This window comes from Streptomyces sp. SS8, from assembly GCF_054072955.1.
Map to the genome: position 1 here is coordinate 1 of NZ_JBSVCZ010000003.1, position 53,069 is coordinate 53,069.

Here is a 53,069-nt window from a genome sequence, read left to right on the forward strand (position 1 = left end):
GGGGGGCCCCCCGGCGGGGGGGGGGGGCCCCCCCCGGGGGGGGGGGCCCGGGGGGGGGGGGGGCGGGGGGGGGCGGGCCCGGGGGGGGGGGGGGGGGGGGCCGCCGCCCCCGGGGGGGGGGGGGGCCCCCCCGCCCGCTGCGTCAGGAGAGGGAGGAGATGGTCTCGCGGACCTTGGTGATGATCTCGTCGGGGATCGGGGCGTAGCCGGCGTCGGCCAGCGCGCTCTGGCCGTCCTCGCTGGCCGCGTAGGTCAGGAAGGACTTGGTCAGGTCCAGGGACTGCTTGTCGTTGCCCTTGTCGCAGACGATCTCGTAGGTCACCAGGACGATCGGGTAGGCGCCCTCGGCCTTGGTGGCGTAGTCCAGCTCCATGGCCAGGTCGCTGCCCTCGCCGACGACCTTGCCGGCGGCGATGGCCGCGGAGGCGTTGTCGACGGTGGCCTCGACGGGCTCGGCGGCGCCGGTGTCCAGCTTCACGGTCGGGATGTTGTTGCCGTCGGCGTAGGACAGCTCGAAGTAGCCGATCGCGCCGTCGTTGTTCTTGACGTTGGTGGCCACACCGGAGGAGCCGTCGGCCGACTGGCCGCCCTTGCCGGCCCAGGCCTTGGCGGGCTCGTACTTCCAGGCGTCGGGCGCGGCGGCGTGCAGGTACTCGGTGAAGTTGTCGGTGGTGCCGGACTCGTCGGAGCGGTGGAAGGCCTGGATCTTGGTGGACGGCAGCTTGGCGTCCGGGTTCAGCTTCTTGATCGCCTCGTCGTCCCACTGGGTGATCTTCGAGTCGAAGATCTTGGCGATGGTCTCGGCGTCCAGGACCAGGTCGTCCACGCCGGCCAGGTTGTAGCCGACGGCCACCGGGCCGCCGACCATCGGCAGGTTGATGCCCTGGCCGCCCTCGCAGACCTTCTTGGACTGCTCGACCTCCTCCTCCTTCAGGGCCGAGTCGGAGCCGGCGAAGCCGGTCTTGCCCTGGAGGAACTCCTGGATGCCCGCGCCGGAGCCGGTGGGCTTGTAGTTGACCGCGGAGCCCTCACAGGCCGCCTGGTAGTTCTTGACCCAGATGTCCATCGCGTTCTTCTGGGCGCTGGAGCCGGACGCGAGGAGGTTGCCCTCGCCGTCGCACTTGATGTTGCTGGCGGCCTTGGTGCCGCCGGCCTCGTTGCCGCCCCCGGTGTTGTCGTCCGAGCCGCAGGCGCTCAGGACCAGTGCGCTGGAAACCACGGCGGCGCCGACGGCGAGCGTGCGGAGCCGGTTGGTGGGCTGAAGCTTCACTTCGTTCAGTTCCTTCCTGGGGCCCGCCGGTGGGGACGGCAAGCGGTGAGGTGTGTCCGGGTCTCGTGTTCAGCATGTGGGGCGGTCCGCGTCCGCCGGCGACCGGGCGCGCTCCCCATGAGGCCGAAATTAGGCAGGACAGGTGAAGCGCCCGACGGCCGAGAGTGAACGAGAGGTGAACCTCGGCGGACGGTGCAGTTGACGCGGCCGCCGGCGCGCCGTGGGTGGGACGGGGCCGTGCCCTCTGTTGCGGGAGCGGCCGACGTGGCACCATCCCCGGCTGTGACTCGTTACGCACGGGTAGGGACCGTGTGACGTGCGTGGACGCGCGGAAGGGAGAAGCGTGGAGCGGCAGGGGGGCGGCGCCGGTACGGCACGCCGTGGAAGGCCGTCGGCGGGCGCGGTGTCCGCGGGGGCGGTCGTCTGCGCACTGGTGTGCGCGCAGTTCGCGCTGCTGGTGGCACCGGCGGGAGCGGCCCGCGCGGAACCGGGCGGGCCGGGCGCGAAGGGGAAGGGCGGCGTCCAGACCTCGCCCGCGGCCCCCGGGCCCGGGAGCACGGGGGAGCCGGGGAAGGCCGAGGAGCCGGCGAAGGCGGAGGAGCCCGGGGCGGGAGGGCCGGGCGAGGCCGCCGACGAGGGCTCCACCGCGCGTCTGGAGAAACTCCGCAAGAAGATCGAGAAGCTCCACGACGGCGTGGAATCGGCCACCGAGGAGTACAACGCGGCCGATGAGCGGGCCGCGGAGCAGCGGCGCGAGATCGTACGGCTGGCCCGGGCGATCGTGCGGACCCGGGGGCAGCTGGCCGATCTGAGGGACAGGGCCGGGGCGATGGCCCGGGCGCAGTACCGCGGTGGCGGTCTGCCGCCCTCCGCGCGGCTGGTCCTCGGCGACGACCCGGAGGACTTCCTGCGCGACCTCGGCCTGCTCCACAAGGGCGACCAGGGCGCCAAGGGGCTGATCGCGAAGCTGCGGACGGCCAACGAGGACCTCGGCGAGTACGCGGACGAGGCCACCGGCCGGTGGGCGAAGCTGGAGGCGGACCGCAGGCGCAAGGCCCGGGCCAAGAAGGACATCGAGACCGAGCTGGCGAAGGCCGAGAAGCTGGAGTCGCGGCTGGAGGCCGACGAGCTGGAGCGGCTGCGGGAGCTGGAGGACGAGGCGGCCTGGGCCCGGCAGGCGCGCTGGCTGGAGTCCGGCGTGCTGGAGGAGATCGGCCGGCGGGCGTCGGCGCGCGGCAGGAAGGCCGTCGGGTACGCCATGGCCCAGATCGGCAAGGACTACGAGTGGGGCGCCGAGGGCCCGGGCACCTTCGACTGCTCGGGGCTGACACTGCGTGCCTGGGAGGCCGCGGGGCTGCGGATCCCCCGTACCTCGCAGGAGCAGTGGAGGCAGCTGCCGAGGGTGGAGATCACCGACATGCGTCCGGGCGACCTGATCGTCTACAAGAGTGACGCCAGCCATGTCGGCATGTACGTCGGCGACGGGGTGATGGTCCACGCGCCGCGGACCGGCCGGCAGATCACCACCGCGGGCGCGGGGTCGCTGCCGATCCTCGGGGTGGTGCGGCCCGACGCGTAGACTGCCTCGGCTGGTCACCCGTCGGCCGTTTGGCATATGCCACAAGGCATTCCGTGCAGGGCCCCGGGCCGCTAAGGTCGCCCGGGGCGTCTCCACCCTGACGCCTGTGTGCCCTCGGGGGGAGGGAAGAGGAATTCTGGCATGCCCGTATCGATGGGCGACGAGGTGATGACCGTGGCGCTGCCGCGGCAGTCCACCGGCCCGAAGGCCGGTACTCCCGGGTCCTCCGGGTTCCCCGGCGGGCTGACCCTGCTCGTCGTCGAGGACGACCCGGCGGGCTCCCTTGCCATCCCCGAGCTCCTCGACGCCTCCGGGGGCCGGGTGAGGGTCCGTACCGCCCGCAACCTCACCGAGGCCGAGCGGCTGCTCACCGACGACGTCCACTGCATCCTGCTCGACCTGGCGCTGTCCGACGGCACCGCCGGGGGCGTCCAGGAGGAGAGCGGGGACGAGCTGGACATACTGCGCCGGGTGCTGCGGATGGCCCCCCGGCACGCGGTACTGGCGCTCACCGCCGAGGACGACGCCGAGCGCGCGGCCGAGGCCGTACGCGTCGGGGCGCAGGACTTCCTCTTCCGCGACGAGCTGGACGGCCGGGTGCTGAGCCGGGCCGTCCGCTACGCGGTCGAGCGCAAGCGGGCGGACCTGGCCCAGCGTCAGCTCACCGAGTCACGGCTGCGGGCCCAGGAGAACGCCCGGCTGGAGCGCGGGCTGCTGCCGACCCCGCTGCTGGGCGGCTCCGAGCTGCGGTTCGCCGCCCGCTACCGGCCCGGGCGCTCCCGGGCGCTGCTCGGCGGCGACTTCTACGACACCGTGCGCACCGCGGACGGGACCGTCCACGCCATGATCGGCGATGTGTGCGGGCACGGCCCGGACGAGGCGGCGCTGGGGGTGGAGCTGCGGATCGCCTGGCGTGCGCTGACCTTCGCCGGGCTCTGCGGCGACCAGCTCCTGAGCACGCTCCAGCGGGTGCTGGAGCACGAACGCTCCAGCGACGAGATCTTCGCCACGCTGTGCACCGTCGACATCGCGCCGGACGGCCGGCGGGCCGGCCTCTGCCTGGCCGGGCACCCCGCGCCGCTGGTGGCCGGCGGCGGGCGCGGGCCGCGGCTGCTGCCGCACCACCAGGAGGGCGGCGGCCCGGCGCTGGGCGTCCTGCCCAACGCCCGCTGGCCCCGCACCCAGGTGGAGCTGGGCGGCTCGTGGAGCCTGATGATGTACACCGACGGACTGATCGAGGGCCGGGTCGGCCAGGGCGAGCAGCGCCTGGGCCAGGAGGGCATGCTCGGGATCGTCGGCAACCGGATGGCCGCGGGGCTGCGCGGCGAGGAACTGCTGGACGCCGTACTGGCCGAGGTGCGCGAGCTCAACGGCGACGAGCTGACGGACGACGTGGCGGTGATGCTGCTCGACCGGGGCTGACCCGGACGAGCGGCGGCCGGGCCGTGCGGCCCGGCCCTGCCGGAGCCCCGGATCCGCCCGGCGGCTCAGCGGCCGCCGTTGTACGGGCCGTAGGGGCCGTCGCTGCTGCTGCCGCGGCGGAAGCCGCCCCGGCCGCCCCTGCCGCCCCCGCCGACCTGGATGAGCGCGGGCCGCACGTCGACCATGTAGACGATGTTGGCGATCAGTCCGGCGATGGTCAGGAAGAGCATCCCGAGGAAGAGGTTCACGGCCACCGTGATCCCCAGGATGATCAGCCAGAAGCCCTTGGTCTTCTTGTCCGCGGCGCGGTAGGCGTCCTCACGGCGCAGCACGGCGTCCACGAAGCAGAAGATGCTGAAGATGAGCAGGCCCAGGAACACCCAGGACATCAGCCCGTAGAAACCGTCCAACAGCACGCTGGCCACCATCCTGTCCATGAGCCGGTCGTCGGCCCTCCACGCTACCGGCCCGGGGACCGGACACGAAGTGCGTGCCCGGTCCCGGCGGCGTTCACTCCTGCTTGTCCGTGGGCAGCTTGTCCGACGGTGAGGAGGACCGCTTCGCCGCGGTCTTCCTGGCGGCGCTCTTCTTCGCGACCGTCTTGGGGGTCTCCCCGGCGGCGGCCTTCCTCGCGGCACCGGTCCGGGAGGCCGTCTTCCTCGACGCCGCCGTCTTCGAGGCCGTGGTCCTCGTGGCGGACGCCCTGCCGGGGGTGGCCCGGCGGGTGTCGCCCATCTTGGGGCGCGGCTTCTCCTCCTTGCCGCCCGCCTCGACGGTCACGGCCTCGCCGACCTTGCGCGCGCCCTTCACCGGGAGCCCGCGGCCGACACCGGCGCCGTTCTTCTCACCGCCGTTCCTCTCGCCGCGCCACGTACCCACCGCGCCGCGGCCGCGCCCGGCCAGCTCGCCGTATCCCTCGCGGGCCTTGACGGCGTACTCGGCGGCGAGCCCGACGCCCTGGAGCGCCAGGTGCTGGGCCTGCTCGCGCAGTTTCTTCAGATCGGTGTCGAGACCGGTCAGCGCGGTGGTCAGCCGCGACTGGGTCTGCTTGGCCTGCTGGGCCAGGCGCTCCTGTACGGCCTTGGGGTCGGCGGCCTTGTCCTTGACCGCGGCCAGGCGCTCGGGCGCCGTCTCGCGGATCTTGTCGATCACGCCCGCCGCGAAGTACAGCGGGGTGGGGTCGGTCAGTGCCTTGCGGAGGTCCGCGGTCTTGTCGGCGGCCTCGCCGGCGGTCTTCTCGGGCATGAGGGTCCCTCCTGGGTTACGGGATCTTGGGCTTCGCGCCGGCGGAGGGGACGTCCTCGGCCTCCGGGCCGGAGGCGTCCTCGGTGAGTCCGTCCTCGGTGTGTCCGTTCTCCTTGCGGAACGATCCGTAGATCTGGAGCAGTACCTGCTTCTGCTGCTCGCTGATCGAGGTGTCGGCCAGGATCGCGCTGCGCACCTCCAGTCCCGCCTGCTCCTTCTCGTCGAGGATCCCGGCGCGGACGTAGAGGGTCTCGGCGGAGATCCGCAGTGCTCTGGCGAGCTGCTGGAGGATCTCGGCGCTGGGCTTGCGCAGTCCCCGTTCGATCTGGCTGAGGTACGGATTCGACACCCCTGCGGCATCCGCGAGCTGCCGCAGGGACAGCTGCGCGCTGCGCCGCTGCTCCCGCAGGAACTCGCCGAGATTGCCGACATGCAGTGAAGCCATGCCTCCACAGTGCCTCTCTCCGCTAACTTTTGCAAGCAAGTGCTTGCAGGAGTGTCACCCGCGTGTCCCGGCCCTGCTCCGTGTCCGGCGGAAACGCCGGGGGGGCGGGGAGGACACCGCAGGTGTCCTCCCCGCCCCCCGAAAGGCGCCTCGGCCCGTCTCAGCCCTCGGTGTCGTGCCGGGGCGCGGCCGCGCCCGCGTACGGCTGGTCCCCGGCGCGGTGCCGGCCGCCCGCGCCCCCGGGCACGGCGGCGGCCGCCGCCGCGCGGGCCGCCGCCTCGCGCCGGTTCTTGGTGATGTGCTCGGCCACGGCGAACCCCGCGACCACGACGAAGCCCAGCGCCGCGAAGCCGATCGCCGCGCCGAGCTGGTCGTCGGGGGCGAGGAGGGCCCGGTCCTCGTCCTGCCAGGGCCACAGCGCCCGCAGGCAGCCCGCCACCACACCGGTGAGAACCACCAGGGTGATGCGCTGCCGGTTCTCCAGCAGCCACTGCATCAGCTTGACGAAGGAGGCCAGGCCCAGGAGGGCGCCGAGCGCGAACAGGCCCAGGTAGCCGAAGTCCCGCTCGTTGACGGCGGAGAGGGTGCGCTCGTACAGCCCGAAGGTCAGCAGCAGGAACGAGCCGGACAGGCCGGGCAGCACCAGGGCGGAGACCGCGATCGCCGCCGCGGCCACGATGACCAGCGGGGTGGCCTCCACCTCGCCGGGCGGCAGGCTGACGATCACGAAGGCGGCCGCCGCGCTCACCAGGGCCACGACGGCCTCGCCCGGCCGCCAGGAGGAGGAGGCGCCGTTGGGCAGCGGCGCCCGCGAGGCGAGGGAGAAGGGCACCCACAGCGAGGCCAGCACCAGTCCGAAGAACAGGGCCCGGCTGTGCACCGGCTGCTCCTCGACCCAGCCCTCGACCAGCCCGGCCATCAGCACCAGCGCGGCGAACATGCCGATCATCAGCGGGACGATGACGCGCCACTGGACCTGGCGGACCTCGTGGAGGGCCCGGGTCAGCCCCCGCCCCCGGGGGAGGTCGGCCAGCGCCAGCCGGACGCCGGTGACCAGGCGGCTCGCCGAGCCGATGGCCGTGTCGTACACGCCGACCACCAGGGCCACGGTGCCGCCGCTGACGCCCGGGACGGTCTCCGCGGTGCCGATCAGGGCGCCGCGCACCAGGTTGAGGCCGTGTGCCGGCCAGGACGACGGCTTTGCTGCCCTGTGTCGCTGGGTTTCCCCCACCAGAGCTCCTTCGGTGCTGGTCGAGTGCTGTGGGACTGTCCGCGCGCCGGTTCCCGGGAGCGCCGGGGCGGGCGTGGCAGACACATTGTTCCCGATGCCGGATCCCCCGGTCCGCGGAGGGTCGCGGGTCCTCCCCGGGCGGTACGGCTCGGGCCGGAGCGGAGGGGGGGACGGAAAGGGGGACGGGAGGGGACGGGCGACTGGTTCCGGGCGGTCGGGCGTGCGGGGTTTGACCGGCCGGGGATGTGAAACCCGCCGCGGACCGCGGAACGCCCCGTGCGCCACCGTCCCACCGCGCCGTCGCAAAGCGGGTGAAAGGTGCGTAAGGGTGCATAGAGTGGCGGTCGGCAGACGGTGAACCGAACGCGCCGCGCCCGAGCGGCCGGCGGCGCGGGCAAAGGAGTCGGAACCAGATGAGCGATGTCAAGCTGTCCGTGATCTACTACTCGTCGACCGGGACCATCCACAAGATGGCCAGGCGCCTGACCGAGGCGGGGAAACAGGCGGGTGCGCAGGTGCGGCTGCGGCAGGTCGCCGAGCTCGCCCCGGAGGAGGCCATCGCCTCCAACGCGGCGTGGAGCCAGCACTTCGACAACACCAAGGACGAGCCGAAGGCCACCGCCGACGACGTCGTGTGGGCCGACGCCGTGCTGTTCGGCACGCCCACCCGGTACGGCAACGTCGCCAGCCAGCTCAAGCAGTTCCTCGACACCCTCGGCCCGCAGTGGCAGCAGGGGCTGCTCGCCGACAAGGCGTACGCCGGCTTCACCGCCTCCCAGACCGCCCACGGCGGCCAGGAGACGACGCTGCTGACCCTCTACAACGTGCTCATCCACTTCGGCGGCATCCTGGTGCCGCCCGGCTACACCGACCCGCTGAAGTTCACCGACGGCAACCCCTACGGCGTCTCCCACGTCACCGGGCCGAACAACGACGCCCCGCTCACCGACGCGGAGTACGCGGCCCTCGACCACATGGCGCAGCGCGTGGTGCGCATCGCGGGCCGCCTCAGGGGCGAGGGCTGACCGCCCGCCGCAGGAGCGGGCGGCCGGGTGGGGGCGGGTGACGGGCCGCCCCCACCCGCACCCACCCACCCGGCCGCGCCGGACCGTGCCGGGCGCCGTCAGGCCCGGTGGACCTCCAGCGCCGCCCGCACCGCCGACTCCAGGGCTCCCTCGATCCACGCCGTCCTGATCGAGGTGTGGTCCCCCGCGAAGAACAGCGGCCCCTCGCGGCGGCCCAGCAGCGGGAACAGTTCGGTGTGCTGGCCCGGCAGCAGCACGGCCGCCTCGCCGTACGCGTACGGGTCGCGCTGCCAGCTCTGGGTGCGCCCGGCCCCGGTGTAGAAGACCTCCACCCGCTGCCCGTAGACCTGCTGCACACCGCGCAGGGCGTACGGGTAGCGGGCCTCGTCGTCCAGGCAGTCCCAGCGCCGGGCGTCGTCCGCCCAGCTGTAGGAGGCCAGCAGGACGCCGCCCTCGCTGCCCTCGACCCGGTGCGAGGGGTTGAACATGAACCGGTTGGGGTTGTCGCACACCGACCCGCCGCCGGTCACGCCCGCCGCCTCCGGCTGGTCCCGGGAGATCCAGCGGCAGGCGGTGTAGTGCACGCGCTGGGCGTCGGAGATGTGGCCGCGCGGCACGGACGGATGTGCGCCCAGCAGGCTGCCGTCGTCCGGCGCCCTCCCCAGGCGGTAGGCGTCGTACAGCCCCGGGCGCACCCGCTCCAGCTCCCGCTTCCAGTCGGCCTCGTCGAACTCCCACCAGCGGCGGCCGAACTCCAGCAGCACCTTGGTGGCGCTGTCGTAGTGCAGCTCGGTGACGGCCCGCCGCTTGCCGTACGACAGCGCGGGGGCGATCTGGACGTGCCGCAGCCCGGAGAATGGCACGGTGAGGACGGCGAAGTCGCCGGTGAACTGCTCGCGCACCACAGCGCCGTCACGGCCCTCGGAGACGGTGTCGATCCACACCGCCGGGCCGTCGGCGCCGATGTGCGGGGTGTCGTCGCCCGTGCCGCGCCCGTTCCCGCGGTACTCGACGCGGGTGGCGCGGCGGTCGAAGCGCACCGGGACCTTCAGCTCCCCGAGCTCCTTCAGCAGCGCGTCCACCAGGGTGGCGGTGCCGCCCTGAAGCTCCCAGAAGGCGGTTCCGGGGTTGATCAGGGACCAGCCGATGAAGCTGTGCAGGAAGGACAGGGGCAGGCGGGAGGTGAGGTTCTCCAGGGTGCCGATCAGGTCGATCGTGCGCTCGTCGAATCCGGCGTGCTCGGTCAGGAAGCGGTGCATCGACCAGCCGCCGAACCTCTGAACCACCCGGGCCCAGCCCTCCAGGCACTGCGGCAGCGGCTTGTTCACGCGCTTCCCGTCCGGCCCGACGGTGCTGTACTCGTCGCGCACCGGGTCCAGGACCCGGCCCAGGATCTTCGCGGCGGGGACGTCCAGGTACTTCTCGGGCACGCCGAAGGAGCGGTTGACCGCCCGCGGGTCCTTCGCGTAGTCGGCGCGGCGCGCCCGGACGCCGTTGACGGCGATCCAGGTGCGGTACGCGGGCCCGCCGCCGGCGTCCACGTCCACCAGGTGGAAGCGGCGGCGCTTCAGCCCCAGCTCGTCGATCAGCCCCATGACCAGCGGGTGGCTGCCGGGGATGCGCATGGCTCCGGCCTCCGCGTACTGCCTGGGGTCGGCGAAGGGCTGTTCCGCGCCCTCGTGGCCGCCGGTGCGGAAGGTCTTGATCCGGCCGCCGGCCCGGTTGCCGTTGGCCTCGACGACGGTGACGCGGTGACCGGCGCGGCCCAGCAGCAGCGCGGCGACCAGCCCGGCCGGGCCCGCGCCGACGACCAGCACATCCTTGCCCGGTGCGCCGGACGCGCCCGGTGCGCCGCTCCCCGCGGCGCCGGAGCGGGGCAGGCCGCCGCGCAGGATCCTCTCGTACCGGGGGGTGAGCTCGGTGCCGTCCTCGTCCAGCAGGAGGATGGCGCGGGCCACCGCCAGGGCGGCCTGCCCGGCGGTGGCCGAGGGGTCAGGGGAGGGCGCTCCGGGCGCGGCGGCGGGTGCGGCCGGCGCGGCGGCGGCGAGCCCGGCGACGGCTGCGGCCGTGGTGGCGCCGGCGGTGAAACGCCGCCGCGACAGCGACGGAGCGGCTCCGGCGGTGCGGCGGGCGGCGGGTTCGGTGGTGGGTTCGGTGATGGGTTCGGCGGTGCTTCCGGCGGTGCTTCCGGCGGTGTGATGGTCTTCGTGGGGAGCCATGGCTTCTGCCTAAGGCCGCGCCGCCCCGGCGGGCCGTCGGCGCACGGGACGACCTGCCGGATTCCCCCGTAAGGGAGCGGCTTTCGGATGCGAAAAGCCGTTGGGGAGCGGCGCGCGTCTCGGGCAGTGTGCCCCCCATGGACCTCATGAGCTCCGCCCACGTCGCCCTGCGCCCCCTGGACGAGGCACTGCTGGAAGACCTGGCGGCCACGGCCGCCTCCGACGCCGACCACGGCGAGGTGATGCCGCCGACCGAGGACGGCGGCGGGCCCGGCTGGACGGCCGCCCGGCGCGAGGCGTTCGTCCGCTTCCACCGCTCGCGCTCCCTGGGCCCCGAACCGGTGGAGACCGTGTACGCCGTCCTCGTCACGGAACCGGGCCCGGACGGCCGGCCGCGGGAGGCGGTCGCCGGAGCCGCCCGGCTGGCCCCCGCCCCGGAGCCGGGCGCGGTCGAGGCCGGGCTGTGGCTCGGCCGCTCCCACCGCGGCCGGGGCGTCGGCACGGCGGTGCTCGCCCTCCTCCTGAACGAGGCCCGCGCCGCCGGCGCCACCCGGCTGCTCGCCCGTACGGACGCGGCCAATGCCGCCTCCCGCCGTCTGCTCGCGGCCGCCGGAGCCGGCCTGGAGAGCGGCGGGGACGGGACGGTCACGGCGCGGCTGCCGCTGACGGACCGGCACCGGCCGGCCTGATGTTGCGGTTGAAGCGGAAGAGGTTGTGCGGGTCGTGGGCGGCCTTGGGCGCCGCCGCACCGCACGTCCTGGCCGAGCTCGCCGCACGCGGCCTGGGCGTCGCCGTGCTCCCGGCGGGCTCGGCGGCGGAGGCCGGGGACCGGCTGCGGGCGGCGGAGATCGTACGGCCGCGGCTGCGCGGCCGGATCGCCCTGGCCTGGCGTGCCGACGGCCCCTCCGGGCCGGCGGCCCGGGCCTTCCTGGCCCGGCTGCGCGAGGCGATGCCGCCTCCGGCGGCCGCTTCGGAACGTCCCTGAGCCGGGACCCGGCCGACCCGGGGCCGTCAGCCGTGGGGCCGCGCCGCGACGATCACGTTCCCGTACAGGTCGGCGAAGTGCAGCGAGGCGCCGTCCGCGCCCTCCCGCAGATCCCACATCCGTACGCCGTGCTCGCGCAGACGGGCGGCGACCGCGCCCAGGTCGTCGGTGTAGAGGACGAGCAGCGGTTGTCCGCCGGTCTGACGCCCGACCAGCCGGCGCTCCTCCTCGCCGGTGGCGGGCATCAGCCACAGGCCGGTCCCCTCCTGCCCGGGGACGCACAGGTGCAGGTACCGGTAGCCGTCCACCGTCCGGTCGTACAGCACACGCAGTCCGAGGACATCGCGGTAGAACGCCAGGGCGTCGTCCGGATCGTCGACGAGGACGGTCAGACGGCCGAGTGCGGAGAACGGGCTCCGGCTGTGCTGGGAAGCCATGGTCTGACCGTAACCGCCCCTACTGACAGTGCGGTCGGCCCGGACCGGCCGGACGCCGCGGCCGCCGCGGGGCGGCTTACGGCACGGAGGGGCCGCCCAGGTAGGTGCCGTCGGTGTCGTAGGGCCAGGCGTTGGCGACACAGCCCTTGAGCCCCTTGATCTGCTGCATCATCGCGGGCGCGGGCCGCCCGGGGCCCGGGCAGGTCTCGTGGCCGTGGCCGATGCGGTGGCCGACCTCGTGGTTGACGATCAGCGCCCGGTACTCGGTGACGGGCCCGGCGAACTGCGGCGAACCCAGCACCCAGCGCTTGAGGTTGACCACCACGGTGGGGCCGACGGCGCAGTTCAGCTCGCCGCGGGTGTTGAGACCGGCGGCTCCGCAGATGGCGTCGGCGGTGCCGGGGGTGGCGATCTTGACGGTGAAGTCGGCGGGGCCGTCGGCCACCAGGCGGAAACCGTTGACACCGTCGTTCGTCCAGCCGCGCGGATGGGCGAGGATCGCGGCGACCTCCTGCGCGGCCTGCTCGGCGGAGAGTTCGATGCCGTCCTCCACCTGCACCCGGTAGGTGCGGATGGTGCCCTGTCCGACGGCCTCGCCAGAGGCCTGCGCGGTGGTGAAGGTGCCCGGCCCGGTCGCGGGGACCGGGATCACCGACGGCTCGTCCGGTCCGGCCGGCTCCTGCATGGAGGGCGAGGGCGAGGGCGAGGGGGACGGCGACGCGGAGGCGGAGGGGGAGGGCGGGGGCGAGGGCGGTACGAACACCGCCTCCTCGGAGGCCCTCAGCTCATCCGGATCCTGCGGTGTGGCCATGGTCCGGGACTCCGCGGAGTCCTGCTGGGCGACGAGTAACCCGCCGAGTGCGAAGGCCCCGACGGTCGCCATGGAGGCCAGCACCCGTATGTGCGGGCGTCTATGGCGGCGGCTCCCCCGGCGGGCCCGCCTGCCCCGGCTGCCCCGTCCGTCCTGACGACCCCGGCCGGCGGCGCCGCGCCGAGCGGTGCCGGTGCGCCGGTCGTTGCGGCGGCGGCTCAAGATGTACTCCCCCCGTGGTTCGGCGTGCGCGAACGTGCCGAACGCGCGGTCTGCGACTCGTGGGGGGCGGTCAAGATCACCGTAACACCGCCGTACGACAGGCCGGTGGTGGGACCACCGACCGCCGACGCTTCCCGGGACGAGCCCCCGGCGCACTCCGCGCCGCCCTTCTCGTGTCACACCGCGGCGAGCGCCCGCTCCCCCGGCTCGCAGGCCTCCCGCAGCGCCTCCAGCTCGTCCGGCGGCAGCCGCAGCGAGGCCCCCCGCCTGCCCGCGTCGAGCATCGACCGGCCCGCCGCCAGCCACTCCCCGTCGGGAGTCACGCCGGCGAACTCGGCCAGCCGCGACAGCTCCCGCTCCGGCGCGTCCAGCAGGTCCTCGTACGACAGGCTCGTCCGGGCCGCCTCCGGCACCCGGGCCAGATGTTCCAGGCACTCGGTCACCAGGCGCGACCACAGCTCCCCGAACCGGGCCACCGGCATCACCCGGTCGGACACCAGCCGGGGATCGAACGGGTCCTCCAGGAGACCCGCCAGGTCCGGAGGGAGCTCGCGGACGTGCTCGGGCGTCAGCTCGTCGCCGAGTTCCAGGTCCAGCAGCGCGTACATCTCCTCCAGCATCGAGATCATCCGGAAACCGGTGTGCCGGCTCATCGACAGCGCGCAGTCGGGGCCGTCGCGGTGGAGGTGGACGAACCCGGCCTCCGGGAAGCCCGCCCGCAGCCGGGGCACCCACCGCACCGAGAAACCCGATCGCTCCACCACCGCCCGCCGCCCGAACCGGACGCACAGCAGCCCGAACAGCTCCCGGTACTGCTCCTCGACCGGGCGGCGAGGCCAGGCGCGGACCTGCGGGGCGAGCTCGTCCAGCAGGTCGTCGGGGTCGTCGGTGAGGTGCGGCAGCACCATCAGGGACAGTCTGGGAATGCCGGTGGTGTCGGCCGAGAAGCGCCCGGGACGGCGCGGGTAGAGGAACTCGGGAATGGGCGCGCCGCTGCGGATCATCTTGTCGAACGTCGGGTTGGGCTCGGCCAGCAGACGCCAGAACTCCGCCCCCTCCAGGACCTCTTCGGGCATCCCCTCGGATCCGACCGAGGCCAGCAGCTCGTTGAGGCTGAGGACGTCCCGGTGCAGGTTCAGCACGCGCGACAGCGCGGTCGAACCGCTCCGCCCGGTGCCCACCACGAACGTCAGCGGCCGCGCGTCCATGTCCCCACCCCACTGCCCTCGGTCCCGTGCCCGGTCCGGCCACGGCTTCGGCGCCGACCGGTGATCTCCACCCCGCAGCGTACGGACCCGGCCGCGGCGCGCGGCAGGGCGACTTCCGGCCAGAACGGGCGTGGCAGGATCGCCGCATGGCCTACGTCAGCGCCACACGCCTCGTCGACGACCCCCGTTTCGGGACGGTCGGCGTGACGCTGTACCCCGGGGCGGGGAGTCTGCGGGTCGAGGGGGCGGGGATCCCCGCCGTCACCATTCGCCGCACCAAGGGGACGAGGAGGGACGGACGGGTACCCGTCGGTACCCGTCGCCGCCGCCGTCTCGCCATGACCGTCGACGGCGAACCCGCCGTCCTGTCCCCGGGGCCGGGCCGGGGGCCGCGCCGCTGGTACGGGGTGCGTGCCGTCCACCGGGGAGTCGACTACCGCCTGACGCCGTGCCGCCGCCCCCGCGGGCGGTCCCACCTCGCCCGGAACGACCGGCCCTTGGGCCACTTCCGCTCGGACGGCCGACCGGCTCCGGCCGAGTGGCGCGACGGCCCGGGGGCGGAGGCGGTGGACGCCGCCGTCGGGTACGCGCTGGCCGCCGCGTTCGGCAGATGGAAGCTCCCCTGGTGGGGCAGGTGGGGCGGAAGGCTGTGGGACCTCGTGGGCGAGTTCCTCCCGGGCTGACCCGGCCGCGGCGGGGATCTCGCGGCCCGTACGGCCGGAGCCGTCAGGCGGGCGGCGGCAGCGGCCGTCCCTCGACGGCCGCGCGGACGTGCTCCGGGGTGAGGGCTTCGCCGCCGTGCTCGGCGGTGAAGGCCGTGATGCGGCCCAGCGGCGAGTCCGGGTGCGGGGGTTCCTCGCTGATCACAGTGCCTGTGACGATCTCGGCGAAGCGCATGCCGACGGTCACGGGGTCCTGTGCCAGGGGGTCTTCCTGCCGGTGCGTACTCATGTCCGGATGCTAGGTCCGGCCTGTGACAGCGAAGCGGCGGCGGCCCGCGCGGGCCGCCCGTCCACTCGCCGGGGAGGGCGGGCGGATGGGAGGGTGTGGTCATGACGGAGAGAAACGGGAAGAACGGCGGGAGCGGGCCGGGGAACGGCGATGTCGCGGTGGGCATCTCCGTCGGGACGGCGATCGGGGTCGCCCTCGGCCTGACGGTGTTCGACAACATCGCCCTCGGGATCGGTGTGGGCATGGCGTTCGGCGTCGCCCTCGGGTCGGCCCGGCGCAGCCGCCGGGAGCCTCCCGGCGGCTCCCGGGGCGAGCGCTGAGCGGTTCCTCCGCGCCGGGCGGTTCCTACACGGTGACGGCGGGTCCGGTCACGGCAGGGCGCGGCGGCTGCGTGCGTTGGCGGCGGCGAGACGGGCGCTGAGCTGCTCGTGCGCGGTGAGCGGCCGGACGTCGTCCGGCCTCGCGTCCCACTCCCGTCCGCCGCCGAGCGGGCGCAGCCACACCCGTCCGGGGCGGACGTCCATCACGTCGCCGACCCGCCCGTCCCGCAGGTCCCGCGCCACCGAACCGACCATGATCGCGGGTGCTCCCTCCCGCCCGTCCACGCTCACCACGCCTCCCGCGCCCGCGGCGCCGCCACGGTCCTCCCGGGCGGATCGTCCGGCGGCACGGCCGGCCCGGAGTCCGGTGCGGGTGAGGTGCGTACGGGTGCCGGCGTATGCCGGCACCTCCCGCCGTTCAGGTCCGCAAGGGCCTCCGAGGCCGCCGGGAAGTACTGAGTTCGGGATTCCATCGCGCTCCGTGATCCTTCGATGCCCTCCGACGGGCGACTATCACTTTCCGTATCCAGATAGTCGCTGCCTGACGCCGGTGCCGGTGGATTTTTCACCGTGGTCCCACAAGCGCGTCGGGAAGAAGAACGGATGGTGACGGCGGTGTGCGGCGGAGTGGACGCGTACGGCCGCCCGGGTGTGTGGCACCGGACGCGAAGCCCTTGTCCGGGCGCGTACTTGACCTCAAGTCGGCTTGAATTTCTAGGTTCTCGGTCGTGGCCTCGCGGCGAGGCCGCGGCCGAGTGGACGGGAGAACGCGATGAACGCGACGGCACGGCAGGACCAGTACCGGCTGGCAGTGATCCTCGGAAGCGTGCGCGAGGGGCGCTTCGTGACCACGGTGGGGGAGTGGTTCGCACGGCAGGCCGGGCGGCGCGAGGACGTGAAGCTCGACGTGATCGACCTGGCGCGGCCCGACGGGGACGCGAGGACGTTCGGCGAGCGGATCGACGCCGCCGACGCCGTCGTGGTCGTGGTGCCCGAGTACAACCACAGCTTCCCCGGCGAACTGAAGGCGGCGATCGACTCCCTGAAGCCCCAGTGGCGCGCCAAACCGGTCGGGTTCGTCTCCTACGGCGGGCGGGGCGGGGGGCTGCGGGCGGTGGAGCAGCTGCGGCTGGTCTTCGCAGAGCTGCACGCGGCCACGATCCGGGAGACCGTCAGCTTCCACGACGCCTGGCGGGAGTTCGGGCCGGACGGCGAGCCGCGCCGGGCGGGTGAGGCGGCCGGGGCCGCGAACGCCCTGCTGGACCAGCTCGCCTGGTGGGCGCTGGCCCTGCGGCGGGCGCGGGAGGAAGTGCCGTACCCGGTGTGAGGGGGCGGGAGAACGTGCGGAACGGCCGGCCGGGACGGACGTCCCGGCCGGCCGTTCCGCGCCGCGCCTCACTCCGCGCGGCTCACTCCGCGCCGAGCAGCTCCAGCAGCTCGTGGCGGCCGAACATCCGCGCCGTGTCGATGGCCGAGGGGTTGCCCGCCGCCGGATCGGCCCCGGCCTCCAGCAGCAGCCGCACCATCTCCTCCTGGTCCTTGAAGACCGCGCCCCCGATGGGCGTCTGGCCGCGGTCGTTGACCCGGTTGGGGTCGGCGCCGCGCTCCAGCAGGGCCCGCACGGTGGGGGTGCGGCCGTAGTAGGCGGCGAGCATCAGGATCGAGTCGCCCTTGTCGTTGGTCAGGTTGGCCGGTACGCCCGCGTCCACGTACGCCGCGAGGGTGTCCGTGTCACCCTCCCGGGCGAGGTCGAAGACCTTGGCCGCGAGCTGGAGCACCTCCGGGTCGTGCGCGGGCTGGGAGGTCTCGGGGGTCGGGGCGTCGGACATCGGGTGCCTCCTCGTCGTACCGTCTCGCCGCCTCGGCGGCCGATCGTGTTCAGACTACGTATGCCCGCTTTCCGGCCGGTGCCGCCGCGCTCCCGCCGGCCGCGGAGTCCTCCGGACCGGCCCGCGGTCCCCGCGTTCCGCGCGGGCCCGTGCATACGCTTCGTCCCATGCCGCCGATCGTGACGTCCTTCCCCCGCCGCCCCGCCCGCCTCCTGGCGGCGGTGGTCGTGGCGGTCCTGGTGGGGCTCAACGCGTACCGGATGACCGTCGTCCCCCAGCCGTGGCCGAGGATGGCCCTGGACTGGGCGCTGATCGCGGCCTGCTGCGGGGCCCTGTACTGGCGCCGGCGCCGGCCGGTGCCGGTGGCGCTGGCCGTCCTGCTGTGCGCGGCGGTGTACTACCCGGTCAACCCGTACGACAGCCCGCTGCCGGTGATCGCCTTCGCCGTCGCGCTCTACACCGTCGCGGCCGAGGGGCGTCTGACGGCGGCCGTGGCGCTGGCGGTACCGGCCATGCTGGCCGTCGGCTACGGCGAACTGGCGCCCGGGCCGGACGGCGGACGCCATGTGGACGACGCCGCGATGGTGCTCCTCACCGGCTGGCTGTTCGGGGTGATCGCCGCCGGGCACGCCCAGCGCAACCGGCAGGCGTATCTGCGGGAGGTGGAGCAGCGGGCGGTCGCGGCGGAGCGGGAGAAGGAGGTGCGGGCGCGGCAGTCCGCGGTGGAGGAGCGGCTGCGCATCGCCCGCGAGCTGCACGACGTGATCGGCCACAGCCTGTCGCTGATCAATGTGCAGTCCGGGGCCGCGCTGCACCGGCACACCAGGCGGCCCGGGGACACGGAGGGGCTGGTGGCCGCGCTGGAGGCGGTGCGGGCCGGCAGCCGCGACGCCCTGCGCGAACTGCGGGCCACGCTCGGAGTGCTGCGGCAGGCGGACGAGGAGGCGGCGCCCACCGCGCCCGCGGCCGGACTGGAGGGCGTGGGCACCCTGGTGGAGCGGGCGCGCGGGGCCGGGCTGGACGCGCGTCTGGTGACCGAGGGACGGCCGGGGCGGCCGGTGCCGCCGCAGGTGGGGCTGGCCGCGTACCGGATCGTGCAGGAGTCCCTGACGAACACGGTCCGCCACTCGGGGGCGCGGCGGGCGGTCGTCACCGTCCGCCACGAGGAGGACGCCGTGCGGGTGCTGGTCGAGGACGACGGGCACGGGGCGCCGCGGGAGGCGGGAGTCGAAGGCGCCGGCGGGCCGGGAGGGGGCGCCCCGGGCAGCGGCGTCGCCGGGATGGCGGAGCGGGCGCGGGCGCTGGGCGGCACGCTGACCGCCGGGAACGTGCGCGGGGAGGACGGTACGGGAGGCGTCCGGGGCTACCGGGTGGAGGCCCGGCTGCCGCTGGGGGAGCCCGCCCGGTGACGTCGGCCGCCACCGCCGCTCGTCACCGTCCGCGCCGCCTGCCACCGGCCCCGCCGCGGCACTAGAGCTTGATGACGACCAGGGCCGCGTCGTCGGCGGTGCCCTGGTTCATGCCGAGGTCCTCCAGGAGGTTGTCGGCGATCTCCTCCGGGCCCAGGTCGCGGTGCCGGGCCAGGCTCTCCGACAGCCGCTTCAGCCCGACGTCGATGGACTCCTCGCGGCGCTCGACCAGCCCGTCGGTGTAGAGGACGAGGGTCGAGCCCGGCACGTAGGTGGTGATCGCCTGCGGCCGGTGCGAGGGCCTGCTCCGGGCGGCCAGGGGCACGTCGGTGGCCTGGTCCAGCAGCTCGGTGTACCCGTCGGGGTGGCACACCATGGGCGGCAGGTGGCCGGCGCTGCTGTAGGTGAGCGTGTGGGTGTGGGTGTCGATGTCGAGCTTGACGGCGGTGGTGGCCAGCGCGCCGTCGAGGGAGCGCGCGTACAGGTCCAGGCCGTACAGCGCCTGCGCGGGGCCGTCGGCGACCCGCATGGCGGCGCTGAGGGCACTGCGCAGCTGCCCCATCACGCTGGCGGCCTCCAGGCCCCGGCCGACGACGTCGCCCACGGCCACGGCGAAGCGGTCCTCGCTGAGGTTGATCATGTCGTACCAGTCGCCGCACACGTTCAGCGAGCCCTGGGCGGGCCGGTAGCGCACGGCCGCGTTGCGGCGCTCCAGCGGCATGTGCGTCGGCAGCATGGCCTTCTGCAGGGTGAGGGCCACCTCGTGCTCGCGTGCGTGCGCCTGCCGCAGCCGCTCGTTGTGCTCGTACAGCTCCCGCGCGCGGGCGTACAGCTCGGCCTCGGCGATCTTCCCGCCGACCGCCCGCAGGCTGTCACCGGTGCCGGTCAGGCTGGTGGGGTGGGCGAGGCTGTCGCGCACGTACGCCGTGGCGTCCTCGACGCGGTTGATGATCAGCCGCACCGAACCGTCCTCGTCGAGGACGGGGGTGTTGACCGGGCTCCAGTACCGCTCCTCGTACCCGCCCTCGGCGCCGGGGCGGGGGATGTCGTACCGCTGGAGGACCATGGTGTCCGGCTTGCCCGTCTCCAGCACGCGCCGGAACGAGGCCAGCAGGTTCCCGGGGCCGTCGGCGTTCGGGTCTTCCGGGTTGGCGGGGAAGACGTCGAACAGATGGCGGCCGATCAGCTCGCCGTGGGAACGCCCGGTGATCTCCAGATAGGCCTGGTTGGCCTCCACGAAGACGAAGTCCCGGTCCAGTACCGACAGGGGTGTGGGGACTGCGTCGAACAGGGCGGCGTAGTCGACGTCGCCGCTCACCTCGCTCATGGCCCCTCCCCTCTGCGCGGTGCCGGCCGGTGCCGGAGACCTCTCCGTCATGGTGACACGCACCCTCTGTCCGTCTCGAACACTACCGCGCGGCTCGCGGGGGCAGCAGCCCGCGAACGGAACGCCGGTACCGCCTCACGGCCGGGCGCACCGCGGACGGGCGGGCGGCCCGCTCGGGGTGGAGAGGGCCGATTCGGCCGTTGAGCACATCTTTTGTGCAATTGTGCACCGCCTGGGCGGGTGTGTGCCGCTCCGGACCGGCGAGCCACGACCGTACCCGATCTTGGGAGGCCGTGTGGCGGGTTCCACAGCCTCTCCACACCCCGTGAGGGGGCGGCCGGGCGGCGGCCGGGCGGCATAGGCTCATGCCATGGCCGCAGAGCACGACGGGCGACGGGTGCGTGTCATCCTCGCCGACGACCAGACCCTGGTGCGGGCGGGCTTCCGCTCCATCCTCGGCGACGAGGACGACATCGAGGTCGTCGGCGAGGCCGGGGACGGGCTGCGGGCCGTGGAGCTGACGCGCGCGCTGCGGCCCGACGTGGTGCTGATGGACATCCGGATGCCCGAGCTGGACGGGCTGGAGGCCGCCCGGCGCATCGCCGCCGACGAACGGCTCCCGGACACCCGGGTGGTCATCCTGACCACCTTCGATGTGGACGACTACGTGTACGGGGCGCTGCGCGCGGGCGCCTCCGGCTTCCTGCTCAAGGACACCGAGCCGATGGAGCTGCTGCACGCGGTGCGGGTCGTGGCGCGCGGCGACGCGCTGATCGCTCCGGCGGTGACCCGCCGCCTGATCGCGCAGTTCGCCGGACGGGCGCGGCAGCCCGACCCCTCGCCCCGGCTCAGGGCGCTCACCGGGCGGGAGCGCGAGGTCATGACCCTGGTGGGCGAGGGCCTGTCCAACGACGAGATCGCCCGCCGCCTGGTGCTCAGCCCGGCCACCGCCAAGACGCACGTCAGCCGGATCATGACCAAGCTCGGCGTACGCGACCGGGCGCAGCTGGTGATCCTGGCGTACGAGTCGGGGATGGTCACGCCGGGCTGGCTGGAGTAGGGCGGGCCGGGGGCCGGGAGGGCCGGGGGAGCGGGTCCCCCTAGGGGGAGCGCGCCCGCGGGCGCAACCCGGGTGGTACGTCCGCCTGCCCGGCCGCGACCGGCGCCGTACCCCAGGTGTCCGCCACGGGCCGATGTGCCGGGGCACACCGTCCGCCGACGGTGGTGGGGTGGACGGAACCGGAGCACTCGACCTCGCGCGGTGGCAGTTCGCCCTCACCGCCGCCGCGCACTTCCTGTTCGTCTCGCTGACGCTGGGCCTGGCCACCGTGGTGACCGCCGTCCAGACCTGGGCGGTGCTGCGGCGCGGAAGCGGACGCGGGAACGGACGCGGGGAGGGGGACGGCGGGCGGGGCGCGGCCGTGCGCGAGCGCATGGTGCGCTTCTGGGGGCAGCTCTACGTCGTCAACTACGCGGTCGGGATCGTCACCGGCATCGTCATGGAGTTCCAGTTCGGGCTGGCCTGGAGCGGGCTCGGACACTACGCGGGCGATGTCCTGGGCGCCTCGCTGGCGATGGAGACGATCGTCGCGTTCTTCGTCGAGTCCACCTTCCTGGGGCTGTGGATCTTCGGCTGGAACCGCTTCGGGCCCCGGCTGCACTGCGCCCTGCTGTGGGTGGTCACCGGGACCGCCTACCTGTCGGCCTACTGGATCCTGGTCGCCAACGGCTTCCTCAACCACCCCGTGGGGTACGTCAGGACGGCGCACGGCATCGAACTGGCCGACGCCCCCGCCGTACTGGCCAACCCCAGCACACTGCTCGCCTTCGGCCACATCGCGGGCGGGGCGCTGCTGACGGCGGCGTTCTTCGTCGCCGGGATCAGCGCGTACCACCTGCGCCGGCGCGGCGGGCACGGGCTGTCCGGGGCCGACACCGAGCTGTTCCGCAGGTCGCTGCGGATCGGGGTCTTCCTCGCGCCGCCCGCGCTGCTGTGGACGGCGGCGTCCGGCGGCCTCCAGCTCTCCGCGATCGCCGGCCACCAGCCGATGAAGAGCGCGGTGTGGCGGGCGGAGACGGCCGAGATCGCACGGCTCCAGGCGGAGCTGACCGAACGCTTCGGCCCGGGTGACTACATCCCCTCCCAGGGGCTGGTGCGCGGCGCCGCGCTGCTGATGCTCGGCGCGTTCGCGCTGATGCTGTACGCCTCGGCCGGCTCGGCGCTGCTGGCCTGCTTCCGCCGGGCCGTACTCCGCTTCCGGACCTGGCACCTGCTGCTGATGGCGCTGGTGCCGCTGCCGTACGCGGCGATGACGGCGGGCTGGGTCTTCCGGGAGGCCGGCCGGCAGCCGTGGGTGGTGTACGGGCTGCTGCGGACCGAGGACGCGCTCTCGGACGTGTCTGCCGGTGCGATGCGGGTCTCGCTGGCCGTCTTCACCACGCTCTTCGCACTGCTGCTGGCCGTCAACTGGTGGCTGCTGCTGCGCACCGCCCGCCGGGGCCCCGGCGCCGTCACGCTCGGGGAGATCGGGGAGCCGGGGGAGCCCTCGGGGACCGGAGGTTCCGGAGAGGACGGGCGGGCGCCGGGAGGCGGCGGGCCGCCCGCCGACCGCGACCCCGGCCCCATGCCCGCCTACTGAGAACCGACAGCCGACAGCCGACAGCCCTGTCCGGAACCGTACGGGTGACGGAGAACGGAGACCGCCGTGGAGACCCTCGCCGCCGCCCTGCTGGGGCTGTTCACCGTCGGCTACCTGGTGCTCGGCGGCGCCGACCTCGGCGTCGGCATGCTCCTGCACCACCTGGGACGCGACGAGGACGAGCGGCGTACCGTCCTGGCCGCCATCGCCCCCTTCTTCCTGGCCAACGAGGTGTGGCTGATCGCCGCCGCCGGGGTGTTCGTCGGCTGCTTCCCGGCGCTGGAGGGGGAGGTGTTCAGCGGCCAGTTCGCCGTCCTCGTCCCCCTGCTGACCGGATGGGTCGTACGCGACGCGGGCCTGTGGTGGCGCGGACGAGCCCCGTGGCGCGCCTGGCGGGCGCTGTGCGACGGCATGGTCGCGGGCGGGAGCTGGACGGCGGCCCTCGCCTGGGGATGGCTGCTGGCCGGGCTGCTCAACGGCGCCCCGGACGCACCGGCCGCGGGCCCGGCGGCCGTCCTCACCTCGCTGGGCGTGGCGGCGCTGTTCGCCGTCCACGGGTCGGCCTTCGCCGCGCTGCGGCTGACCGGCGGCCCGCGCCACCGAGCCCGGCTGCCCTCGGGCCGCGCCGGGGAGCGGTCCACCTTCGCCCTGACCGCCATGGCCATGGCCGTGCCGCCGCTCGCCGCGGGCGTACGGCTGCCCCTGGCCGACTCGGCGGCCGGCGGCACGGTGCTCGGGCTGCTGGTGCCGGCGGTGCTGGTGGTGACGCCGCTGCCGGCGGCCGCCCAGGTGTGGCTGTGGATGGCCTTCCGGGGCCGGGTCACCGGCCCCTCGTACCTGTAGACACTCCGATCCGAGAGAGCGAGAAGACCATGAAGTACGTGCTCGCGGTCCTCGCCGGCGCCTTCGCCGGCTTCCTCCTGGGCGAGCTGGTCGCCGTGGCGATCGGCCTGACCGCCGAGGCCGTCCTCGGCGCCTCGATGCCCCTCGCGCTCAAGCTGATGCCCTTGTACCTGGCGGTGGCCGGGGCCGTCGCGGGCCCGTACCTGCTGGGCCGGGAGGCCCGCCGGAGGCGGGAAGGGGGGCGGGAGGAACGGCCGGAGGAGAGCCGGTGACGCCGGCCCGCCCTCCCGCCGGGACGGAAGGCCCCCGCCCCCGCCGCGGGGCGTACCGCCGGTGCCGCAGCGGGGCCCGCGCGGGATCCGGCGCGGGGCCCGCGCGGCCCGGGTCACGGCGGTACGCCGTACCCCGGAACCGCGTCACAGGACCGGGGCACGGGACCGGGGCACGGGCTCGCGCCCGTGCCCCGCCGGGCGTCAGAAGACGTCCGGCGCCCAGGGCCTGCGGCCCGTGCGCAGCAGGGCGTCCGCCAGGGCCGCCGCGCCCGGGCGCTCCTCGTCGAGCTGCCCCAGCTCCCGCAGCCGCGAGGCGGACTCGTCCCCCAGGTACATCGAGCTCAGCGCGCCCACCCCCATCGAGAGGTCGGCCGGACGCGTGGTGGGCGCGCAGGTGGCTCCCTCGGGGGAGGCGTCCAGCAGGAAGCGCCCCCCGGCGATGCCCATCGGGTCCTCCAGCTCCAGCACCAGCGTGCCGGAGACCGGGTACGTACGGGCCCGGAGCAGCGCGGGGACGTCCAGCGGGCGCAGCCACAGGAAGTCCGCGTGGGATGTGATCCGGGCGGCGCGCGGGTTCGGCAGCAGCCGGGGGAGGAGGGAGTCGGGGGCGAGCCGGCGGCAGTGGACGGTGGCGACCCAGTCCATGGAGAGCAGGAAGTGCCACAGGGCCCGCTCGGCGGCCGCGTCGGCGGTGATCAGGTCGCGGACGCGGGCGTTCAGGCGCGGCGCCTCGTTCTCCCAGTGGTCGTCGGCGGTGTACGTCAGCAGCCCCCGCACATCCCCGGCGGCGTCGCGGTACACGGCGTGGAAGGCCGGGGCGAAGCCGCTGCCGGGCCAGTCGATCGCGCCGGTGTTCAGCTTCCACCAGCGCTCGGTGCGGTCCGTCATGCCCTGCCGGTCGGGCAGCGCGCACACCCGCTCGTGCAGCGCGGCGCCCAGGACGCGCGCCCGGGCGGGCTCCACCAGATCGATCCGGGCGCCCTCTTCCTGAGGGCGCGACCAGCGCGGGTCCAGCCCGGCGCGGGCGGCGTCCACGGTCCAGTCGGTCGACCAGGTGGCCGGGCCGTAGCCGTAGCGGCCGTAGATCGGGTACTCGGCGGAGTCCAGCGTGGAGCAGACGTCCCCGCGCTCGCGCCCGTCGGCCAGCGCGTCGCGCATCATCCGCGTCAGCAGCCCGCGGCGGCGGTGGGTGGGCAGGACGGAGACGTTGGTGACGGCCAGGGAGGCCACCGCCGCGCCGCCGGGGACGGTCAGCCGCTGCGGCAGCGTGCGGAAGGTGGCGACGCAGCGGCCGTCCTCGAACGCCCCTTGCGTACGGTCGAGTTCGATCGCGCCGCGCCGTGCGGCCAGCTCCTCGGCGGTGAGTTCCGCGGAGTGCAGGAAACCGGCGCGCAGCGCGCGCAGCCAGCCCGGGTACTCGTCCTCGGTGATGGTGCGGATGTCAGGGGCGTTCGGGTCCATGGGGGTTACGTTAGGACCGCCGGTCTCAGAACGTCGCGCGGATTTCCCCCACCCGACGTCCCCCGCCCAGCAGCGGGGAGTCGCCGATCTCCGCCAGTGCCGGGGACTCCACGCCCATCCGCGCCAGTGTCCGGGCCAGGACCGGGCCGAGGGCCCGCAGCCCGCCGTCGTCGATCTTGATCGCCAGCGCGCGGCCGTCGGGCAGGGCCACCGCCTGGACGGCCTCGGCGCCCACCTTCGCCAGTGCGCCCGGCACTCCGCGCATCAGACGGGTGTCCTCACGCCGGGTGCCCGCCACGTACTCGGGGTGGGCCCGCATGGCGTCGGCGACCCGGCGCTCGGGGGTGCCCGGTTCGGCCAGCACGAAGGAGCGGAAGGCGCGGGCCAGGCCGGTGAGGGAGATCGCCATCAGCGGGGCGCCGCAGCCGTCGGTGCCGGTGTGCGCGACCGGCTCGCCCGCCGCCGCCTCGATCCGCTCGCGCACCAGCGCCTGGAGGGGGTGGCCGGGGTCGAGGTAGTCGGCGCCGGACCAGCCGTTCACCCGGCAGGCGGCGAGCATGGCGGTGTGCTTGCCCGAGCAGTTCATGGCGGTGCGGGAGGGACGTGAGCCCGCCGCCAGGAACCGGTCGGCCTCCTCCCGGTCCAGCGGCAGGTCGGGCGGGCAGCCCAGGTCGTCCTCGGTCAGCCCGTGCTCGGCGAGCATGGTACGCACCAGCTCCAGGTGGAAGGGCTCGCCGGAGTGGCTGGCGGCGGCCAGCGCCAGCCGCTCGCCCGACAGCTCCAGGCCGGCGCGCAGCACGGCCGCCGCCTGCATCGGCTTGTTGGACGAGCGGGGGTAGACCGGCGCGGCCACCTCGCCCAGCGACCACTCCACGCCGCCGTCCGGGCCGAGCACCACCACGGAACCGCGGTGGCTGCCCTCGGTGAACCCCGAGCGCACGACCTCGGCGAGGACCGGGAGCTGGGCGGAGGGCGCTCCGGCGAGCGGCCCGGGCCGCCCGCCGGGGGCGGGGGCGGGGGTGTTCGCGGGCGGGGTGGTGCTGGCGGACATGGGCGGCCTTCCCTGGGTGTAGGGGGGACGACCGCCCCCGGGGTCAGGGCAGCAGGTCGTCCACGTGTGCTTCGCCCTCACGGTACCTGCGCGCGATCTCGGCGCTGCACCCGTTCGCCGTCCGCTGGAGCGCCCGGCGGCGCAGGGAGATCCGGTGCTCGTGCTCGCCCAGCCGTGCCATGGCGGCGTGCAGCTCGGCGTCGGTGCGGGCGGCGAGGTCGGACAGCTCGACCTCGGCGAGCACCTCCTCGGCCAGCCGCCGGTACTCCTCGCTGCGCGGGGTGCGCAGCGTCACATGGCGGGCCGAGCGGGCCGGGCCCCGGCCGGGCGGGGGAGCCTCGGCGAGGATCTCCGCCAGCCGGTCGATCAGGGGCACGTCCGCGGCGCTGCGGCGGGCCAGTTCGGCGCGGAGGATGTCGACGCGTCCCTGGACCAGCCGCCGCACGTAGCTGAGGTCGGCCTCCTCCTGCTGCGCCTGGCGGCGCAGTTCGCGCAGCTGGGGCAGGCGCAGAGCGGTCAGCTCGGGAGGCCCGGCCTCGTGCGGGACCGCCGGGGGTGCCCCGCCCGCGCCGGCGCCGCCGGCGTCGGCGGGCGGTCCCGCCGGGGCGGTCCCCGCGGCGCCCGCCGGGGCGGCGGAGGTGGTCGTGGAGGTGGTCGTGGAGGCGGCCTCGCGGGCCGCCGGTACGGCTCCGGGCGTCCGCCCGGTCCCGGCAGTGCTCATCTTCTGTGTGCCCCTCATCCCCTTCGCCGTGGACCACAACGCGGTGCCACGGCCCGTCACGGATACGCCGCAGGCCACCGTGCGCACCGTGCTGCACGCATCGTGCCACCGCGGGCACCCTGCGTGCAGTCCGGGCCACCCGTCCGGCGGCGGTCGGCGGGCGCACGACGGGGGCGGCATGATGGTCGGCATGCGAGCTGTGGTGCAGAGGGTCGACGGCGCGAAGGTCGTCGTCGCGGGAGAGACCGTCGGCGAGATCACCGGGGAGGGGTTGTGCGTGCTGGTCGGGGTGACCCACGACGACACCCCCGACAAGGCCGACCGGCTCGCGCGCAAACTGTGGGGCCTGCGGATCCTTCAGGACGAGAGGTCCTGCTCGGACACCGGCGCCCCCCTGCTGGTCGTCAGCCAGTTCACCCTCTACGGAGACGCCCGCAAGGGGCGCCGCCCCACCTGGCAGGCCGCCGCCCCCGGCCCGGTGGCCGAGCCCCTGGTCGAGGAGGTGTGCGCCAGGCTGCGGGCGCTGGGCGCGCGGGTGGAGACGGGCCGTTTCGGGGCGAGGATGGAGGTCTCGCTCACCAACGACGGCCCGTTCACGGTGCTGCTGGAGGTCTGAGGGCCCGCCCCCGGAGGTCCGAGGGCCCGCCCCGCGGTCCGCACCGGTCCGTACGGTCCGCGGGGCGGGCCCCGGCCCCTGCCGCCCCCCGTGACGGCGGCAGGGACCGCTCACGGCCCCCCGCTCAGGCCCCCCGTCGCCCCCTGCCCCGCGCGGTCACTTCACCGATCCCGCCATGACGCCCTGCACGAAGTGCTTCTGGAAGGCGAAGAACACCACCAGCGGAACGGCCAGCGACAGGAAGGCGCCGGGCGCGAGGATCTCGATGTTGCTGCCGAACTGCCGCATCTCCGACTGGAGCGCGACGGTCAGCGGCTGCGAGTCGCTGTCGGCGAAGATCAGCGCCACCAGCATGTCGTTCCACACCCACAGGAACTGGAAGATGGCCAGGCTCGCGATCGCCGGCCTGCCCACCGGCAGCACGAGCCGCGTGAAGATCCGCCACTCCCCGCCGCCGTCCATCCGCGCGGCCTCCAGCATCTCCCGCGGGATCTCCGCGAAGTAGTTGCGCAGCAGGAAGACCGCGAACGGCAGCCCGTAGGCGACGTGGAAGAGGACCACGCCGGGGATCGTGCCGAACAGCCCGACCGCGCCCAGCATCTTCGCCACCGGCAGCAGACCGACCTGGACCGGCACCACCAGCAGTCCGACGACCACCAGGAAGATCCAGTCGCGGCCGGGGAACTCCAGCCAGGCGAAGGCGTATCCGGCCAGCGCGGCGACCACCACCACGGCGACGGTGGTGGGCACCGAGATCAGCACGGTGTTCCAGAACGCCTGGGTGATGCCGGAATCCGCCAGCAGGGCCGTGTAGTTGTCGGCCGACAGCTGGCCCGGCTCGGTCAGCGCCGTCCACCAGCCACTGGCGGAGTTGGCCTCCTCCGACCGCAGCGAGGACAGGAACAGCCCCAGCGCGGGGGTGATCCACACCAGTGCGGTGACGACGAGGAAGACCTGGACGGCGCCCCTGCCCAGCCAGGCGCCGATCCGCGCGCCGGCGGGCCGCCGCGCCCGTACCGCGTGCGGGGGGTGGTGCCCGGCCCCCGCGGCTGCCGCCGCAGCCGCGGGAGCCGGAGCCTGTGCGGCCGCTCCCTTCCCGGCAGGCTTCCCCACCGGGCCGTCGACGGTGCCGTGGGTCATGACTGGCTCCTGCGGAAGCGTCGGATGTTGAAGACCATGGCCGGGACCACCAGGAGAAGCAGCAGGACGCCGATGGCGCTGCCCAGCCCCTGGTTGTTGCCGCCGCCGAAGGAGACCAGCCACATCTGCATGGCCAGTACGTTGGCGTCCTGGAGCACCGGTCCCGGGGCGATGATGTAGACGAGGTCGAAGACCTTCATCACGTTGATCACCAGCGTCACGAAGACCACGGTCAGCACGGGCGCGAGCAGCGGCACGGTGATCCTGCGGAAGATCTGCCACTCGTTCGCGCCGTCCATCCGCGCGGCCTCCAGCACGTCCCGGGGCATCGCGGCCAGTCCGGCGCCGATCAGCACCATCGAGAAGCCGGTCCAGATCCACAGGTAGGCGCCGATGATCGCCGGGGTGACCAGGGCGGGGCCGAGCCAGGAGATCCCGCCGTAGGGCTCGGCGAAGTTGGACGCCGGCAGCCGCAGGGCGTACGAGCCGCCGTCCAGGCCGGTGATGCGGAACGAGCCGTCGGCGGCGGTGGTGGCCTCGCCCACCGCCTTCCCGTCGCGCACCGCCTGGACGGTCATGCCGGGCAGGCCGCGCTCGCCGGAGTCGATCCGGCCCGGCTCGCCGCCCCCGCCGGGGGTGAAGTCCAGGTAGACGGTCCCGGCGAGCGCGCCGTCCCCGGCGCCGGAGGATCCCTCGGGCACGGTGGCGGGCTCGGCGCCGGAGGGCACCTCCTTGGGGGGTACGCCGACGACGCCGAGCGAGACGGTGCGGCCGGGCGTCAGGTCCGCGGCGGTGCCGTAGGAGCCGTCCTGGCCCCTGGCCAGCGGGGTCTCGCCGGCGTCCTCCCTGCCCCGGGCGCCGGGGTAGGCGGGCCGGTCGGCGAAGACGTCGTGGACGCCGACGGCGACGGCGTTGAGGACGCCGCGGTCGGGGTCCTGCTCGTAGGTGATGCGGAAGATGATCCCGGCGGCGAGGAAGGAGATCGCCATCGGCATGAACATCAGCAGCTTGAACGCGGTCGCCCAGCGCACCTTCTCGGTGAGCACGGCCAGGATCAGGCCCAGGCCGGTCAGCAGGGCGGGTGCGACCACGACCCAGATCGCCGTGTTGCGCACCGCCTTGAGCGTGGTCGGGTCGCGGAACATCTCGACGTAGTTGTCCGCGCCGACGAACCGGGTGCCGGAGGCGTCGAAGAGGCTGCGGCCGACGGAGAACAGGATCGGGTAGGCGACCAGCGCGCCGAGCAGCAGCAGCGCGGGCAGCAGGAAGGCGGCGGCGACGAGCCTGCGGCGGCGCGCCGCGCGCCTGCGGGGGTCGTCGCCCCGGGCGGGCGCCCCCCGCGAGGGGGAGGCGCCGGCCGGGGTGCCGCCCGCTTGCGCGGGCGGCACGGCGGGTGCTTGGGCGGACATCGGTGCTTCTCGCCTCAGCTCTTCTTCCAGGCCTTGGCCGCGGCGGCCTCCAGCTTCTTCGCGGTGCCCTCGGGGTCGGAGGGGTCGCGCAGGAAGTCCTGGAGCAGCTTCCACTCGCCGGCGCCCTGGGTGCCGCCGAAGGCGGCCGGGGCCTGGTCGGACATGTCGAACCGCACGCCGTCGCCGGCCTCCACCAGGGACTGGGCGATCTGCCGGGTGGTCTCGTCCTGGTAGGCGTCCAGGTTCAGCGCCTCGTTGGGGGAGATGAAGCCGCCGGCCCCGGCCCACACCTCGGCGGCCTCCGGGGTGGCCAGGAACTCCACGAACCTCATCCCGGCGTCGGCGTTCTTCCCGTCCTTGAGGACGACCGCCGCGTCCCCGCCGCCGACCACCGGCGGCTCGCCGCCGTCCACGGCCGGGAACGGGAAGAACTTGGCCTCCTCACCGACCTTCTTGCCGAACTGCCCGCTGATCAGGCCCGCGACGAAGTCGCCCTCGTAGACCATGCCCGCCTTGGGGTCGTCGCCGAAGACCTTCTCGACGGACTCGGGGAAGTCCGTGCGCAGCGCGCCCGCGCCGCCGCCCTCCACCAGCTCCTTGTCGCCGAAGAGTTCGCCGAGGGTGGTCAGGGCCTTGACGACGGACGGATCGGTCCAGGGGATCTCGTGGGCGGCGAGCTTGTCGTACATCTCCGGGCCCGCCTGGGAGAGGTAGACGTTCTCGAACCAGTCGGTGAGCGGCCAGCCGGCCTCGCCCGCCACGGAGAAGGCGGCCACACCGGAGTCGGAGAGGGTCCGGCCGGCCTTCAGCATCCCGTCGTAGTCCTCGGGCGGGGTGATGCCGGCCTGCTCGAAGGCCTCGGGGCCGTACCAGACGGTCGACTTGTTGGACGCCTTGAAGTACAGGCCGTAGAAGATGTCGCCGACCGTGCCGTACTCCTTCCACACCGGGGCGAAGTAGTCGCGCGCGCGGTCGTCGGCCTTCTTCGACAGCGGCTTGAGCCAGCCCTTCTCGGCGAACTGCTCGAGCACGCCGACCTGCGGGACCATCACCACGTCCGGCGCGTTGCCGCCCTGGATCTTGGAGCCGACGACGGTGGAGACGTTGTCGCCGGTGGAGACGAACTTCATCTCGGCGCCGGTCTTCTCGGCGAAGGCGTCCATCACCTTCTGGAAGTTCTTCTGCTCCACACCGGTCCACACCCCGGCGACCGTGACCGTCTCGCCCTTCAGCTCCTGGCCGCCCTCGCCGCTCGCGGTGGTGGACTCGCCGCCGCAGGCGGAGGCGGTCAGGGCGAGTACGAGCGCCGTGGCCGTGGCGGTCGCGGTGCGTCTGGCGGTGCTGCCTGTGTTCATGGGTGTCCCTCTCGGGGTCGGCCGGCCCGGGGGCCGGAGGGTGGATGGTGTGGGGGAGTGCCGGTGGAGTCAGGCGGAGTCCGGGGTTCCGTCAGGTCAGCGGGGTGCGGGCGCGGGGTCGGCGACCCACCAGGCCGCGGTGGAGCCGGGGAGCGTCCCGTCCGGGCACTCGCCGCTGGCCAGCAGCGGGGTGCCGGGCACCGGGGCGGGCACGGGTGAGGTGCCGAAGTTGACCGCGCAGACCAGCCCGTCGCCGCGTTCGAAGGCCAGGACCTGCGGTGGCGCGTCCAGCCAGCGCAGCGTCCCCTCGCCGAGCTGGGGCAGATCGCGCCGCAGCTGGAGGCCGTCGCGGTACAGGTGCCAGAACGAGCGGGTGTCGGCCAGCGCCCGGTCGGTGGCGTGCTCGGCGAACCACTCGGGCTGCGGCAGCCACGGGCGGGCCTCCTCCGCGCCCGAGGTGAAGCCGAAGGGCGAGGCGTGGCCCGACCACGGCAGCGGCACGCGGCAGCCGTCGCGGATGCGGCTGCGGCTTCCGGTTCGGCGGAAGATGGGGTCGGTGAGCACCTCGTCGGGCAGGTCCACCACCTCGGGCAGGCCCAGCTCCTCGCCCTGGTAGACGTAGGCGGCGCCGGGCAGCGCCAGCATCAGCAGCGCGGCGGCGCGGGCGCGCGCGGAGCCCAGCCCGGGGTTGCCCGGCCCGCCGCCCTCGCCCGCGTAGCGGGTGACGGTCCTGACCTGGTCATGGTTGTTGAGCACCCAGGTGACGGTGGAGCCGGTGCCCGCGATGTCCCGCAGCGCCTCGTCGATGACCCCGCGGAAGGCGTCCGCGTCCCAGGGCGCGCCCAGCAGGTGGAAGAAGAACGCCTGGTGCAGCTCGTCGGGCCGTACGTACTCGGCGTGTTCGCGGGCGGTGGGCACCGACACCTCTCCCACCAGCAGCCGGTCGTGGCCGTCACGGTCGGCGTACTCGTCGCACAGCGCGCGCCAGCGGCGCCACACGCCGTGCACCTCGGGCTGGTTCCAGGCCAGCGGGTTGACCGAGTCGCGGGTGCGCTCGTCGGCCTCCGGGTCGGGGGAGTCGGGCAGTTCGGGGTGCTTGAACAGCCCGGCGGCGACGTCGACGCGGAAGCCGTCCACGCCCCGGTCCAGCCAGAACCGCAGCACCCGGTCGAAGTGCTCGGCGACGGCCGGGTCGCGCCAGTTGAGGTCGGGCTGCTCGGGCGTGAACAGGTGCAGGTACCACTGGCCCGGTTCGCCGCCGGGTTCGGTGACGCGGGACCAGGCCGGGCCGCCGAACATCGCCCGCCAGTTGTTGGGCGGCAGCTCGCCCCTCTCGCCGCGGCCGTCGGCGAAGTGGAACAGGGCGCGGTGCGGGCCGCCCGGCCCCTCGGCCAGCGCGGTGCGGAACCAGGGGTGCTCGCTGGAGCAGTGGTTGGGGACGATGTCGAGGACGACCTTCAGGCCCAGGCGGTGGGCGGCGGCCACGAGGCGGTCGAACTCCTCCAGATCGCCGTAGACCGGGTCCACGTCGAGGTAGTCGGCGACGTCGTAGCCGTGGTCGTGCTGCGGGGAGGGGTAGACGGGGCTGAGCCAGATGCCGTCCACGCCCAGTTTCCGCAGGTACGGCAGCCCGGCGCGGACGCCGGCCAGGTCGCCGATGCCGTCGCCGGTGCTGTCCAGGAAGCTGCGGACGTAGACCTGGTAGACCACCGCGTCCCGCCACCAGCTCCGGGACGTGCCGGGGGAGGAAGCGGGCGGCGCGGTGCGGGGCGAGACGCCGTGGTCGGTCGTGGCTGTGAGCATCCCTCGTGATCCCGTTCCTGCTCGCGGAGCACATGGTTGGTGAGCCGCTGTTCGCGGGCCGCTGTTATGCATGCATGTTATGTATGGGTGTCATCGAGGTGTCAACGAGCGGTCGAGAAGCCGCCCTTGTATGCCCTGGTATGTCTGGGCGGGGGATTCCGGGCAGGGCTCGCCTGTACTTAACAGGTAGGTACTGGATGGGTGGGGGGAGAGTGTGAAGCCCGCAGGCCGTTCAGCCTTCGCGGGAAGGCCCGGCGCCCTCGCGCGCGAGGGACCGCAGCTCGCGCGCCAGCCGCGCGACCGCCTGCCGCGGGGTCTGCCGCCCCGCCATCGCGTCGTGCACCACCGCCTGCACCACCAGGCTCACCTGGTCGTAGCGCGGGCTCTTGGGACGCGGCTCGGCCGCCAGCACGCTCTTGCGCAGGGCCGGCAGATGGGGAAAGGCGCGCACCAGCTCCGGATCGGAGTACAGCGACGCCCGCACCGGGGGCAGCGCCCCCTCGGTGAGCACCCGGCGCTGCACCTGCTCACCGGTCAGGTACGCGATCAGGTCGGCCGCCGTCTCCGGGTGCCGGGACAGGGAGCTGACCGCCAGGTTGGAGCCGCCCAGCACGCTGACGCCCGGACCGTCCGGACCGGGCAGCGGCACCGCCCCGAACCTCCCGGCCACCTTCGACCCCTCGCCGCCGGCCAGCGCGTACACATACGGCCAGTTGCGCAGGAAGAGCAGCCGCCCGTCCTGGAAGGCCTGCCGCGACTCCTCCTCCTTCCAGGTCAGCGACTCCTTGGGGATCCAGCCCTCGCGCACCCCGTCGGCCAGGAAACCCAGCCCCTCCACGGTCGCCTCGGAGTCGGCGGTCACCGTCGCGCCCTCGTCGCCCAGGAGCGAGCCGCCCGCCGAGCGCACCGCCTCGGTGGCGTTGGCCGTCAGCCCCTCGTACGGCAGGAACTGGCCCGCGTAGCCGTCCAGTCCGTGCCGGGGGGCGACGTCCCTCGCCAGCCGCTCCAGCTCGGCCCAGGTGCGCGGCGGCCGCTCGCCCTCCTTCGCCAGCACGTCCGTGCGGTAGTACAGCAGCCCGGCGTTGGTCACGTACGGCACCGCGTACAGCCGCCCGCCGAAGGTGGCGGTGTCCACCACCGGCGGCAGGAAGGCGTCCAGCGGGAAGCGGCCGGGATCCACCGGGGCGATCCAGCCCGCCGCCGCGAACTCCGAGGTCCAGGCCACGTCGATGTTGAGCACGTCGAAGCGGGAACTGCCCGAGCGTAGGCCGGTGACCATCTGGGCACGGGTCTCGTCGGCGGAGTCCGGCAGCTCCACCAGCGTGGCCTCCTCGCCCGGGTGCGCGCGGTTCCAGTCCTCCAGCACCGGGTCGAGGTAGTCGGTCAGATCGCCGGCGGTGACCAGGGTGACGGGGCCGCGCCCCCCGGCGTGCGCGACCGGCCCGGCGGCCGGCGAGCCCAGTCCGGCGTAGCCCGCCAGCACCACGGCGGCGGCCAGGAGCCCCCTCCCCGCGGCCCGCGTCCACCGCATAGGTCCCTCCCCAGCGCACCGGTCGTGCGCGGCCTCACCGTCGAGCACCGGACGCCCATATATACCCGTTGGGCATGGGCGATACTAGACGCCGACCGACAGACAGCCGGCGCACCGCCGACCGGGCCGCCGCCGCCCGGAGGGGCCGCCGGCCCGGCACCGGCCCGGCACGGGACGGGGAGGAGGAGTGCGCGCGTGCGTCTGCCGCTCCTGGCCCTCCTCGCGGCCGGTCCCGCCCACGGATACGAGCTCAAGGGAGCCCTTGAGAAGCTGCTGGGCGCCGCGTACCCTCAGCCGAACGTCGGGCAGATCTACGTCACGCTGGGCAGGCTGGAGAAGTCGGGACTGATCGAGGGCGAGGACGTCGCCCAGTCCACCCGGCCCAACAAGCGGATCTACCGGCTCACCGACGCGGGGCGCGAGGCGGTGCGGGCCTGGTTCGAGGAGCCGACCGACGAACCCCGGGTGCGCGACGAGTTCTTCATGAAGCTCGCCATCGCCCCGCAGACCGGTCTGGCCGACCAGATCGCGCTGATCAACAAGCAGCGCCGCCAGTACCTCAACACCATGCGCGAGCTGTCCCGGCTCGCCGCGGCCGAGGACCGGGACAACCGGGTGGCGCAGCTGCTGATCGAGGGCGCGATGCTGCACCTCCAGGCCGACCTCGACTGGCTGGAACGCTGTCAGGAGGAGTTGGAATGAGCCGTTCCCAGGCGCCGGCCGGCCAGGGCCCCGCCGCGCCGGCGGAAGCGCCCCCTCTCGTACGGGCCGAGGGCCTGGTCAAGACCCACCACGGCGAGGGCGCCCCCGCCAGGGCGGTACGGGGCGTGGACCTGACCGTCTCGCGCGGCGAGTTCGTCGCCGTCACCGGCCCCTCCGGCGCGGGCAAGTCCACCCTCCTCCACCTGCTCGGCGGGCTCCAGAAGCCGGACGCCGGCAGCATCTGGTTCGACGGCACCCGCCTGGACTCCTACGGAGAGTCCCAGTGGGCGGTGCTGCGCCGCCGCCGCATCGGCATCGTCTTCCAGTTCTTCAACCTCGTCTCCAACCTCACCGTCGCCGACAACGTCGAACTGCCCGCGCTGCTGGCCGGCAGCAGCCCGAAGGGGGCCCGCGCCGACCGCGCCGAGCTCCTGGCCGAACTCGGCCTGGAGGGCAAGGAGCGCAGCATGCCCGGCGAGCTGTCCGGCGGCGAGCAGCAGCGCGTCGCCCTGGCCCGCGCCCTGGTCAACCACCCCGACCTGCTGCTGGCCGACGAGCCCGCCGGCAGCCTCGACAGCCGCGGCACCCGCGAGGTGCTGCGCCTGCTCTCCCGCTTCCACGGCCGCGGCCAGACCATCGTGCTGGTCACCCACGACGCCCGGATGGCCAGCGCCGCCGACCGCGTCATCAGCTTCTTCGACGGCCGCATAGCCGACGACGCCGCCCTGGACGCGGACGGCCCGGGCGCGCGGCGGCGCGGCAAGGGCGTGGCCGGCGTACTGGAACTGAAGGACTGAGACGACGTGCGCGCCACCCTGCGCTGGGCCCACGCCGACCTGCGGGCGCACCGCGGCGAGGCGCTGTTCACCGTCCTGGCCACGGCCGGAATCGTCGCCTCCCTGCTGCTCGCCGGCGCGCTGTTCTCCTACACCGCCGACCCCTGGCAGCGGGTCTTCACCCAGTCCGAGGGCGCGCACGTGTGGATCCACACCCGCGACGGCGCCCAGCCGGAGGAACTGCGCGACCTGGAGGGCGTCACGGGCCTGTCCGGCCCCTTCCGCACCGCCCGCACCACCGTGGAACTGGGCGGCGCGCGGGCGAACGCGGAACTGCGCGCCACCGGACCCGAACCGCCCCGGGTGGGACGCCCCCTGGTCACCGCAGGCCGCTGGCCGGCGGCCGGAGCCGCCGACGAGATCCTCCTGGAGGGCTCCCTCGCCCGTGCCCTGTGGGCCGAACCCGGCGACACCCTCACCGCGCGGGGGGCGCGCGGCACCGAGCACACGCTGCGCGTCACCGGCGTCGCCGACACCGCCGAGCCCCGCTACACCCCCGGCGACACCCCCGGTATCGGCTGGCTGCCGCAGAAGGCGCTGGAGAAGCTCCAGCCCGACCCCGAGCGCACCGGGCAGACCGTCGGACTGCGCCTGACCGACCCCGACGACACCGACTTCATGGTCCAGCGTGCCGTCACCGCCCTCGGCGCCGACCAGGTCTCGCAGGTCACCCGCTGGCAGCAGGCCCGCGCCGACGCCGCGGGCCAGGGGCGCCTGCTCGGCCTGCTCCTGGCCCTCTTCGGACTCGGCGCGCTGCTGGCCGCCGCCCTGGCGGTCGCCGGGGCGATCAGCACCCGCGTCCACGGGCATCTGCGCGACATCTCCGTACTGAAGGCCATCGGCTTCACCCCCGCCCAGGTCGTCCGCGTCTTCCTCGTCCAGCACCTGGGCTTCGCCCTCCTCGGCGTCGCCGGCGGAGCGGCCGTCACCGAACTGCTGGGCGCGCGCATCCCCGGCCGCATCGGCGAGGCGGTGGACGTGTGGCGGCAACTGCCCGGCCACACCTGGACGGTGCTGGCCACCACCGGCGCCTCCGTCCTCTTCATCGCCACCGCCACCTCGCTGGCCGCCTGGCGCGCCGGCCGGGTGCCGCCCGTGCCGGTGGCGCGTACGGCGGTGCCGCGCGGGCTGGGCCCGCTGACCCTGCCCGAGCGGCGCGCCCTGGGCCGGGACGCGCCCCCCGCCCTCGTCCTCGGCTGGCGCGGCGCGTTCCCCGGCCGGGCCCGCTCGCTGGCCGCCGTCGGGCGGCTGGCCGTGCCGCTGGCGATGATCACCGCCGCGCTGGGAGCCTGGGCCACCGTGGACCGCTTCCACGAACGCCCGGAGGAGATCGGCCTGCCCGCCGCCCTCACCGTGCGCGACAACTCCCCGGACGGCTCCGGCTCCTCCGGTTCCTCGGAGGCCGGCCGCCGCGCCAGCACCGAGCGGCTGCTGGCCGCGCACCCCGACGTCACCGCCGTCCACCCCGGCACGGAGGTCGAGGCCCTCGTCCCCGGCCAGACCGCCACCATCACCCTGCGCGGCCTGGGCACCGACACCGACCCCTACCCCTTCGCCCTCGCCGAGGGCCGCCTCCCCGACGGCCCGGACGAGGCCGTCGCCGGGCAGGGGCTGCTCGACCTGCTGGACGTACGCGTCGGCGACTGGGTGCGGATGACCGTCCAGGGCCGCCCGCAGATCCTCCACATCACCGGCCGCTCCATCGAACCCGAGGACGGCGGCCGGGTGATCTCCACCTCCCTGGACAACCTCGACCTGGGCGACGGCCCGGGCCCGGCCGGACCCGACGTCCACCACCTCGTCCTGCGCGACGGCGCCGACGCCGGGGAGGTCGGCGCCGAACTGGCCGCCTCCTCCGGCGGGCGGCTGGAGGTCCGCGAACCGGCCAACCCCGCCGACGAGCTGGCCGGGGTGCGCGGTGTCATCGCCGGACTGATCGCCGTCCTCGCCCTGATCGGCCTGACCGAACTGTCCACCGTCCTCGGCGCCCGCGTCCGCGACCGGGGGCGCGACCTGCTCGCGCTGAAGGCCATCGGCCTGACCCCGCGCCAGATAGCGGGCGTGATCACCGTCTCCACCGCCTTCACCGCCCTGGCCGCCGCCCTCGCCGGCACCGTGCTGGGGGCCGCCGCCGGACGGTGGCTGATCGACGCGCAGGGCCGCTCCAGCGGCATCGGCGCGGGCATAGCCCAGGCCCCGCCCCCCGGTGTCCTGCTGCTGGTGGCCACCGCGGCCGTGGTGGGCGCGGTCGCGGTCTCGGCCCTCCCCGCCGCCCGCGCCTCCCGCCGCCGCATCGCCGACACCCTCAGCGAGACCCTCTGACCGCAGGGGCCGGCCCACCCGGAGCCGAAGAACGGGTCCTCCCCGCTCCGCCGAGGCGGAGCGGGGAGGACCCGGAGGAAGAGACCGCCGTGAGAACGGACCGCGCGGGATCAGACGCCCGCGATCGACTGGATCCAGGAGCGGTAGGCCGTCACGTTGGTGTAGGCCGTGGTGGTCTGCCGGTCGCTGGTGGAGGCGACGCCGACCTGGACGCCGTTCGCCATCATCGGGCCGCCGGAGTCACCGCCCGCGGTGATGCCGTCGCCGCGGCGGGCGCAGATCGCCGAGCCGTAGTAGGCGTCACGGCAGGCGCCGGTCACGATCACGTTCGCGACCTTCAGGTACCGCGACTGGCAGTTGGCCTCCGAACCGCACCGGGAGGTGGCGCCCCAGCCGTAGACCTGCACGGTCTGGTTCACCGACACCGAACCCGGCTGCCCCAGGCGGGCGTAGGTCGCCGAGACGGAGCGGTCCAGGCGGACCAGCGACAGGTCCGAGGAGGAGTGGTTGTAGATCTGGGTGCCGTTGGCGACGGTGCCGCCGCTGTGCTGGTCGAGGCTGCCGATGCGGAACGACAGCCCGCCGCCGCTGACGCAGTGCTTGGCGGTGAGGATCCAGGTCGGCGCGATGATCGTCGCGGAGCACGTCTCACGGCCGTTGGAGAACAGCCGGGCGGCCCAGGGCGCGTTCTGCGCGTAGCCGCCGCCGATGATCGGCTGCGGGCCGCCGCTGCCGGGCGCCTCCTTGGCGGACGCGGCCGGGGCCAGCACGAGGAGGGAGAGAACGGCGGCCATGGCCGCGATCAGAGCGGGGACGAGCCTGGTTATTCGCAAGGGGTGCCTCGCTTCCGGATACACGCGGTGGTTCGCGTGTGGCCTGTGGGGGAGGCACCAGGATTCCCGCAAGCGGAACGGGCTGGGTACTACCACTTGGCCATAACACGGTGTTATGGCCCCGCTGGGCAGAGCGAACGCGTGCTCGAAGGGCGGTGGTAGCTTGTCGGCCCGTCGCGCCGGCCGCACCGAGCGGTCCGGGCGGTCGGCTTCGCGGGGAACGAGGGCTCATGGGAGAGGTTCGAAGGGCCGGGAGAAGGAGGTTCTCCGGCGCCGGAGCTTCCGTTTGATGTCGTGGCTTTCCACCCTGGCGTTCGGCACGGTCGCGGTACTGGTGCCCGTCCTGGGGGCTGCGGGGGGACCCGCCGAGGAATTCGGAGTGGCGGCCGCCATGTTCGGAACGATCGTGTTCATCAGGCGGATCGCTGAATCCAGGATCGTGCTCGGCCGGGAGGCTCTGGCGGTGGTGAATCCCCTGATGACCTATGAGGTCCCCTACACGGCGGTGAGCCGCGTGGGGAGCGACGGCGGGGGGACCCTGACGGTGGAGACCGTGGACGGAGAAGTCGTCCAGTCCACGGGATTCGGCGGCTCGCTCGTCGACCACTTCGTCGGAACCACCGACAAGGCGGTGGAGCGCGTCAGGCTGCGCCTGCCCGGGAGGCCGCCGGGCCACCGGAAGACGAAGGAACTCCCCGCACCTCCCGTGCGGCGCAGGATGACCCGCTCCTGGCCGACGGACATCTTCCTGGCGGCCGCCGTGGTCTGCGCGGCCTGCGCGGGCGCGGTCAACCTGCTGTAGCCCTCCGCGCCGTCCGTGCGCGGCCGGTGGGGCGGGGTGTCGGAAGCGGTCAGAGGTAGATCTGCCGTCCGCAGTCGCGGCAGCGGACCTTGCCGCCGAGCCTTCCGATCCGCCGGTGCCCGCACGCGCCGGTCCCCGTAGCGCCGCCTGTGCCGCCCGTTCCGTCCGGCGGCTCGTCCCGGCCGTGGGACTGGAGGCGCACCATGTGGTCCAGCTCCGCGATGCACGGGCCGCACGCGTACACGTCGCCCGCCGCGCCGGGAGTGCGCACCGAACCGATCCACAGCACGCGCACGCCCTCACGGCGGCAGTACAGCCAGCAGCCGCCCGTGGTCCAGCCGTTGGCGTCGTCGGTGTGCGCCGGCAGCGGCCACCCGTCACGCCATGGGCGCTCGACGGCCGGGGTGAACGGGAGTGCCGTCACACCGCACCCCGCTCGATGACGGCCGCCAACTCCCGCGCCACCGGCGCGGAGCACTCGCCGAGGACCACCATCGCGTAACCGGTCGCCCCGTCCGCGCGCACGGGGGTGCGGACGTCCACGGCCGGGAACCGGATCCCCGCCCGTCGCAGCGCCTCGGCGAGCGCGTCACGGGCCGCCTCCGCCTCCCCGATTCGTTGCTCCCCAACCCGATCCGAACCTTCCATCACCATATGGTGTGATCCCTCCGCCGTATCCCTGTGCGAGAAGCGACAGCGTGACTACTGTCGGTCGTGCTCGCTTTACGAGCATGAACCGGAGTGGAGCGCGAACACCTGTGGCAGGGAAGCCCTTCCCGGCCGCCCGGCGCCGCTTCCACACATTCCACGGAGGGGGACGGAATGCCGCCGAGAAGAGTGGTCACGGGCCGCAGCCAGGAGCCGCGCCGGCGGTTCGCCGAGGAGTTGCGCACCCTGCGCACCGAACGCGGCGACAGCCTGCGGAAGCTGGGCGAGGCACTGGGCTGGGACTGGTCGCTGTTCGGCAAGATGGAGAGCGGCCACACCATCGGCAGCCCGGACGTCGCCCAGGCCCTCGACCAGTACTACGGCACCCCGGGCCTGCTGCTGGCCCTGTGGGAACTGGCGGCCGGGGACGCCACCCGGTTCCGCGAGAAGTACCGCCGCTTCATGGCACTCGAGGGCGAGGCGGTGAGCATTCAGAAGTACTCACCCGGTGTCGTGCCGGGACTGCTCCAGACCGAGGCGTACGCCCGTGAGCTGCTGACACTGGGTGGCCTGCGTCCAGGCGACGAACTGGAGCAACAGGTGAAGGCGCGCATGAGCCGCAGAGATGTCCTGACGGGCGATGGCGCACCTCAGCTCAGAGCGATTCTCGACGAGGCCGTTCTGCGCCGCCCATTGCCGGACGCCACGGTATGGCGCGAGCAGTTGAAGTATCTGGTCGATACGGCAGAACTGTGGAACGTGATACTGCAAGTGCTTCCGTTTCGCGCCGGACTGCGCGAACTGAGTCACACGGACACGGCGTTCCTGCGACTGCTGGACGGCAGGACCGTCGCCTGGGTGGAGACCGCCTACAGCGGGGAGTTGATCGAGGAAGCGGCCCGGGTCGAAGAACTCCAGGTCGGCTACGATCGGCTGCGCGACCACGCCCTGTCCCCGCGTGACTCGGCGGAGTTCCTACTCCGACTCCTGGAGGAGCTTTCATGACCACCTCCCCGCACGAGATAACCGCCGCACGGTGGCGCAAGTCCAGCTACAGCAACCTCAACGGAGGCGACTGCGTCGAGGTAGCCGACAACCTCCCCGGCACCGTCCCCGTGCGCGACAGCAAGAACCCGCACGGCCCGTCCCTCGCCTTCGGCCCGGACGCCTGGGCGTCGTTCCTCACCGCCGTCAAGGACAACCGGCTCGCCGGCTGATCCGGACCGGCGGGTGCTGCCTGCGGGAGTGGCACAGGGAGGGCGGGAATGGCCGAGTACACGGTGGAGGCGACCTACGGGGCGATGGCCGGGGCCGCCATGTTCCAGGCCGAGGACCGGGGGATACAGGAAGGGACGACGCGTCCGGAAGTGGACGTCCGCAGAGCCCCGTGGTGGTGGGTACGCGGTCTTCAGCGCACGGGACGCCTTCCGCTCCTCCTCGGGATACTGGGTCTGGACGCGTTCGCGCTGCTCACCAGGGCGCAATACCCTGAAGCCGATGTGCCGTTCTGGGTTTTCCTGCTGCTGCCGCTGACGGTCGCCGCCGTCGTCGTGGCGGTACGCGGCTCCTGGTTCGCATGCCGTCTGGCGAGGACCGCCAGACGGAAGACCGGCGCGCACGTCCGGTACGTACTACTGCACAGCCACACATCGGCGGCTCCGTGGCTTGTCTTCTTTCCCGGGCATGGAGAGGAGGAAGCGGAACCCCTGGGAGCCCTGAAGCTCTCCTACGGTCCGGTGCGTCACTACTCCGGGATCTTCCGGCGGCCGTCGGCACCGCGAAACTGAGCGGTGAGGTGCGTGACGGATCCGTCGTGGTGCCGTGGATCGGTGACCGGCCGGTGTGGCCCACCGATTTCTTCCGGGAACTGGTGCCCGGGGATCACGGCCAGATCGAGTTCCTCTCGGAACTCACAGCCCACAAACCTTTCCGTGGACAGGCGTGAGCTGTCGATTGCCGTACAGGCCGCCGTCAGTGGCGGGAGGTTCCCCGCCCGGTCTCGTGGGGCGGTTGCGACGGCGGTGCGGTGCTCGAAGGGGTGGCTTTTACGTCCTGCTGTTCGTGCGAACGGCCATGACGAAGGCCACGGCAAGGAAGGCGATGGAAACCGCCCACCAGAGGGCTGCGTAACCTTCGGTCGCCTGGCTCAGCAGCAGGGAAGCCGCAGCGAGCATCAAGAAGGCGGTCACCCATGCCCGTTTCCGGACCACACCTCTCTCCGTTCCTGCCTCACGGCTTCAGAGCTGATGGCACCCCGGTACCGTTCCCGTGCGCGACAGCAAGACCCCGCACGGCCCGGCCCTCGCCTTCGGCCCGGCCTTCTTCGGCCTCCGCGATCGACTCGGCCAGGCGCCGGGCGTTCGCGGGCGAGCGCAGGAGGTGGATCGTCTCCTGCCAGGAGGCGAAGTCCTCCTCCGACACCAGCACCGCGTTCCCGTTGCGGGACATGATGTGCACGGGGGCGCGGTCGTTGTTGACCTGCTCGGTCAACGGGAACAGGTTCCTGCGAGCCTCGCTGGCCGTGACGGACACGGTCACCTTTCCCTTCAAGTGGTACAAGAAGCGGTATCACTCGCTGTCGTGTGGGGCCGGCCAAGCCTCCCATGAGCCGCCGGAGCCGGTCCTCTCGCGTTACGGCCGCGGTGGGCGCGGGGATGCTGGCGGGCGGGGGAGCGGTCGGACTGGTGGCGCGGACGCCGTACGTCCGGCCGGGGACGGTGCGTGCGGTGGCCGCCTGCGGGTTCGGCTGGGTCGCGCTCAGCCTGGCCGTCCTGGCGTCCGGCCTGCTGGACCTCACCACGACGGGGAAGGCGTGGACCGTGGTGCAGACGGTCCCGGTGGGTGTCCTCGCCGTGCTCCAGGCCAGGGCGGCGGCCACCGTCAGCGGCGGGAGGAGCCTCGGCTGACCTGCCGGGAGCGGTCGCGCCTGCGGCGCGAGGAGTTCGACGGCCGCTTCCTGCCGCCGCCTTCCCGGGCCGGGCCCTCGTCCCTGGCGGCGCGGGCCGCACCGGCCACGTCGGCGGCGGCGGTGTCGGCGTCGAACGGCGGCTCTCCGGCCTCCTCCGCCTCGTCGTAGTCCGGGATGTCTCCGAAGTCCGGTGCCTGGAAGGGGTTCCGGGCCGGGGGCCGGGCCGACGCCTGAGGGGTCGGGGGCGCCTGGTCGGGAGCGGAGAACAGTTCGGTGGTGTCGATGGGGAGATCTGCCTCTCGGGGCGGAAACGTGGTGTGGGGGGAGGCGGCCGGCCGCCGTGCGGCGGCCGTGCGCGGCGGCCTCAGAGAGCGTTCAGCTTGAGGTAGGGGCTGAGGATCCGCACCTGCTTGGAGCCGAAGTCGACGAGTACCGCGACGCCTTCCTCGACGGAGACGATCCGGCCGAGGCCGTACGTGTCGTGGGTGACCCGATCACCCTCGGCGAAGTGCTTGTCGGGCGGTGCGACAGGGGCTTTGAAGGGGCTGGTGGGCAGGTGACGCCGGGCTACGGCCGATTTTGTCATTAACGCCAGTATGCACCCGGCGGTCCTGCTCGCGCCCCTGCATGCCACTTCCACTTCCCGGGCCGCACCGCCCGCCGGGGTACGCTCACGGCTCGACGACGGTCTCCTGGGCGGCGGCGGTGTCGCCCGCGATCAGCTCCGCGTCCACGGGGACGTTCCGCTTCACCAGGGCCAGGGCGATCGGGCCCAGCTCGTGGTGGCGGGCCGAGGTGGTGACGAAACCGAGCTGCCGCCCCTCCTCACCGTCCTTCGCCAGCCGCACGGGCGTGCCGTGGCCGGGCAGGTGCACTTCGCTGCCGTCCAGGTGGAGGAAGACCAGCCGGCGCGGCGGCTTCCCCAGGTTGTGGACGCGCGCCACGGTCTCCTGGCCCCGGTAGCAGCCCTTCTGCAGGTGGACGGCGGTGCCGATCCAGCCCAGCTCGTGCGGGATGGTGCGGTGGTCGGTCTCCAGCCCCAGCCGGGGCCGGTGCGCCTCCACGCGCAGCGCCTCCAGCGCCAGCACACCGACCGCCGGGCCGTGGGAGGCGGTGTAGGACTCCAGCTCGCCGCGCGGCAGGAACAGGTCCCGCCCGTACGCCGTCTCGCGGACGGCCACGCCCTCGGGCACCTCGGCGATGGAGCCCGCCGGGAGGTGCACCACGGCGTATCCGGCCGTGGCGTCGGCGACCTCGACCCGGTAGAAGAACTTCATGCTCTCCAGGTAGGCGATCAGCGCCTCCTTGGTGCCCGGCTCGACGTGCATCCAGGTCGTGGCGCCGTCGTCCACCAGATAGAGCGCGTGCTCGATGTGGCCGTTGGCGGAGAGGATCAGCGCCTCGGTGGCGCGGCCGGGCTCCAGCTCGCTGACGTGCTGGGTGATCAGCAGATGGAGCCAGCTCAGCCGGTCCTCGCCGGTGACGGTGACCACGCCGCGGTGCGAGAGGTCGACCACTCCGCCGCCGTCGGCGAGCGTGCGCTGCTCGCGGAAGAGGTCGCCGTAGTGCGCGGCGACGCCTTCGTCCGGCGCCTCGGCCGGGACGGCGCCGGGCAGCGACAGCAGGGGGCTCTTGTACGACATGCGGCCAGCCTACGACCCGGAGCCGTCCGCGCTCTCGTCCGCGTCCCCCTCGGCGCCCTTCCCGGCCTTCTCCTCCGTGTTCCCCCCGGAGGCCCGCTCGGCGCAGTCGCGGCAGCGGCCGAAGATCGCGAAGTGCTTCATGTCCGTGTCGAAGCCGAACTTCTCGCGCAGCCTGCCGGTGAAGTCGGCGGCGAGCGCGATGTCGGCCTCGATCACCGTGGTGCAGTCCCGGCACACCAGGTGCATGTGGTCGTGCCGGTCCGCCAGGTGGTACGTGGGAGCGCCGTGGCCCAGGTGGGCGTGGCTGACCAGCCCCAGCTCCTCCAGGAGCTCCAGCGTGCGGTAGACGGTGGAGATGTTCACGCTCCCCGCCGTGCGCCGCACCTCGGCGAGGATGTCCTCCGGAGTGGAGTGCTCCAGCTTGTCCACGGCTTCCAGCACGAGCTGGCGCTGCGGCGTCAGCCGGTATCCGCGTCTGCGTAGGTCGCTCTGCCAGTCGGTGCTCACCACAGTGGCCAGTGTAGGAGGACGGCGTGCGGTACGGGCCCTACGAGGAACGGCGGCCCGGGAAGGACCGCCGTACGCGTCACTTGAAGAAGGCGATCCCGTCGTCCGGGAGGTCCTTGAGGTCCTTGGCCCACTCGCGGGGGTCGACGACCTTCTTCAGGTGCGCCGACATGTACGGGCGCAGCGGGCGCTCCGGGTCCGGGGTGGCCAGCTCGCCGACCCACATCAGGTCGCCCTTGACGTAGCCGTACAGCCGCTTGCCGCCGGAGTACTCGCCGGCCGAGGACAGCCGGGCGAAGGCGTCCGTGACCAGGTCGATCTGCGGCTTCTGCTCGGCCATCTCGCCGTGCCAGACCTCGACGATGCCCCGGTCGCGGGCCATGACGGCCTCGACCCGGCGCTCCGCGTCGATCTTCCAGTAGCCGCTCTCGCTCTCCAGCGGGCGGACCTTCTCGCCCTTGTCGTCCAGCTCCCAGGTACGCGACACGTACTCCAGGAAGTCCCGGCCGTCGTGGGAGAAGGTGACCTCCTGGCCGAAGTTGCACTGCTCGCGGTCCGGGAAGTCCGCGACGCCGGCGCCCGCCCAGTCGCCCAGGAGGAACGCGAGGGGGACGAGGTCCGGGTGGAGGTCGGACGGAATCTCGATCATGGGGTGCTCAGACGATCTGTCGAGGGCGTGTGGTCGGCGGTGCGGCCCGGGCTCGGGCCGTACGCGGCCCGGGGCATGGGACGGGAACGGGTCAGCGCTGGCCCTGGTAGAGCTTCTTCACGGTCAGGCCCGTGAACGCCAGGACGCCGACACAGACCAGGACCAGCAGGGCGGTGAAGAATGCCTCAAGCACGGGAGCGCTCCTCGGGGGCTCGGCACGGACGTACGGGCCGGCGGGCGGCCCGCCGACGAGTCTAGTCGGCCCGTGGCGGGGCGGTGCTGTGAGGTGCGCCGCCCCGCCACGGGGCCGGTCCCGGCGGGCTCCGGAACCCCTCCCGGGAGCCCTGTCGCGGCCGGCTCAGCCCAGGAGCTGGGCCTGGAGGATCACCGTCTGCCGGAAGGGGACGGCGGGAGCCGTCCCCTTCCGGGTCTGGACGATCAGCGCCACGGTGTCCCCGGCGAGCAGGTACGCGTGGCGGGTGTGGGTCTCGCCGCGGGGCCTGGGCTCGTCGTACACCTCGATTTCGACGTTCTCCGGGGCGGTCTTCGACGGCCAGCTCTCGTCCATCTTCGACTCCGGGGCCTCGGCCAGGGGCAGACCCGGCACCAGGCCCCCGTACAGCACCTCGGCGTGGACGGCGCTCGCCACGGCGCCGCTGTTGAACCGCAGCAGGTGGACGCTGGTGCGGGTGCCGTCCGGCATCACCCAGCCGCGGGCGGCGATGTGCCGCACGGAGTCGTCCACCAGCCGCTGCCGCAGCTCGTCACGGTCGTCCTTCTCGTAGAGGCGGGTGTAGTCCCCGATCGTGACCCAGCCGCCCTCCGGCGAGGAGAGCCCGCCGTCCTTGCCGGCCTTCCCGTCCTCCTCGGCTCCCTCGGCCCCCTCGGGCAGGGGGATCAGCAGTTCGCGCAGGTCGGCGTGGTGGACCTCCCCCTCGTTGCCCTGCGCGAAGGGGCGCGGGGAGCCGGAGGGGAGGGCGGGCAGGGTGAGCCGCGGGTACTCCCAGCGCCCGTCGCTCTCGGTGGCCAGGCCCGGCACCTCGTGGCGTTCCAGCCGCGTGATGCCGTAGGCGGTGCCCGCGCAGAACACGCCGAAGACCGTCACGGCGGCCGTCCAGCGGCCGGCGGCCCGCAGCACGCGGACCGACGGGCGGCGGCGGCGCTTGGGTGGTGCGGGGGGAACGAGACCGGCCGGGGCGGGGGGAACGGACGGCTGGGGAGGTATGACGGCCGCCTGCGGGGTGTCCGCCGCCCCGGTGCTCGGCTCCGCCTGCGGCGGGACGGCGGGTGTGGCCGGTTCCGGCCGGTCTGTCGTGGATTCGGTCATACGTACTCCCCCGGGGACACCAGATGGTCGAGCTGGTCCTTCAGCAGCTCGGCGGCGTCCTTCTTCTGGAAGGGCTTGATGGCGTCGACCCGGAACGAGATCAGGTGCTCGTCCTGGTAGGCGGTGCAGAACATCGCCTCCAGCTCGGACTCGCCGTCCTCGGGAGGCAGGAAGCACCGCGCGTTCTTGTGGCCCTTGATCTTCGGGCCGTCGCGGAAGACCGACAGGGCGTCGGCCAGCCCGGACTGGAAGTCGCTCAGGTCCTTGACGCCCTTCTCGTTCTTCATGCGCGAAATCTGGATCTCGGCCGTGAACCGGTTGTCGTAGGGCGTGTACGTGCGCATCGCGATGCCCTGGACACGCAGCTTCTCCACGTACTCGCGGTGCCGGCGGCGCTCCTTGCCCGGCAGCCACTTGCCGGCCTCGCGCATGAGGGCCTGGGCCTGCCTGCCGCTGAGTTCGGTGTCGTTGCCGAACTCGGAGACGTCCGGGCCGAGCCGGAAGTCCTCGGGGACCGGCAGCAGCTTCTTACGCAGCTCGCCGTCGGTGCGGCCCTCTCTGAGGTCGGGCACCGGATCGTCCTCGGACGGGGCCTTCGCGGGCTCCTCCCAGATCTTCGTGGGGGCCGAGACGTCGGCGCCGTCCACGGTGGCCTTGGTGTAGGCCAGGCCGCCGCCGGCCGCACCGAGCACCAGGGCGGCGGACAGCAGGGGGAGGAGGACGCGGCGGAGCCGGCCCGTCCCGCCCGTTCCGCCCGTCCCGTCCGTTCCATCTGTGCCGTCCGTCCCCGCGTCCTGCGGGCCGTCCGGGTCCGGGGCCGGGGCCGGGACGACGGGCGCCTCAGGGACGGTTCCCGGGGCCGGGGCCGGGGTGGGCGTGTCCGACGGCTCGGCAGAGGGTTCGGCGGGGGCGCCCTCGGCGCCGTTCCGGTTCTCCTGTTCGCTCACAGCCGCTCCAACTGCCGCTCGGCCAGCGACCTGATGTCGCGCTCGGCGATCGGCTTGGCGTCGTAGATCCAGATGTCCATCATGATGTCGCCGCGCTGGGCGAGGGCCCGGGCCCGGTACATCGGGAGGTAGCCGGGCTTGCGGTCGGGCCGGTCGAAGACGTAGTAGCGGCCGTCGCCCGACCCCTTCAGCGCGGAGCCTTCGTTGCCCGCGTAGCCGCTGGAGGACATGTACGACTGCTGGTTCCCGGTGTGGTCGCGGGCGGACCGGCGCCTCTCCTCGCGGAACTGCACGAGCCTGACGCTCACCGTGCGCCGTGTGCTGGGACGCCAGGCCGCGGTCGCGACGCGGCGCAGGTTCTCGTCGGCCAGGTAGGTGAACATGCGGCCGGGGTCCTTGAAGTTCCCCGCGTAGCCGGACAGCGAGAGCCAGCCGTCCGACTCCGACGGCATCTCCGCCTCGCGGGCGCCCTTGGGCCTGTCCAGGAGCAGCTTGCGCAGATCGCCGTCCGTGCGCACCCGCCGGTCCTCCTCGGCGGTCAGCGGCTCGGGCGCCTCGTCCTCGGGCAGCGGCTTCTGCGGGTACGACAGCTTCGCCTGGGACAGCGGGGGCAGCGGGGTGGGCGCGCGGTCGGCCTGGACGGTGTAGCCGCCCGCGAGGCCGCCGACGGCGCCGAGCAGGGCGGCGCAGGCCAGCAGCAGGGCCGTACGGCCGCGGTGGCGGCGCGGCCGGTCCGGGACCGGTGGCGTGTGCGGCGTCGCGGCTTGTGCCGCGGGGGGCGCCTCCGGCGGGAGCGGGGGCGGGGGGTCGGCCGGGAGGGCCTGCGCGGGCGCGGACACCGGCTCGGGTTCGGCTGCGGACTCGGGAGGTTCCGCCGGTGTCGGCGGGGGCGTGGACATGAAATCTCCTCACACGTTTGTCAGTTCGCTGACAAGAGCGCGGAGGAGAAGGTTGCACCCGGGCCGGTCACGATCGGATTGCGGTACGGGCCACGGGCTAACGTGGTCCGCATGGCAGCTGTGTCGAAGAAGCTCGTGATCAAGGTGACGGCCGGGGCGGACGCGCCCGAGCGGTGCTCGCAGGCTTTCACGGTGGCGGCGGTGGCCGTGGCCAGCGGGGTGGAGGTGTCGCTCTGGCTGACCGGGGAGTCGGCGTGGTTCGCGCTGCCGGGCCGGGCGGCGGAGTTCGAGCTGCCGCACTCCGCGCCGCTGCCCGATCTGCTCGACGGCGTCCTGGCGGGCGGGCGGATCACCCTGTGCACCCAGTGCGCGGCGCGGCGCGGGATCGAGGAGAAGGACGTGATCGAGGGCGTCCGCATCGCAGGGGCCCAGGTGTTCGTCAGCGAGATCACGGGGGAGGGCGTACAGGCCCTCGTCTACTGAGCGGCCTGTCCGGACGCGCGCCGGACGCCCGCGTCCGGACAGGACGGAGGCCGTGCCCCGCACAAGGTGTCCAACCCCGGGGCACGGCCTCCGTACGTCATACGGCCGTCGGCGGCCGTCCTGCGGCCGTCCTGCGGTCGCGGTCACACCGCGATGGGAACCTCCACCAGGCCGCCCTGCTGGGCGACGACGGTGCGGTCCGCGGTGCCGCCCGGCACCAGGGCGCGCACGGTCCAGGTGCCCTCGGCGGCGTAGAAGCGGAACTGGCCGGTGGCGGAGGTGGGGACCTCGGCCGTGAACTCGCCGGTGCCGTCCAGCAGCCGGACGTACCCGGTGACGGGCTCGCCGTCGCGGGTCACCTGGCCCTGGATCGTCGTCTCACCGGGCTTGATGGAGGAGGCGTCGGGGCCGCCTGCCTGTGCTCCGCACATGTCGGGTGCTCTTCCTTCCGGAACGAGGAGTTGAGTGTGGAGAGGGAGGTGGCTCAGGCGCTCTTGCCGTCGCCGAGCTCGATCGGCACGCCGATCAGCGAACCGTACTCGGTCCACGAGCCGTCGTAGTTCCTGACGTTCTCCTGGCCCAGCAGCTCGTGCAGGACGAACCAGGTGTGGGCGGAGCGCTCGCCGATGCGGCAGTAGGCGATGGTGTCCTTGGACAGGTCCACACCCGCCTCCTGGTACAGCTCCTTCAGCTCCTCGTCGGACTTGAAGGTGCCGTCGTCGTTGGCCGACTTCGACCACGGGATGTTGCTGGCGGTCGGGACGTGGCCCGGGCGCTGCGACTGCTCCTGCGGCAGGTGGGCGGGGGCGAGCAGCTTGCCGCTGAACTCGTCGGGGGAGCGGACGTCCACCAGGTTCAGCTTGCCGATGGCCTCGACGACGTCGTCGCGGAAGGCGCGGATCGACTTGTCCTGCTCCTTGGCCCTGTACTCGGTCTTCGCGCGGGAGGGCACCTCGGAGACCAGCTCGCGGGCGTCCAGCTCCCACTTCTTGCGGCCGCCGTCGAGGAGCTTGACGTCCTGGTGGCCGTAGAGCTTGAAGTACCAGTAGGCGTAGGACGCGAACCAGTTGTTGTTGCCGCCGTAGAGGACGACGGTGTCGTCGTTCGCGATGCCCTTCTCGGACAGCAGCTTCTCGAAGCCGGCCTGGTCGACGAAGTCGCGGCGGACCGGGTCCTGCAGGTCGGCCTTCCAGTCGATCCGGATGGCGTTCCTGATGTGGTTCTTGTCGTAGGCCGAGGTGTCCTCGTCCACCTCGACGATGACCACCTTGGGGTCGTCGATGTGGGCCTCGACCCAGTCGGCGTCGACCAGGACGTCACTGCGGCTCATGTCTCTCCTCCGGAGGGCAGGTACTGCGGGGTGTGCGGTGCGGTGGACGTGCGTGCGGCGGCGCCGGGCGCCGGCGGGCATGCACGGGGCTGTACGCCGCGGTGGCGGGGACAGCGGGGGTGGTGTGCGGCTGCGGTCCGGGCTGCGAAGGGCACCGAGAGCCGGCCGTCAGACGACGGCGCGACAGAGCATGGCGGCGACACGGCAAAGATCGACTGCCCGTCGCTTCGTGAGATCCGCCTGTCGCTTCATGGGGCCGATCGTAGGTACGGAGGGGCGGGCGTGTCACCGTGGTTCCACATGGTGAGAAGCGAATGCCCGGAATGCGAGACGGGAGTGGGGCCGGGGAACCCTCCCGAACGGATGCGCGGATGCCCGGGAGAGGGGTTCTGAGGGGCGGACTCGCGTGTCTCGGAGAGTGGACGGGGTGGCGGTGCGTGAGGGGTGCGTCGAGCGGGACGGGCGGGGACGGCCTCGGCCGCCCGCCCCGGCGTCAGCCGGCCAGATCCACGTTCGAGCCGCTCAGGTGCAGCACGACGCCCTTCTCGTCCACCTCCGCCCTCTCCAGCCTCAGCCCCTCGGGAAGGCCGGTGATCTCCAGCTTGCGGTCTATCTGCGCCCGCACCACGTCCTCGGCCACGGGCAGGTCGGGCAGGTCCTCGGCGTGCAGCGCGACGGTGTCGCCGTTCTCCACCTTCAGCGAGCTGTGCAGGGTGAGTTCCACGAGGGTGAGGTTCACGTCCAGCCTCACCTGGTTCTTCGCGGCCCGCTCCGCACCGGCGTAGGCGAGGGAGGCGCCCTTGGCGCCCGCCTCGGTCAGGTCCTGGTAGCTGATCCGCGCGCTGCCGGTGGCCCGGTCGGCGACGGCGGAGGAGAAGTTGTTCTCCAGCCGCACGTCGCCGAGGTGCACGTCCACCTCGGTCACGTCCACGTCGCGCCCGCCGACCTGGACCGTCAGCCCGTTCATCGTGGCGTCCACCGACTCCAGTTCCTTGCCCACGATCTGGGTCAGGAAGGGGAAGCCGTTGATCTCCACGGCGGGCCGCTCGTCCAGGCCCCTGGAACTCTGGACCTTCTCGGCGACCTTGTCCTCGGCGAAGTTGACCGCCAGCCGGTCGGCGCCGACGAACAGGCCGCCGAAGAGGACGAGAAGTCCCAGCAGGGCTTTGAGTGCGCGCATCGTGGTGGTCCCCCAGGGTGGCCGGGTGCGGTCGGGTCGGTCGGACTGGTCGCGCTGATCGGGCCGAGCTGATCGGGCTGGTCGAATCGGGCTGATCGATCTGACCGACGCCGACAGAGGCCGATCGGGTTCCGGCGAGCCTAACCCGTGGTGTCCTGTGACAGGTCTGTACCACCGGCCCCATGCGGCGGCCGGGCCCGCCGCCCCCGGCCCCGCCGTCCCGGCCCCGCGCGGCGCCCGCCGCCCGTCCCGCGCGCCCCTACGCGAGCGCCCTGCC

General features: G+C 73.7%; 60 protein-coding genes (1 of these 60 running past the window's edge). 23 read left to right on the forward strand and 37 right to left on the reverse strand.

Annotated features, from left to right (window positions below):
- Positions 1-142 precede the first annotated feature (142 nt).
- Positions 143-1,270: a phosphate ABC transporter substrate-binding protein PstS gene (gene pstS, locus ACW69E_RS03865; RefSeq protein WP_457496747.1), complete on the reverse strand. Its 1,128-nt coding sequence runs from the start codon at positions 1,268-1,270 to the stop codon at positions 143-145.
- Positions 1,271-1,613: 343 nt separating this feature from the next.
- Between pstS and ACW69E_RS03870 the strand changes: the two genes are divergently transcribed.
- Positions 1,614-2,849, forward strand: a complete 1,236-nt coding sequence (locus tag ACW69E_RS03870) for an NlpC/P60 family protein (RefSeq protein WP_457496748.1) — start codon at positions 1,614-1,616, stop codon at positions 2,847-2,849.
- A 168-nt stretch (positions 2,850-3,017) separates the two neighbouring features.
- Positions 3,018-4,271: a PP2C family protein-serine/threonine phosphatase gene (locus tag ACW69E_RS03875; protein ID WP_457496992.1), complete on the forward strand. Its 1,254-nt coding sequence runs from the start codon at positions 3,018-3,020 to the stop codon at positions 4,269-4,271.
- 65 nt (positions 4,272-4,336) lie between these two features.
- Here the strand turns inward: ACW69E_RS03875 and ACW69E_RS03880 are convergent, their stop codons facing one another.
- The 4 genes from ACW69E_RS03880 to ACW69E_RS03895 form a co-directional block, all read right to left on the reverse strand.
- Positions 4,337-4,699: a DUF2516 family protein gene (locus ACW69E_RS03880; RefSeq protein ID WP_256462490.1), complete on the reverse strand. Its 363-nt coding sequence runs from the start codon at positions 4,697-4,699 to the stop codon at positions 4,337-4,339.
- 82 nt (positions 4,700-4,781) lie between these two features.
- Positions 4,782-5,516: a hypothetical protein gene (locus tag ACW69E_RS03885; protein ID WP_457496749.1), complete on the reverse strand. Its 735-nt coding sequence runs from the start codon at positions 5,514-5,516 to the stop codon at positions 4,782-4,784.
- A 16-nt stretch (positions 5,517-5,532) separates the two neighbouring features.
- A complete protein-coding gene (locus tag ACW69E_RS03890; RefSeq protein ID WP_457496750.1) occupies positions 5,533-5,961 on the reverse strand; it encodes a helix-turn-helix domain-containing protein in 429 nt (142 codons plus the stop codon).
- Positions 5,962-6,121: 160 nt separating this feature from the next.
- Entirely contained in the window at positions 6,122-7,192 is a 1,071-nt protein-coding gene (locus ACW69E_RS03895) for a DUF368 domain-containing protein (RefSeq protein WP_457496751.1), read from the reverse strand.
- Positions 7,193-7,605: 413 nt separating this feature from the next.
- On the opposite strand from ACW69E_RS03895, the gene wrbA reads away from it, so the two are divergent.
- Complete coding sequence (wrbA, locus tag ACW69E_RS03900) at positions 7,606-8,217, forward strand: NAD(P)H:quinone oxidoreductase (protein WP_457496752.1); 612 nt, start codon at positions 7,606-7,608, stop codon at positions 8,215-8,217.
- 98 nt (positions 8,218-8,315) lie between these two features.
- Here the strand turns inward: wrbA and ACW69E_RS03905 are convergent, their stop codons facing one another.
- The gene (locus ACW69E_RS03905; protein WP_457496753.1) at positions 8,316-10,436 is read right to left on the reverse strand and encodes a flavin monoamine oxidase family protein; all 2,121 of its coding nucleotides are present in this window, start codon (positions 10,434-10,436) and stop codon (positions 8,316-8,318) included.
- A 137-nt stretch (positions 10,437-10,573) separates the two neighbouring features.
- On the opposite strand from ACW69E_RS03905, the gene ACW69E_RS03910 reads away from it, so the two are divergent.
- Positions 10,574-11,125: a GNAT family N-acetyltransferase gene (locus tag ACW69E_RS03910; protein ID WP_457496754.1), complete on the forward strand. Its 552-nt coding sequence runs from the start codon at positions 10,574-10,576 to the stop codon at positions 11,123-11,125.
- Between the two features lie 44 nt (positions 11,126-11,169).
- Positions 11,170-11,421, forward strand: coding sequence for a LysR substrate-binding domain-containing protein (locus ACW69E_RS03915; RefSeq protein WP_457496755.1), 252 nt, complete (start codon positions 11,170-11,172; stop codon positions 11,419-11,421).
- 26 nt (positions 11,422-11,447) lie between these two features.
- Here ACW69E_RS03915 and ACW69E_RS03920 read toward each other — a convergent pair whose 3' ends face one another.
- The 3 genes from ACW69E_RS03920 to ACW69E_RS03930 form a co-directional block, all read right to left on the reverse strand.
- A complete protein-coding gene (locus tag ACW69E_RS03920) occupies positions 11,448-11,858 on the reverse strand; it encodes a VOC family protein (RefSeq protein ID WP_457496756.1) in 411 nt (136 codons plus the stop codon).
- A gap of 76 nt (positions 11,859-11,934) precedes the next feature.
- Positions 11,935-12,741, reverse strand: a complete 807-nt coding sequence (locus tag ACW69E_RS03925; protein WP_457496757.1) for a DUF3152 domain-containing protein — start codon at positions 12,739-12,741, stop codon at positions 11,935-11,937.
- 326 nt (positions 12,742-13,067) lie between these two features.
- Positions 13,068-14,099, reverse strand: a complete 1,032-nt coding sequence (locus ACW69E_RS03930; RefSeq protein ID WP_457496758.1) for a sulfotransferase — start codon at positions 14,097-14,099, stop codon at positions 13,068-13,070.
- A gap of 146 nt (positions 14,100-14,245) precedes the next feature.
- On the opposite strand from ACW69E_RS03930, the gene ACW69E_RS03935 reads away from it, so the two are divergent.
- Positions 14,246-14,782 carry a hypothetical protein gene (locus ACW69E_RS03935; protein ID WP_457496759.1) on the forward strand — a complete coding sequence of 179 codons (537 nt, stop codon included), beginning with the start codon at positions 14,246-14,248 and terminating at the stop codon, positions 14,780-14,782.
- Positions 14,783-14,825: 43 nt separating this feature from the next.
- Here ACW69E_RS03935 and ACW69E_RS03940 read toward each other — a convergent pair whose 3' ends face one another.
- On the reverse strand, positions 14,826-15,050 hold the full coding sequence (locus ACW69E_RS03940) for a hypothetical protein (RefSeq protein ID WP_457496760.1): 225 nt from the start codon (positions 15,048-15,050) through the stop codon (positions 14,826-14,828).
- A 101-nt stretch (positions 15,051-15,151) separates the two neighbouring features.
- On the opposite strand from ACW69E_RS03940, the gene ACW69E_RS03945 reads away from it, so the two are divergent.
- Positions 15,152-15,370 (forward strand): hypothetical protein, encoded by a 219-nt coding sequence (locus ACW69E_RS03945; RefSeq protein WP_457496761.1) that lies wholly within the window; start codon positions 15,152-15,154, stop codon positions 15,368-15,370.
- Between the two features lie 48 nt (positions 15,371-15,418).
- Here ACW69E_RS03945 and ACW69E_RS03950 read toward each other — a convergent pair whose 3' ends face one another.
- Positions 15,419-15,661: a hypothetical protein gene (locus ACW69E_RS03950; protein ID WP_457496762.1), complete on the reverse strand. Its 243-nt coding sequence runs from the start codon at positions 15,659-15,661 to the stop codon at positions 15,419-15,421.
- Between the two features lie 481 nt (positions 15,662-16,142).
- Here ACW69E_RS03950 and ACW69E_RS03955 point away from each other — a divergent pair, with 481 nt between their 5' ends.
- A complete protein-coding gene (locus ACW69E_RS03955; RefSeq protein ID WP_457496763.1) occupies positions 16,143-16,697 on the forward strand; it encodes an NADPH-dependent FMN reductase in 555 nt (184 codons plus the stop codon).
- Positions 16,698-16,779: 82 nt separating this feature from the next.
- On the opposite strand, the gene ACW69E_RS03960 is transcribed toward ACW69E_RS03955, so the two are convergent.
- Complete coding sequence (locus ACW69E_RS03960) at positions 16,780-17,199, reverse strand: ankyrin repeat domain-containing protein (RefSeq protein ID WP_457496764.1); 420 nt, start codon at positions 17,197-17,199, stop codon at positions 16,780-16,782.
- 167 nt (positions 17,200-17,366) lie between these two features.
- On the opposite strand from ACW69E_RS03960, the gene ACW69E_RS03965 reads away from it, so the two are divergent.
- A complete protein-coding gene (locus ACW69E_RS03965; protein ID WP_457496765.1) occupies positions 17,367-18,608 on the forward strand; it encodes a sensor histidine kinase in 1,242 nt (413 codons plus the stop codon).
- Positions 18,609-18,669: 61 nt separating this feature from the next.
- On the opposite strand, the gene ACW69E_RS03970 is transcribed toward ACW69E_RS03965, so the two are convergent.
- Positions 18,670-19,935 carry a PP2C family protein-serine/threonine phosphatase gene (locus ACW69E_RS03970; RefSeq protein ID WP_457496766.1) on the reverse strand — a complete coding sequence of 422 codons (1,266 nt, stop codon included), beginning with the start codon at positions 19,933-19,935 and terminating at the stop codon, positions 18,670-18,672.
- Positions 19,936-20,305: 370 nt separating this feature from the next.
- On the opposite strand from ACW69E_RS03970, the gene ACW69E_RS03975 reads away from it, so the two are divergent.
- From ACW69E_RS03975 to ACW69E_RS03990, 4 genes are all read left to right on the forward strand, one after another.
- Positions 20,306-20,995, forward strand: a complete 690-nt coding sequence (locus ACW69E_RS03975) for a response regulator (protein ID WP_457496767.1) — start codon at positions 20,306-20,308, stop codon at positions 20,993-20,995.
- Positions 20,996-21,164: 169 nt separating this feature from the next.
- Positions 21,165-22,574, forward strand: coding sequence for a cytochrome ubiquinol oxidase subunit I (locus tag ACW69E_RS03980; RefSeq protein ID WP_457496768.1), 1,410 nt, complete (start codon positions 21,165-21,167; stop codon positions 22,572-22,574).
- Positions 22,575-22,640: 66 nt separating this feature from the next.
- Entirely contained in the window at positions 22,641-23,417 is a 777-nt protein-coding gene (locus ACW69E_RS03985; RefSeq protein ID WP_457496769.1) for a cytochrome d ubiquinol oxidase subunit II, read from the forward strand.
- 29 nt (positions 23,418-23,446) lie between these two features.
- Complete coding sequence (locus ACW69E_RS03990; protein WP_457496770.1) at positions 23,447-23,689, forward strand: DUF5957 family protein; 243 nt, start codon at positions 23,447-23,449, stop codon at positions 23,687-23,689.
- 201 nt (positions 23,690-23,890) lie between these two features.
- On the opposite strand, the gene ACW69E_RS03995 is transcribed toward ACW69E_RS03990, so the two are convergent.
- The 3 genes from ACW69E_RS03995 to ACW69E_RS04005 are packed head-to-tail and all read right to left on the reverse strand — an operon-like array spanning position 23,891 to position 26,922.
- Entirely contained in the window at positions 23,891-25,150 is a 1,260-nt protein-coding gene (locus ACW69E_RS03995; protein WP_457496771.1) for a GNAT family N-acetyltransferase, read from the reverse strand.
- Between the two features lie 25 nt (positions 25,151-25,175).
- Complete coding sequence (locus ACW69E_RS04000) at positions 25,176-26,201, reverse strand: asparaginase (RefSeq protein ID WP_457496772.1); 1,026 nt, start codon at positions 26,199-26,201, stop codon at positions 25,176-25,178.
- A gap of 43 nt (positions 26,202-26,244) precedes the next feature.
- Positions 26,245-26,922: an RsiG family protein gene (locus tag ACW69E_RS04005; RefSeq protein WP_457496773.1), complete on the reverse strand. Its 678-nt coding sequence runs from the start codon at positions 26,920-26,922 to the stop codon at positions 26,245-26,247.
- A 190-nt stretch (positions 26,923-27,112) separates the two neighbouring features.
- Here ACW69E_RS04005 and dtd point away from each other — a divergent pair, with 190 nt between their 5' ends.
- A complete protein-coding gene (dtd, locus tag ACW69E_RS04010; protein WP_457496774.1) occupies positions 27,113-27,538 on the forward strand; it encodes a D-aminoacyl-tRNA deacylase in 426 nt (141 codons plus the stop codon).
- 156 nt (positions 27,539-27,694) lie between these two features.
- Here dtd and ACW69E_RS04015 read toward each other — a convergent pair whose 3' ends face one another.
- The 5 genes from ACW69E_RS04015 to ACW69E_RS04035 form a co-directional block, all read right to left on the reverse strand.
- Positions 27,695-28,678 carry a carbohydrate ABC transporter permease gene (locus tag ACW69E_RS04015; protein WP_457496775.1) on the reverse strand — a complete coding sequence of 328 codons (984 nt, stop codon included), beginning with the start codon at positions 28,676-28,678 and terminating at the stop codon, positions 27,695-27,697.
- Positions 28,675-30,087, reverse strand: coding sequence for an ABC transporter permease subunit (locus ACW69E_RS04020; RefSeq protein ID WP_457496776.1), 1,413 nt, complete (start codon positions 30,085-30,087; stop codon positions 28,675-28,677). Before ACW69E_RS04020 ends, ACW69E_RS04015 begins: the two co-directional genes overlap by 4 nt.
- A gap of 14 nt (positions 30,088-30,101) precedes the next feature.
- Entirely contained in the window at positions 30,102-31,442 is a 1,341-nt protein-coding gene (locus tag ACW69E_RS04025; protein WP_457496777.1) for an ABC transporter substrate-binding protein, read from the reverse strand.
- A 96-nt stretch (positions 31,443-31,538) separates the two neighbouring features.
- A complete protein-coding gene (locus ACW69E_RS04030) occupies positions 31,539-33,245 on the reverse strand; it encodes a glycoside hydrolase family 13 protein (RefSeq protein WP_457496778.1) in 1,707 nt (568 codons plus the stop codon).
- A gap of 232 nt (positions 33,246-33,477) precedes the next feature.
- Positions 33,478-34,776, reverse strand: a complete 1,299-nt coding sequence (locus ACW69E_RS04035; RefSeq protein ID WP_457496779.1) for an ABC transporter substrate-binding protein — start codon at positions 34,774-34,776, stop codon at positions 33,478-33,480.
- A gap of 195 nt (positions 34,777-34,971) precedes the next feature.
- Here ACW69E_RS04035 and ACW69E_RS04040 point away from each other — a divergent pair, with 195 nt between their 5' ends.
- Genes ACW69E_RS04040 through ACW69E_RS04050 form a run of 3 tightly spaced genes read left to right on the forward strand, consistent with a single transcriptional unit; the run spans position 34,972 to position 38,636 of the window.
- Positions 34,972-35,478, forward strand: coding sequence for a PadR family transcriptional regulator (locus ACW69E_RS04040; protein WP_457496780.1), 507 nt, complete (start codon positions 34,972-34,974; stop codon positions 35,476-35,478).
- Complete coding sequence (locus tag ACW69E_RS04045; RefSeq protein WP_279950124.1) at positions 35,475-36,275, forward strand: ABC transporter ATP-binding protein; 801 nt, start codon at positions 35,475-35,477, stop codon at positions 36,273-36,275. Before ACW69E_RS04040 ends, ACW69E_RS04045 begins: the two co-directional genes overlap by 4 nt.
- A gap of 6 nt (positions 36,276-36,281) precedes the next feature.
- A complete protein-coding gene (locus tag ACW69E_RS04050) occupies positions 36,282-38,636 on the forward strand; it encodes an FtsX-like permease family protein (protein WP_457496781.1) in 2,355 nt (784 codons plus the stop codon).
- Positions 38,637-38,746: 110 nt separating this feature from the next.
- Here the strand turns inward: ACW69E_RS04050 and ACW69E_RS04055 are convergent, their stop codons facing one another.
- On the reverse strand, positions 38,747-39,469 hold the full coding sequence (locus ACW69E_RS04055) for a S1 family peptidase (RefSeq protein WP_457496782.1): 723 nt from the start codon (positions 39,467-39,469) through the stop codon (positions 38,747-38,749).
- Positions 39,470-39,758: 289 nt separating this feature from the next.
- Here ACW69E_RS04055 and ACW69E_RS04060 point away from each other — a divergent pair, with 289 nt between their 5' ends.
- On the forward strand, positions 39,759-40,271 hold the full coding sequence (locus ACW69E_RS04060; protein ID WP_457496783.1) for a hypothetical protein: 513 nt from the start codon (positions 39,759-39,761) through the stop codon (positions 40,269-40,271).
- A gap of 49 nt (positions 40,272-40,320) precedes the next feature.
- On the opposite strand, the gene ACW69E_RS04065 is transcribed toward ACW69E_RS04060, so the two are convergent.
- Both ACW69E_RS04065 and ACW69E_RS04070 read right to left on the reverse strand, forming a co-directional pair.
- On the reverse strand, positions 40,321-40,695 hold the full coding sequence (locus ACW69E_RS04065; RefSeq protein WP_457496784.1) for a hypothetical protein: 375 nt from the start codon (positions 40,693-40,695) through the stop codon (positions 40,321-40,323).
- Positions 40,692-40,919: a hypothetical protein gene (locus tag ACW69E_RS04070; RefSeq protein WP_457496785.1), complete on the reverse strand. Its 228-nt coding sequence runs from the start codon at positions 40,917-40,919 to the stop codon at positions 40,692-40,694. Before ACW69E_RS04070 ends, ACW69E_RS04065 begins: the two co-directional genes overlap by 4 nt.
- 174 nt (positions 40,920-41,093) lie before the next feature.
- Between ACW69E_RS04070 and ACW69E_RS04075 the strand changes: the two genes are divergently transcribed.
- The 3 genes from ACW69E_RS04075 to ACW69E_RS04085 are packed head-to-tail and all read left to right on the forward strand — an operon-like array spanning position 41,094 to position 42,706.
- The gene (locus ACW69E_RS04075) at positions 41,094-41,924 is read left to right on the forward strand and encodes a helix-turn-helix domain-containing protein (protein ID WP_457496786.1); all 831 of its coding nucleotides are present in this window, start codon (positions 41,094-41,096) and stop codon (positions 41,922-41,924) included.
- Positions 41,921-42,136 carry a DUF397 domain-containing protein gene (locus ACW69E_RS04080; RefSeq protein WP_457496787.1) on the forward strand — a complete coding sequence of 72 codons (216 nt, stop codon included), beginning with the start codon at positions 41,921-41,923 and terminating at the stop codon, positions 42,134-42,136. Before ACW69E_RS04075 ends, ACW69E_RS04080 begins: the two co-directional genes overlap by 4 nt.
- Before the next feature lie 48 nt (positions 42,137-42,184).
- Positions 42,185-42,706: a hypothetical protein gene (locus tag ACW69E_RS04085; RefSeq protein WP_457496788.1), complete on the forward strand. Its 522-nt coding sequence runs from the start codon at positions 42,185-42,187 to the stop codon at positions 42,704-42,706.
- Positions 42,707-43,148: 442 nt separating this feature from the next.
- Here the strand turns inward: ACW69E_RS04085 and ACW69E_RS04090 are convergent, their stop codons facing one another.
- Positions 43,149-43,451 (reverse strand): type II toxin-antitoxin system Phd/YefM family antitoxin, encoded by a 303-nt coding sequence (locus ACW69E_RS04090; RefSeq protein WP_457496789.1) that lies wholly within the window; start codon positions 43,449-43,451, stop codon positions 43,149-43,151.
- 152 nt (positions 43,452-43,603) lie between these two features.
- Here ACW69E_RS04090 and ACW69E_RS04095 point away from each other — a divergent pair, with 152 nt between their 5' ends.
- Complete coding sequence (locus ACW69E_RS04095) at positions 43,604-43,825, forward strand: hypothetical protein (protein WP_457496790.1); 222 nt, start codon at positions 43,604-43,606, stop codon at positions 43,823-43,825.
- Positions 43,826-44,191: 366 nt separating this feature from the next.
- Here ACW69E_RS04095 and ACW69E_RS04100 read toward each other — a convergent pair whose 3' ends face one another.
- The 7 genes from ACW69E_RS04100 to ACW69E_RS04130 all read right to left on the reverse strand — a co-directional run bounded on the left by ACW69E_RS04100 (position 44,192) and on the right by ACW69E_RS04130 (position 49,799).
- Positions 44,192-44,413, reverse strand: coding sequence for a hypothetical protein (locus tag ACW69E_RS04100; protein WP_457496791.1), 222 nt, complete (start codon positions 44,411-44,413; stop codon positions 44,192-44,194).
- 85 nt (positions 44,414-44,498) lie between these two features.
- Positions 44,499-45,470, reverse strand: coding sequence for a CAF17-like 4Fe-4S cluster assembly/insertion protein YgfZ (gene ygfZ, locus ACW69E_RS04105; protein ID WP_457496792.1), 972 nt, complete (start codon positions 45,468-45,470; stop codon positions 44,499-44,501).
- Between the two features lie 9 nt (positions 45,471-45,479).
- Entirely contained in the window at positions 45,480-45,980 is a 501-nt protein-coding gene (locus ACW69E_RS04110) for a Fur family transcriptional regulator (protein WP_457496793.1), read from the reverse strand.
- 76 nt (positions 45,981-46,056) lie between these two features.
- Entirely contained in the window at positions 46,057-46,626 is a 570-nt protein-coding gene (locus ACW69E_RS04115; protein ID WP_436742653.1) for an FABP family protein, read from the reverse strand.
- 358 nt (positions 46,627-46,984) lie between these two features.
- Entirely contained in the window at positions 46,985-47,953 is a 969-nt protein-coding gene (locus ACW69E_RS04120) for a hypothetical protein (RefSeq protein WP_457496794.1), read from the reverse strand.
- Positions 47,950-48,900 (reverse strand): hypothetical protein, encoded by a 951-nt coding sequence (locus ACW69E_RS04125; protein ID WP_457496795.1) that lies wholly within the window; start codon positions 48,898-48,900, stop codon positions 47,950-47,952. The genes ACW69E_RS04120 and ACW69E_RS04125 overlap by 4 nt, the downstream gene beginning before the upstream one ends.
- A complete protein-coding gene (locus ACW69E_RS04130; RefSeq protein WP_457496796.1) occupies positions 48,897-49,799 on the reverse strand; it encodes a hypothetical protein in 903 nt (300 codons plus the stop codon). The genes ACW69E_RS04125 and ACW69E_RS04130 overlap by 4 nt, the downstream gene beginning before the upstream one ends.
- A 120-nt stretch (positions 49,800-49,919) precedes the next feature.
- On the opposite strand from ACW69E_RS04130, the gene ACW69E_RS04135 reads away from it, so the two are divergent.
- Positions 49,920-50,282: a DsrE family protein gene (locus tag ACW69E_RS04135; protein ID WP_093847175.1), complete on the forward strand. Its 363-nt coding sequence runs from the start codon at positions 49,920-49,922 to the stop codon at positions 50,280-50,282.
- Positions 50,283-50,425: 143 nt separating this feature from the next.
- On the opposite strand, the gene ACW69E_RS04140 is transcribed toward ACW69E_RS04135, so the two are convergent.
- From ACW69E_RS04140 to ACW69E_RS04160, 5 genes are all read right to left on the reverse strand, one after another.
- Positions 50,426-50,713: a DUF1416 domain-containing protein gene (locus ACW69E_RS04140; protein WP_093847173.1), complete on the reverse strand. Its 288-nt coding sequence runs from the start codon at positions 50,711-50,713 to the stop codon at positions 50,426-50,428.
- A 53-nt stretch (positions 50,714-50,766) separates the two neighbouring features.
- On the reverse strand, positions 50,767-51,612 hold the full coding sequence (locus ACW69E_RS04145; protein ID WP_457496797.1) for a sulfurtransferase: 846 nt from the start codon (positions 51,610-51,612) through the stop codon (positions 50,767-50,769).
- Between the two features lie 168 nt (positions 51,613-51,780).
- Positions 51,781-51,864: a putative leader peptide gene (locus tag ACW69E_RS04150; RefSeq protein ID WP_369126573.1), complete on the reverse strand. Its 84-nt coding sequence runs from the start codon at positions 51,862-51,864 to the stop codon at positions 51,781-51,783.
- Positions 51,865-52,105: 241 nt separating this feature from the next.
- A complete protein-coding gene (locus ACW69E_RS04155; protein ID WP_457496798.1) occupies positions 52,106-52,792 on the reverse strand; it encodes an LmeA family phospholipid-binding protein in 687 nt (228 codons plus the stop codon).
- Positions 52,793-53,051: 259 nt separating this feature from the next.
- On the reverse strand, positions 53,052-53,069 hold the final stretch of the coding sequence (locus ACW69E_RS04160; protein WP_457496799.1) for a hypothetical protein. Its footprint extends 1,143 nt past the window's final position; only the last 18 of its 1,161 coding nucleotides appear in the window; its start codon lies beyond the right edge, outside the window; its stop codon occupies positions 53,052-53,054.

Bases quoted from the DNA above. Each gene is read 5' to 3' on its own strand.
- ACW69E_RS03930 (WP_457496758.1), bottom strand. From the start codon at position 14,099: ATGGACGCGCGGCCGCTGACGTTCGTGGTGGGCACCGGGCGGAGCGGT.
- ygfZ (WP_457496792.1), bottom strand. From the start codon at position 45,470: ATGTCGTACAAGAGCCCCCTGCTGTCGCTGCCCGGCGCCGTCCCGGCC.
- wrbA (WP_457496752.1), top strand. From the start codon at position 7,606: ATGAGCGATGTCAAGCTGTCCGTGATCTACTACTCGTCGACCGGGACC.
- ACW69E_RS03960 (WP_457496764.1), bottom strand. From the start codon at position 17,199: ATGTCCGACGCCCCGACCCCCGAGACCTCCCAGCCCGCGCACGACCCG.
- ACW69E_RS04075 (WP_457496786.1), top strand. From the start codon at position 41,094: ATGCCGCCGAGAAGAGTGGTCACGGGCCGCAGCCAGGAGCCGCGCCGG.
- ACW69E_RS04155 (WP_457496798.1), bottom strand. From the start codon at position 52,792: ATGCGCGCACTCAAAGCCCTGCTGGGACTTCTCGTCCTCTTCGGCGGC.
- ACW69E_RS03880 (WP_256462490.1), bottom strand. From the start codon at position 4,699: ATGGTGGCCAGCGTGCTGTTGGACGGTTTCTACGGGCTGATGTCCTGG.
- ACW69E_RS04005 (WP_457496773.1), bottom strand. From the start codon at position 26,922: ATGAGCACTGCCGGGACCGGGCGGACGCCCGGAGCCGTACCGGCGGCC.
- ACW69E_RS04000 (WP_457496772.1), bottom strand. From the start codon at position 26,201: ATGTCCGCCAGCACCACCCCGCCCGCGAACACCCCCGCCCCCGCCCCC.
- ACW69E_RS04085 (WP_457496788.1), top strand. From the start codon at position 42,185: ATGGCCGAGTACACGGTGGAGGCGACCTACGGGGCGATGGCCGGGGCC.
- ACW69E_RS03910 (WP_457496754.1), top strand. From the start codon at position 10,574: ATGGACCTCATGAGCTCCGCCCACGTCGCCCTGCGCCCCCTGGACGAG.
- ACW69E_RS03970 (WP_457496766.1), bottom strand. From the start codon at position 19,935: ATGAGCGAGGTGAGCGGCGACGTCGACTACGCCGCCCTGTTCGACGCA.
- ACW69E_RS04025 (WP_457496777.1), bottom strand. From the start codon at position 31,442: ATGAACACAGGCAGCACCGCCAGACGCACCGCGACCGCCACGGCCACG.
- ACW69E_RS04115 (WP_436742653.1), bottom strand. From the start codon at position 46,626: ATGATCGAGATTCCGTCCGACCTCCACCCGGACCTCGTCCCCCTCGCG.
- ACW69E_RS03890 (WP_457496750.1), bottom strand. From the start codon at position 5,961: ATGGCTTCACTGCATGTCGGCAATCTCGGCGAGTTCCTGCGGGAGCAG.
- ACW69E_RS03935 (WP_457496759.1), top strand. From the start codon at position 14,246: ATGGCCTACGTCAGCGCCACACGCCTCGTCGACGACCCCCGTTTCGGG.
- ACW69E_RS03990 (WP_457496770.1), top strand. From the start codon at position 23,447: ATGAAGTACGTGCTCGCGGTCCTCGCCGGCGCCTTCGCCGGCTTCCTC.
- ACW69E_RS04120 (WP_457496794.1), bottom strand. From the start codon at position 47,953: ATGACCGAATCCACGACAGACCGGCCGGAACCGGCCACACCCGCCGTC.
- ACW69E_RS04140 (WP_093847173.1), bottom strand. From the start codon at position 50,713: ATGTGCGGAGCACAGGCAGGCGGCCCCGACGCCTCCTCCATCAAGCCC.
- ACW69E_RS03955 (WP_457496763.1), top strand. From the start codon at position 16,143: ATGAACGCGACGGCACGGCAGGACCAGTACCGGCTGGCAGTGATCCTC.
- ACW69E_RS03925 (WP_457496757.1), bottom strand. From the start codon at position 12,741: ATGGCGACCGTCGGGGCCTTCGCACTCGGCGGGTTACTCGTCGCCCAG.
- ACW69E_RS04100 (WP_457496791.1), bottom strand. From the start codon at position 44,413: ATGACAAAATCGGCCGTAGCCCGGCGTCACCTGCCCACCAGCCCCTTC.
- ACW69E_RS04130 (WP_457496796.1), bottom strand. From the start codon at position 49,799: ATGTCCACGCCCCCGCCGACACCGGCGGAACCTCCCGAGTCCGCAGCC.
- ACW69E_RS03940 (WP_457496760.1), bottom strand. From the start codon at position 15,050: ATGAGTACGCACCGGCAGGAAGACCCCCTGGCACAGGACCCCGTGACC.
- ACW69E_RS03995 (WP_457496771.1), bottom strand. From the start codon at position 25,150: ATGGACCCGAACGCCCCTGACATCCGCACCATCACCGAGGACGAGTAC.
- ACW69E_RS03975 (WP_457496767.1), top strand. From the start codon at position 20,306: ATGGCCGCAGAGCACGACGGGCGACGGGTGCGTGTCATCCTCGCCGAC.
- dtd (WP_457496774.1), top strand. From the start codon at position 27,113: ATGCGAGCTGTGGTGCAGAGGGTCGACGGCGCGAAGGTCGTCGTCGCG.
- ACW69E_RS04015 (WP_457496775.1), bottom strand. From the start codon at position 28,678: ATGACCCACGGCACCGTCGACGGCCCGGTGGGGAAGCCTGCCGGGAAG.
- ACW69E_RS03920 (WP_457496756.1), bottom strand. From the start codon at position 11,858: ATGGCTTCCCAGCACAGCCGGAGCCCGTTCTCCGCACTCGGCCGTCTG.
- ACW69E_RS04035 (WP_457496779.1), bottom strand. From the start codon at position 34,776: ATGCGGTGGACGCGGGCCGCGGGGAGGGGGCTCCTGGCCGCCGCCGTG.
- ACW69E_RS03875 (WP_457496992.1), top strand. From the start codon at position 3,018: ATGACCGTGGCGCTGCCGCGGCAGTCCACCGGCCCGAAGGCCGGTACT.
- ACW69E_RS04080 (WP_457496787.1), top strand. From the start codon at position 41,921: ATGACCACCTCCCCGCACGAGATAACCGCCGCACGGTGGCGCAAGTCC.
- ACW69E_RS03905 (WP_457496753.1), bottom strand. From the start codon at position 10,436: ATGGCTCCCCACGAAGACCATCACACCGCCGGAAGCACCGCCGGAAGC.
- ACW69E_RS04150 (WP_369126573.1), bottom strand. From the start codon at position 51,864: ATGAAGCGACAGGCGGATCTCACGAAGCGACGGGCAGTCGATCTTTGC.
- ACW69E_RS04030 (WP_457496778.1), bottom strand. From the start codon at position 33,245: ATGCTCACAGCCACGACCGACCACGGCGTCTCGCCCCGCACCGCGCCG.
- ACW69E_RS03885 (WP_457496749.1), bottom strand. From the start codon at position 5,516: ATGCCCGAGAAGACCGCCGGCGAGGCCGCCGACAAGACCGCGGACCTC.
- ACW69E_RS04060 (WP_457496783.1), top strand. From the start codon at position 39,759: ATGTCGTGGCTTTCCACCCTGGCGTTCGGCACGGTCGCGGTACTGGTG.
- ACW69E_RS04045 (WP_279950124.1), top strand. From the start codon at position 35,475: ATGAGCCGTTCCCAGGCGCCGGCCGGCCAGGGCCCCGCCGCGCCGGCG.
- ACW69E_RS03945 (WP_457496761.1), top strand. From the start codon at position 15,152: ATGACGGAGAGAAACGGGAAGAACGGCGGGAGCGGGCCGGGGAACGGC.
- ACW69E_RS04145 (WP_457496797.1), bottom strand. From the start codon at position 51,612: ATGAGCCGCAGTGACGTCCTGGTCGACGCCGACTGGGTCGAGGCCCAC.
- ACW69E_RS04070 (WP_457496785.1), bottom strand. From the start codon at position 40,919: ATGGAAGGTTCGGATCGGGTTGGGGAGCAACGAATCGGGGAGGCGGAG.
- ACW69E_RS03965 (WP_457496765.1), top strand. From the start codon at position 17,367: ATGCCGCCGATCGTGACGTCCTTCCCCCGCCGCCCCGCCCGCCTCCTG.
- ACW69E_RS04020 (WP_457496776.1), bottom strand. From the start codon at position 30,087: ATGTCCGCCCAAGCACCCGCCGTGCCGCCCGCGCAAGCGGGCGGCACC.